The 43016-nt window shown below is 58.4% G+C and carries 32 protein-coding genes; 9 read left to right on the top strand and 23 right to left on the bottom strand.

The window, feature by feature from the left end; all coding sequences use genetic code 11:
- Window positions 1–73: 73 nt before the first annotated feature.
- Complete coding sequence (locus KYK14_RS10140) at window positions 74–697, bottom strand: DUF4159 domain-containing protein (protein WP_185282138.1); 624 nt, start codon at window positions 695–697, stop codon at window positions 74–76.
- Window positions 698–964: 267 nt separating this feature from the next.
- On the opposite strand from KYK14_RS10140, the gene KYK14_RS10135 reads away from it, so the two are divergent.
- The 4 genes from KYK14_RS10135 (at window position 965) to KYK14_RS10120 (ending at window position 3855) form a co-directional block, all read left to right on the top strand.
- A complete protein-coding gene (locus KYK14_RS10135; RefSeq protein WP_219158745.1) occupies window positions 965–1582 on the top strand; it encodes a porin family protein in 618 nt (205 codons plus the stop codon).
- 95 nt (window positions 1583–1677) lie between these two features.
- Window positions 1678–2343 carry a porin family protein gene (locus tag KYK14_RS10130; protein WP_219158744.1) on the top strand — a complete coding sequence of 222 codons (666 nt, stop codon included), beginning with the start codon at window positions 1678–1680 and terminating at the stop codon, window positions 2341–2343.
- A 168-nt stretch (window positions 2344–2511) separates the two neighbouring features.
- Window positions 2512–3195, top strand: a complete 684-nt coding sequence (locus KYK14_RS10125; RefSeq protein WP_219158743.1) for a porin family protein — start codon at window positions 2512–2514, stop codon at window positions 3193–3195.
- Between the two features lie 33 nt (window positions 3196–3228).
- Window positions 3229–3855, top strand: a complete 627-nt coding sequence (locus KYK14_RS10120; RefSeq protein ID WP_219158742.1) for a porin family protein — start codon at window positions 3229–3231, stop codon at window positions 3853–3855.
- Window positions 3856–3994: 139 nt separating this feature from the next.
- Here KYK14_RS10120 and KYK14_RS10115 read toward each other — a convergent pair whose 3' ends face one another.
- The 17 genes from KYK14_RS10115 to KYK14_RS10035 all read right to left on the bottom strand — a co-directional run bounded on the left by KYK14_RS10115 (window position 3995) and on the right by KYK14_RS10035 (window position 30741).
- The gene (locus KYK14_RS10115; RefSeq protein ID WP_219158741.1) at window positions 3995–4492 is read right to left on the bottom strand and encodes a hypothetical protein; all 498 of its coding nucleotides are present in this window, start codon (window positions 4490–4492) and stop codon (window positions 3995–3997) included.
- 255 nt (window positions 4493–4747) lie between these two features.
- Entirely contained in the window at window positions 4748–6073 is a 1326-nt protein-coding gene (locus KYK14_RS10110) for a TldD/PmbA family protein (RefSeq protein WP_219158740.1), read from the bottom strand.
- 190 nt (window positions 6074–6263) lie between these two features.
- Entirely contained in the window at window positions 6264–7913 is a 1650-nt protein-coding gene (locus KYK14_RS10105) for a TldD/PmbA family protein (protein ID WP_219158739.1), read from the bottom strand.
- 208 nt (window positions 7914–8121) lie between these two features.
- A complete protein-coding gene (locus tag KYK14_RS10100; protein ID WP_219158738.1) occupies window positions 8122–9777 on the bottom strand; it encodes a TldD/PmbA family protein in 1656 nt (551 codons plus the stop codon).
- A gap of 268 nt (window positions 9778–10045) precedes the next feature.
- On the bottom strand, window positions 10046–11380 hold the full coding sequence (locus tag KYK14_RS10095; protein ID WP_219158737.1) for a TldD/PmbA family protein: 1335 nt from the start codon (window positions 11378–11380) through the stop codon (window positions 10046–10048).
- 108 nt (window positions 11381–11488) lie between these two features.
- On the bottom strand, window positions 11489–13138 hold the full coding sequence (locus tag KYK14_RS10090) for a TldD/PmbA family protein (protein ID WP_219158736.1): 1650 nt from the start codon (window positions 13136–13138) through the stop codon (window positions 11489–11491).
- Between the two features lie 241 nt (window positions 13139–13379).
- Window positions 13380–14525, bottom strand: a complete 1146-nt coding sequence (locus tag KYK14_RS10085) for a PepSY-associated TM helix domain-containing protein (RefSeq protein WP_219158735.1) — start codon at window positions 14523–14525, stop codon at window positions 13380–13382.
- 17 nt (window positions 14526–14542) lie between these two features.
- Window positions 14543–16921, bottom strand: a complete 2379-nt coding sequence (locus KYK14_RS10080) for a TonB-dependent receptor (protein ID WP_219158734.1) — start codon at window positions 16919–16921, stop codon at window positions 14543–14545.
- 149 nt (window positions 16922–17070) lie between these two features.
- Window positions 17071–18102, bottom strand: coding sequence for a 5-methylcytosine restriction system specificity protein McrC (locus tag KYK14_RS10075; RefSeq protein ID WP_219158733.1), 1032 nt, complete (start codon window positions 18100–18102; stop codon window positions 17071–17073).
- A gap of 203 nt (window positions 18103–18305) precedes the next feature.
- Window positions 18306–19631, bottom strand: a complete 1326-nt coding sequence (locus KYK14_RS10070; protein ID WP_219158732.1) for an AAA family ATPase — start codon at window positions 19629–19631, stop codon at window positions 18306–18308.
- 189 nt (window positions 19632–19820) lie between these two features.
- Window positions 19821–21083: an L-fucose:H+ symporter permease gene (fucP, locus tag KYK14_RS10065; protein WP_219158731.1), complete on the bottom strand. Its 1263-nt coding sequence runs from the start codon at window positions 21081–21083 to the stop codon at window positions 19821–19823.
- Window positions 21084–21250: 167 nt separating this feature from the next.
- Window positions 21251–22429 (bottom strand): glycoside hydrolase family 130 protein, encoded by a 1179-nt coding sequence (locus KYK14_RS10060; RefSeq protein WP_246601778.1) that lies wholly within the window; start codon window positions 22427–22429, stop codon window positions 21251–21253.
- A 149-nt stretch (window positions 22430–22578) separates the two neighbouring features.
- Entirely contained in the window at window positions 22579–23649 is a 1071-nt protein-coding gene (locus KYK14_RS10055; RefSeq protein ID WP_219158730.1) for a LamG domain-containing protein, read from the bottom strand.
- 42 nt (window positions 23650–23691) lie between these two features.
- Window positions 23692–25194, bottom strand: coding sequence for a RagB/SusD family nutrient uptake outer membrane protein (locus KYK14_RS10050; protein WP_219158729.1), 1503 nt, complete (start codon window positions 25192–25194; stop codon window positions 23692–23694).
- Window positions 25195–25213: 19 nt separating this feature from the next.
- Entirely contained in the window at window positions 25214–28660 is a 3447-nt protein-coding gene (locus KYK14_RS10045) for a TonB-dependent receptor (RefSeq protein WP_219158728.1), read from the bottom strand.
- Between the two features lie 120 nt (window positions 28661–28780).
- Window positions 28781–29893 carry a FecR family protein gene (locus KYK14_RS10040; RefSeq protein ID WP_219158727.1) on the bottom strand — a complete coding sequence of 371 codons (1113 nt, stop codon included), beginning with the start codon at window positions 29891–29893 and terminating at the stop codon, window positions 28781–28783.
- Window positions 29894–30153: 260 nt separating this feature from the next.
- A complete protein-coding gene (locus tag KYK14_RS10035; protein WP_219158726.1) occupies window positions 30154–30741 on the bottom strand; it encodes an RNA polymerase sigma factor in 588 nt (195 codons plus the stop codon).
- Window positions 30742–31000: 259 nt separating this feature from the next.
- Here KYK14_RS10035 and KYK14_RS10030 point away from each other — a divergent pair, with 259 nt between their 5' ends.
- Complete coding sequence (locus KYK14_RS10030; protein WP_219158725.1) at window positions 31001–31981, top strand: Gfo/Idh/MocA family protein; 981 nt, start codon at window positions 31001–31003, stop codon at window positions 31979–31981.
- Between the two features lie 179 nt (window positions 31982–32160).
- On the opposite strand, the gene KYK14_RS22335 is transcribed toward KYK14_RS10030, so the two are convergent.
- From KYK14_RS22335 to KYK14_RS10015, 4 genes are all read right to left on the bottom strand, one after another.
- Entirely contained in the window at window positions 32161–32283 is a 123-nt protein-coding gene (locus KYK14_RS22335) for a hypothetical protein (RefSeq protein ID WP_258048964.1), read from the bottom strand.
- A 55-nt stretch (window positions 32284–32338) separates the two neighbouring features.
- Entirely contained in the window at window positions 32339–33517 is a 1179-nt protein-coding gene (locus KYK14_RS10025; RefSeq protein WP_219158724.1) for a glutathionylspermidine synthase family protein, read from the bottom strand.
- A 50-nt stretch (window positions 33518–33567) separates the two neighbouring features.
- The gene (locus KYK14_RS10020; protein ID WP_219158723.1) at window positions 33568–34275 is read right to left on the bottom strand and encodes a Cj0371 family chemotaxis-regulating polar lipoprotein; all 708 of its coding nucleotides are present in this window, start codon (window positions 34273–34275) and stop codon (window positions 33568–33570) included.
- A 75-nt stretch (window positions 34276–34350) separates the two neighbouring features.
- Window positions 34351–36462 (bottom strand): sigma 54-interacting transcriptional regulator, encoded by a 2112-nt coding sequence (locus tag KYK14_RS10015; protein WP_219158722.1) that lies wholly within the window; start codon window positions 36460–36462, stop codon window positions 34351–34353.
- 249 nt (window positions 36463–36711) lie between these two features.
- Here KYK14_RS10015 and KYK14_RS10010 point away from each other — a divergent pair, with 249 nt between their 5' ends.
- The 4 genes from KYK14_RS10010 (at window position 36712) to KYK14_RS09995 (ending at window position 41479) form a co-directional block, all read left to right on the top strand.
- A complete protein-coding gene (locus KYK14_RS10010) occupies window positions 36712–38064 on the top strand; it encodes a TolC family protein (protein WP_185282162.1) in 1353 nt (450 codons plus the stop codon).
- A 94-nt stretch (window positions 38065–38158) separates the two neighbouring features.
- A complete protein-coding gene (locus tag KYK14_RS10005) occupies window positions 38159–38602 on the top strand; it encodes a universal stress protein (RefSeq protein ID WP_219158721.1) in 444 nt (147 codons plus the stop codon).
- An 88-nt stretch (window positions 38603–38690) separates the two neighbouring features.
- Window positions 38691–39773 (top strand): HlyD family secretion protein, encoded by a 1083-nt coding sequence (locus tag KYK14_RS10000; protein ID WP_185282164.1) that lies wholly within the window; start codon window positions 38691–38693, stop codon window positions 39771–39773.
- Between the two features lie 134 nt (window positions 39774–39907).
- Window positions 39908–41479, top strand: a complete 1572-nt coding sequence (locus KYK14_RS09995) for a DHA2 family efflux MFS transporter permease subunit (RefSeq protein ID WP_219158720.1) — start codon at window positions 39908–39910, stop codon at window positions 41477–41479.
- Window positions 41480–41673: 194 nt separating this feature from the next.
- On the opposite strand, the gene KYK14_RS09990 is transcribed toward KYK14_RS09995, so the two are convergent.
- A complete protein-coding gene (locus KYK14_RS09990; protein ID WP_343217081.1) occupies window positions 41674–42726 on the bottom strand; it encodes a hypothetical protein in 1053 nt (350 codons plus the stop codon).
- Window positions 42727–43016 lie beyond the last annotated feature (290 nt).

Genomic DNA, 43016 nt, shown 5'->3' with positions numbered 1-43016 from the left:
GCTTTTTTGCCCTACTACTTCAACATCATTTTCCAAGACAAAAGCTAGCAGCTAACAGCCATCAGCTAACAGCTCAAGCCGTGAGGGCATATAGCAAAATATTTACGCCAAACTTTGTGTTATCCTCGGCCAGAAAGCGCTTGTTGCGGAAGTCGTAGTCCCACTCGCAGCCGTAATCTTTGTTGGAGTAGAGCACGCCTAGGCGGCCGTTGGTTTCCACGCCTTTCAGGTAGTCATGCACGAGGTCGTCGCCCCAGCCGTTTAGCTCGAAGCCAGTAGGCGGCGGGCCGTCCGGAAACTTGAAAAACTGCGAATAGATGGGATGGGTTTTGGGCAGCTTCTTGAGCGCACCCGCCCCGAAGCACACGCGCATCTGCTCCTCGAAGGAGCGCGCAAACAGCCCGTCGATGTCGTGGTTGCAATCGTCTACAAACACGAAGCCGCCGTTGCGCACGTACTGCGTGAAGTTCTTCTTCTCAGCCTCACTGAACTGCACCAACCGGTGCCCCGAGAGGTAGCAAAACGGGTAGCGAAACAGCTCCGGCGAGTCTAGGGCCACCACTTTTTCCTTCTGGTCGACTGGCACCGTGGTGTACTGCACCAGCGAATGCAGCAAGTTGCTGGGCATGCGCTCATCCACGGCATCCCAATCGCCGGAGTGGTAGCTGAGCCGCACAAACGTGAAGGGGGTAGGCAAGAGGGAATTAAAAATTAATAATGAAGAATTAAAAAGGCAGAAGCCGAGGCAAGGACGCGGCAAGCTGGCAGAAGGTGGCATCGGTTTTTGCTAAAAACGCAAAAAAACCTGATTAGCATTGCAACGAATGGCGCTTCGCGGGATTGAGTCAAGGTCTGAAGCCCAGCAGTTGCCAAAATAATAGGCCGCCAGATATACTGCGCGGCACGGCTAACGTTTAAGGAAACAGCTTCACTCTAAAACTGTAACAAACACGCTTCACCTGCCATGAAACAATTCTTCTTCCTACTGTTTGGCCTGCTGCTAAGCAGCGGAGCCTATGCCCAACTCGGCGTGAAAGCCGGCGTCAACCAGTCTGTGCTCAATGGTGAAAACATCGACGGGAGCACCAGCTACAATACTTCCTACCATGCGGGCGTTTTTTACGAGGCCAAACTGATTGGCCCACTATCGGTGCAGCCGGAACTGCTGTACTCTTCGCAAGGCGGTAACATCAAAAGCCAGTTGGAAGACTTCGACACCAAAATGCACTACTTCACGGTGCCGGTGCTGGCTAAAGTGCACGTAGGGCCGCTGTTCGTGGAGGCGGGTCCGCAGTTTTCCTTCCTGCTCGATGCCACCAAAGAGGGTACGCAGCGTGTGCAAGGCACCGGCGGCGCAGCCACCTACAACGACTACAAGCGCGGCGCCACCAGCGACTTCAAGCGCGGTGACTTCAGCCTGTGCGCCGGGGTGGGCCTTAAGTTCTCAGCCCTCCTCATCGGAGCCCGCTTCAACGCCGGCCTCAACGACGTGAACGACGTGGATAACCTTACCGGCGTAAACGACGCCCGCCTCAAAAACCGCGTGTTTCAAGGCTACGTGGCGCTTCAGCTAGGCCATTAGCAGTGTCAGATAGAAGGACATGCAACGTTTAGGCAACGGGCTGGCTCTCTACAGAGCCAGCCCGTTTGTTTTCTACGGTTCCTATCTATTCTATTATGAAACAACCCTTACTCCTACTTGCCAGCTTGCTGCTGGTAAGCACCGCGCAAGCTCAATTCGGCGTGAAGGCTGGTGCTAACTATGCTACTCTTTCCAAAGAAAATAAGTCGAGTAACTACATACATCCTAAGGGTAGAGTAGGCTATCAGGTAGGTGTATTTTACGAACAAAAGCTGGCGGGCCGCTTTTCATTGGTTCCCGAAGTGCAGTTCAGTCGGCAACAACTAGATGCGGAGGTGGTGCGCTTTAACTTCCCAGCAGAGGATTATTATGCTCAGTATCAACTCAAGCTGTCCTATCTAGCAATACCCGTAATGCTGCAGACCCATTTTGGTAAGTTCTACTTAGAAGCTGGGCCGCAAGCTGGGTTCTTACTCGCGGCACGCGAAAAAGGGGAGGAGCGGACCCTTTCCTACCTAAGCAGCTATATGGGACCAGATAACACCACGTATTTCGACCGCTCGGCAACGGCTGACTTTCGACGGTTTGATGTTGGCATATGCGCTGGCATCGGGGTGAAGCTACCCGCCGGATTCGCGGTGGGAATACGGGCTAGCACAGGCCTTATTTCGATTGCCCGTGATACTCAAACTACTAGTGACGATAACCATTTGCGAAACCAGGTAGCGCAGGCGTCGGTGAGCTACCAGCTAGGTGGGTAGGAGATAGATATTTGCAAGTACTTGCCTATAAATAGTGAAAGCCCCGTTGCATTAATGCAACGGGGCTTTTTTGTGTCATAAACAAAGCAAACAATCGAAAGCAGGGCCGTTCTGGCGAAAAAGTTGCTAACACCGCCACTTCACGCTTTTACTCCTTTTTCTTTATTTATGAATAAAATTATTACAACGCTGGCATTACTAGTAGTGGCGGGTAGCACAGCCGTACAGGCGCAGCACCGCAGAAGCTACAATCAACCAACTACCCAGGTAGGCGCAAAAGTGGGGTTGAACATGGCCGTGCTGGACGGCGCCCTGAATCAGGAAACGGAATACAAAGCCGGCCCCAGCATCGGCGCTTTCCTGCGTTGGAAACCATCGGCGCGATTTGCCGTGCAGCCCGAGCTAACCTACTCGGTGCAGGGCTCAAAGAACGTTATTCCGGTAGGGCCGGTGGAGCTTACCAACAAAACCAACCTGTCCTACCTCAACGTGCCGATACTGGCCAAGGTATACTTGGGCGAGGTGGTGAACGTGCAGTTTGGCCCCCAGATAGGCATATTGCTGAGCGGCCGCTTGAAAGGGCAAACCAGCTATACTTCCTCCGGCAGCGGCAGCTACTACACCACTACGGACACAGAGGTTACGGAAAGCTACAGGAGCGACCTAGGCCTCTGCGGCGGCGTAGGTATCGACCTGCCCAACGGCTTGCTGGTGGCGGCCCGCCTCAACTACGGCCTCACGGATATTGTGAAAGACGAGAACGTTCGGCGACTACGCGACTCCTATGGCATTGGCGGCTTGCACAACCGCGTGTTGGAGTTTTCGCTGGGCTACGCCTTCGGCGGGCGCTAGTCTTCAGTTTTTAGTTAGTTGAAGCTGAAGAAGATGCAAAAGTACATAGTGGGTGTAATGCTGGGCGCGTGCAGTCTGGTGAGTGCAACGGCACACGCTCAAATAAGTGGAACGCGCCTGGGTCTGAAGGTCGGCCTGAACAGCGCTACCTTGTCGGGCACCATCAACAGCGAGCCGCGTGCTTGTGTGGGACCTGTGTTTGGTCCGGTGGTGCGGTTCAAGCCTAGCAGTCAAGGATTTGCCGTGCAAACGGAGCTGCAAGTGAGCATACAGGGAGCCAAAACCACCGAAACGCGCAACACCTCGGGGCAGCCCTACACGGCTAGCCGGCGTATCAGCTACCTGAACGTGCCGGTGCTGCTCCGGCAATACATTGGGAAGCACGTATACGTGAATGTTGGCCCCCAACTAGGTATCCTGCTGGGCGCTAGCGACAGTGGTAGCGCCAACTTCCAAAAGCTGGAGGCCAGTGCCGTAGGTGGCCTGGGCGTTGAGTTTGCATCGGGTATTTCCTTGGATGTACGCTACAACTACGGTCTGACCGACATCAACCGCAACCCCGATGAGCGTTGGCTCCGGCAACGCTTGAGCATGGGTGGTTTGTACAACCGCGTAGCGCAATTCTCACTGGGGTATCTTTTCGGCGCGAAAGAGAAATAAAGGGTACGCTACGTCCTACCTAACAAGGCCTGCATCCGAGGGTAGGATGCGGGCCTTTATTAGTACACGGTATTCAACGTATTGAACGCAAGAGGCTTGTCGCCAAACCATTGCCTAAAACCTGCTAGCTCAGTAGAAGCTATCGAGCGGATAAAAGCAAATTGTACTCCGTGATAATCTGCGGCATATCCTGATAACGATACCCCTGAGCGCGCGCCTCTACTTTCTGGGCCAGGTCGGGGGCATCTTGCAGATACGCCGCTACCTGCTCTGTGAATTTGCTGCGTTTTACCTCTATTAGTTTTCCGTTGCGGCGCAGGTACCAGTGGTTGCTGGTGTAGTTGATGCCGAGAAGAATCACCGTGCTAGCTGCTCCCATCGATGCAATGGCTGCAATGGGTAGAACAGGCGGAACGCTCTTGCCCTCCGAAAAATTAAACAGCTCCACAGGGCCTTCAACCAGACGCGGCGCCAATATGCGCAAACTCTTGCCCTCGTCGCTATGTAGCGTTTCAAAGTACTGACCGCGCACGGTCATGCAGTGAATTTTGTCTACACTGATGTGCTTGGTTTTGGGGTAGGGGCGTACCTCGGGATGCGTCTCGCAGAAGTCGATAAACTTTTCAAAACCGTTCACTGCATGCGGCAAATACAATTGGATAGTTTGTCCTTCGGGCGTTACAACGGTGCCCGGCGCGAAGCTGCTACGGGAGCTGGTTTCTATGGCAGTAGTATCAGAAATTGCTTGAGCTTTTGCAGCAAAAGGCAGCGCACATGCAATAAGTATAAGGTAAGTAGGAAGTAGTTTCACCAGAAAAAGAGCAATAGCTTACACACAAAAGCACCCGTAGCAATAGTAGCTACGGGTGCTGCAAAGTGCAACTTCTGTGCCCTATACCGCGTCCGAGAGACTGGTGAACGTGAAGTCCCGAATCTTGAGCGGCGGCACCAAATTGCCGCCCAGACGCTGCTGTTTACCAATGGTTTCTAAGTTGTTCAGCATGATAATGGGCGACTCGTTGAAGCGCAGGTTTTTCACTGGGAACTTCACCTTACCGTTTTCAATGTAGAACGTGCCGTCGCGCGTCAGGCCGGTGAAGAGGAGCGTCTGCGGGTCCACGCCGCGGATGTACCACAGGCGCGTTACTAGAATGCCTTTCTGCGTGCCTTTGATCATCTCCTCCAGGCTCTGCGTGCCGCCTTCCATGATGAAATTGCCGGGGAAGGGGGTAGGGGCCACGTTGTTTTTCTGGGCCCAATAGCGCGAGTAGTACAGGTTGTCGACCTTGCCTTTGTTGATCCAGTTGATGCGCTTCACGGGTAGGCCTTCGCCATCGAACACGCTGCTGGGCGCGGCGGGGTTGGTAGGGTCGGTATAGATGGTCACACGCTCATCAAAGAGCTTTTCGCCCTTCTTGGTACCGCCGCCTTTCTTACTCAGAAACGAGCGGCCTTCATCAGCCGAGCGGGCGTCGAGCGAGTACATGAGGTTGTTGAGCAACCCCTCGTCCGACACCAGCGCAGCCGGCTCCAAAATCACGGTGTACTTGCCGGGCTCAATGGCGCGGGCGCCCACCGAGCCGGCCGCTTTGCTGGCGGCGCGCTCGGTCAGCACCTTCGCGTCGAACTGCTTGATGTCCGTAAAATCGGCTACGGCGTAGCCCGAGCCGGTGCCATCGGCCGTGCGCACCGTCACTGAAAAGTCGACGTAGGTATCGGGCTGGTAGGCTTGCAGACCTTTGCTGTTGCGCAGGGCCCGGAAGCTGCTGCTGTTTTCCAGGAAGCCGGCGGCCGTCAGCTTTTTGGCCTCGCATAGCGCAATGCTGTCGCCGGCGGCCTGGGCGCGGGCGTCGGCGGTATCGGCGGCGGTGCTGGCGGCAAAGGCGTTAGGCGTGAGGTACTGCTGCGGCCCGAGCAGAGGCATGTATTCTGGGTCTTCGGGCGCCAGCTTGGCGGTTTCCTCGGCCCGCTGCACGCAGCGTTTCAGGGTAGCATCATCAAACTGATTGCAGGTAGCCACGCCCGAGCGTTTACCAAACCTCGACTCCACGGCCAGCGACACGTTATCAGACTTGCCGGCCGTGCTCACGGCATTACGAGCATAGCGAATATTGCCCGCCGTGCGGCCCGACAGCGTGGCCTGACACTCATCGGCGGTGCTGAAGCTGAGGACTTTTTGCAGGATAGTCTGGGCTTGTTCTTGGGTAAGGATTGCCATAATGGTTGGTTTCGTGACCCCACCCCCCGGCCCCCTCCCCTCCGGGAGAGGGGGAGCCTGACGGGTTAGCGATTAGCTGGTAGCTTCTGTTGAACGAGGCTAAAGGCTGACAGCCATCAGCTAACAGCTTTCCTCTCGGCTCCTCCTCTCCCGGAGGGGAGGGGGCCGGGGGGGTGGGGTGAATCGTTGGTTATACTTTCCGCGCCGTATTAATCACATTCACGCCATTAAACCGCGTGGTGCTGGAGCCGTGGCTCACGGCCGACACCTGCGGCGGCTGGCCCTTCCCATCGAAGAAGGTGCCCAGGAAACGGTAGTCCGACTGGTCGCAGGTGGCGGCGCAGCTGTTCCAGAACTCCTGGGTGTTCGACTGGTAAGCCACATCCTCAATCTGACCGGTAATTTTGCCCTTCTCGATAGCGTAGAACAGCTTGCCGCCAAACTGGAAGTTGTAGCGCTGCTGGTCGATGGAGTAGGAGCCGGCACCCACAATGTAAATGCCCTTGTCGACACCTTTGATCATGTCATCCACGCTCATTTTCTTGGCGTTGGGGCGCAGGCTTACGTTGGGCATCCGCTGGAACTGCACGTTGCTCCAGGAGTCGGCGTAGCAGCAGCCGTCGGAGTGGTCCTGGCCCACTACCCCGGCCTGGTCGCGGATCTTTTCGTAGTTCACCAGCACACCGTCCTTTATCAGGTCCCACTCGCCGGTTTTCACGCCTTCGTCGTCGTAGCCCACGGCGCCCAGCGTGCCAGGTTGCAGCTTGTCGGCCACAATGTTCACGGCCGGCGAGCCGTACTTGAAGTTGCCCGATTTCAGCTTGTCGAGGGTAGCGAACGAGGTGCCGGCGTAGTTGGCCTCGTAGCCCAGCACGCGGTCCAGTTCCAAGGGGTGCCCTACCGACTCGTGAATGGTCAGGCCCAAGTGGTCGGGGTCCAGCACCAAGTCGTATTTGCCAGGCACCACCGATTTGGCCGTGAGCTTGGCCTTAGCCTGCTTGGCGGCCAGGGCAGCATCTTCCAGCATGTCGTAGCGCTGCTTGTAGCCAATTACGCCGGTGCCGGCCGGACCGGCCACCTTGTCTTGGGCGCGGGGCGTGAGGTACTCGTAGCCCATACCCATGGAGGTGCCCAGCGAGTCGCGCGAACGGAATTTGCCCGAGGCACGGTCTATCACCGTCACATCGAAGGTAGGCCAGATGCGGTGCACGTCCTGGTCAATGTAGGAGCCGTCGGTGCTGGCGAAGTACTTCTGCTCGTTCACCTGAAACAGGTTCGAGCTAACGTAGCTCGCGCCGTTGTCCAGGGCCTTGGCATTCACCGCCAGTAGGAAATCGGCTTTCTGCTTCACCGGCACTTCAAAGGCGTTCTGCTCGATGGGCGTTTTCCAGCTCACTTCGCCGTAGCCTTTTTGCGGCGCCAGTTGCACGGGCGTTTTCTGAATTTTGGCGTTGGCTTTGGCAATAGCCACGGCCTCGCGGGCCGCTTGAGCCACAGCGGCTTCGCTCACGTCGTTGGTGGCCGCAAAGCCCCAAGCGCCGTTCACCAGCACGCGCACGCCTACCCCGTAGCTCTCGGTGTTGACGATGTTCTGCACCTGCTTTTCGCGGGTGAACACATATTGGTTGAGGTAGCGCCCTACCCGCGCATCGGCGTAGCTCGCTCCCGCCGATTTAGCCGCGTTCAAGGCCGCGTCGGCGAGGCGTTTTTTTACGGCGATGTCCACGCCTTCGAGCAGACGCTCTACCTCTACGGGCGTGCCACCGAAGCCCGGCAGCGAGGGTAGGAACAAGGCCCCGGTCGCTAGACCAGTCAGCCCCACAAAATCACGACGACGCATAGGCAGTGAGCTTTACAATATAGAGAACGGAATATATAAAGAAGTTAAAACTAAAAGCTAGAAAACTAGCTCCCCTCCTTTTTTCAAGGAGGGGTTGGGGGTGGTTAAAGTCGTTGAACTATACTAGCTGTAGTTGCTAACTTTAGCTTAACCACCCCCAACCCCTCCTTGAAAAAAGGAGGGGAGCTAGTTTTCTAGCTTTTAGTTTTTACCCAATCTTGCGGGCGGTGTTAATCACGTTCACGCCGTTGAAGCGGGTAGTGGCCGAGCCGTGGCTCACGGCTGAGCTTTGCGAAGGCTGGCCCTTGCCGTCATTGAAGAAGCCCACGAGGCGGTAGTCCGACTCGTCGCAGCTGGCGGCGCAGCTGTTCCAGAACTCCTGGGTGTTGGCCTGGTAGGCCACGTCTTCCAGCATGCCCGTGATTTTACCTTTCTCGATGGCGTAAAACACAATGCCGCCGAACTGAAAGTTGTAGCGCTGCTGGTCGATGGAGAAAGAACCGTTGCCGGCGATGTAAATGCCTTTGTCTACCCCGCGTACCATATCGTCCACGCTCAGCTTGGCTTTGCCGGGCTGTAGGCTCACGTTGGGCATGCGCTGGAACTGCACATCCTGCCACGACTGCGCGTAGCAGCAACCATCGGAGTGGTCCTGGCCTACCATGTGCGCCTGGTCGCGGATTTTCTGGTAATCAACGAGTTTGCCTTGCTCGATGAGGTTCCACTGCCCGGTTTTCACGCCTTCGTCGTCGTAGCCCACCGCGCCCAAGGAGCCGGGTTGCAGCTTGTCGGCCACAATATTCACGGCCTTCGAGCCGTACGGAATGTTTTTCGCTTTCCAGGCCAAGTCGGCGAAGGAAGTACCAGCGTAATTGGCCTCGTAGCCTAGCACGCGGTCAAGCTCCAAGGGGTGCCCTACCGACTCGTGAATGGTCAGGCCCAAGTGGTGCGGGTCAAGCACCAAGTCGTACTTACCCGGCGTTACCGACTTGGCCGTGAGCTTCTGCTTCACCTGTTTGGTGGCGTTGGTCACGTCTTCCAGGATGTCGTAGCGCTGTTTGTAGCCGATAACGTCGGAGCCAGCGGGGCCAGCAATTTTCTCCTTCGCGCTGGGCGTGAGGTACTCGTAGCCCAGGCCCATCGAAGCACTCATGGCCGGCCGCGAACGGAACTTACCCGAGGCCCGGTCAATGGCCGTCACGGTGAAGGTAGGCCAGATGCGGTGTACGTCCTGGTCGATGTAGGAGCCGTCGGTGCTGGCAAAGTACTTCTGCTCATTTACTTGGAACAGCGCCGAGTTCACGAATGACGCGCCGCCGGCCAGGGCCTTGGCGTTGGTTTCCATCAGCAAGTCTACCTTCTGCGCAATGGGCACCTCGAAGGCGTTCTGCGTAATCGGCGTTTTCCACGACACCACTCCGTAGCCTTTTTGGGGTACCAGTTTCACGGGCTCTTTCTGCACCTTGCTGTTGGCCTTGGCAATGGCCACGGCCAGTTGCGCCGCCTTGGCAATGCCTTCGTCCGTTATCTGGTTGGTGGAGGCAAAACCCCAGGTGCCGTTGGCAATCACCCGCACGCCCACGCCCTGGCTTTCGCTGCTGGCAATGTTCTGCACCTGCTTTTCGCGGGTAAAAATGCCTTGGTTGAGGTAGCGCCCAATGCGCACGTCGGCGTAGCTCGCGCCCGCCGATGTGGCCGCGTTCAGGGCCACATCGGCCAAGCGCTTTTTCATGGCCACGTCCATGCCGGGCTCCAGCAGGCGCTCGGCAGGCACCAGCAACCCGCTACCGAAACCGGGGATGCTGGGTAGTAAAAGGGAGCCGGCCGCTAAGCCGGTCAGTCCCACAAAATCACGACGTTTCAAAGAGGTAGGGGTTAGGCGATAGAAGGAAGGGTAGAACCGTCATTTCGAGCTCGTCGAGAAATCTTGCGTGGTGACGCTGGTTAGTAGCTGTCATGCTGAGCGGAGTCGAAGCATCTCTACCGCTTCGTTGCTACTATTAAGAATTACTCACGGTAGAGATACTTCGACTCCGCTCAGTATGACATTACTACCACGCGAGATTTCTCCCGCTGGTCGAAATGACGTTCTTTCTTAATTCAATACTCAATATTTAAAAATCAACACTTCCCTACACCGCGTCCGACAGGCTGGTAAACGTGAAGTCGCGAATTTTCAGTGGGGGCACCAGATTGCCGCCCATGCGCACCGGCTTGCCAATGGCCTCCAGGTTGTTGAGCATGATAATGGGCGACTCGTTGAAGCGGAAGTTCTTCACCGGATGCTTGATTTTGCCGTTTTCGATGTAGAAGGTTCCGTCGCGGGTCAGGCCGGTGTAAAGCAGCGTCTGCGGATCTACGGGGCGGATGTACCACAGGCGCGTCACCAGAATACCCTTCGCTGTGCCCTTAATCATGTCTTCCAGGCTCTGCGTGCCGCCTTCCATAATCCAGCCGTTGGGGCGCGGAATGTCGGGAATGCCGGCTTTTTGGGCCCAGTAGCGCGAGGTGTAGAGGTTCTTTACTACCCCCTTCTCAATCCAGGTAGTTTTCTGGTGCGGGCGGCCGTCGCCGGAGAAGGTGAGGTCGGCAATTTCGGGGTTCGTGGGGTCCGAATAAATGGTCACGCGCTCGTCAAAAAGCTTCTCGCCCTTTTTGTTGCCGCCGCCTTTTTTGCTCAGGAACGAGCGGCCTTCGTCGGCGTTGCGGGCGTCGAGGGCGCCCATCAGCGCAGCCAGCAACGAGGCATCGGTGTTGGCTACCAGCGCGGCCGGCTCCATAATCACGGTGTATTTGCCGGGCTCAATGGCCTTGGCCTCGCGCGACATAGCCGCTTTCTTGGCGGCCGTAGCCGTCAGGGCGGTAGTATCGAGCTTGCTGGCATCGTTGTAGTCGGCAGTGGCGTAGCCCGAGCCGGTGCCGTCGGGCGTGCGGACGGTTACGCTGTAGGTGATGCCGCTGCGCTGCTGGTAGGCTTGCAAGCCCTTGCTGTTGCGCACAGCCCGGAAACCAGCCGAATCTTCCAGAAAAGCAGCCGACGACAACTTCTGCTGGTCGCAGAGCTGCATACCGGCGGCTACCTGGGTAGCGCGGTAATCGGGGTTGATGGCGGCGGTGCGTTGCGAAAACGAATCGGGAGCCGCCACGTACTGCTGCGGCCCGAGCAGGGGCATGTACTCAGGGCTTTCGGGCGCCAGCCGGGCAATTTCCTCGGCCCGCTGCACGCAGTTGCGCAGGGTAGCGTCGTCGAACTGGTTGCAGGTAGCCACGCCCGAGCGTTTGCCAAACCGCGACTCTACGGCCAGCGACACATTGTCGTTGGCGCCGCTGGTGCTGATGGTGTTGCGTGCCGTGCGCACGTTGCCGCCGATGTTGCCCGAGAGCGACGCCTCGCACTCATCGGCTTTGCTGAAGCTGAGCACTTTGGTCAGAATGGCCTGTGCTTCTGATTGGGAGAGAATTGCCATATTTTTTAGAGAGCTATTAGCCGTTGGCTGCTAGCTGTTAGCTTTCTGATCTGAACTCTGAAACGAGGGTTATCAGCCAGCAGCTAATAGCTAGCAGCGTAAAGAAAATTATCCGATTTTTCGGGCAGTGTTAATCACATTCACCCCGTTGAAGCGGGTAGTAGCCGAGCCGTGGCTCACGGCCGACACCTGCGCGGGCTGGCCCTTGCCGTCGAAGAACGAGCCGAACAAGCGGTAATCGTCTTTGTCGCAGGTAGCGGCACAACTGTTCCAGAATTCCTGCGTGTTAGCCTGGTAGGCTACGTCTTCCAGCATCCCGGCAATTTTGCCTTTCTCGATGGCGTAGAACGTGGTGCCACCAAACTGGAAATTGTAGCGTTGTTGGTCGATGGAGAACGAACCGCGCCCAGCAATGTAAATGCCTTTGTCGACGTTCTTCACCATGTCGTCCACACTCATCTTCTGCTTATTGGGTTGCAGGCTGATGTTGGCCATGCGCTGAAACTGCACCGAATCCCAGGAGTCGGCGTAGCAGCAGCCATCGGAGTGGTCCTGGTTCACGATGTGCGCCTGGTCGCGGGTTTTCTGGTAGTCCACCAGCATACCGTCCTTGATGATGTCCCACTGGCCGGTTTTTACCCCTTCGTCGTCGTAGCCCACGGCACCCAGCGAGCCGGGTTGCAGCTTATCGGCCACAATGTTCACCACCTTCGAGCCATAGGGCTTCTTCTGCGCTTTCCAGTCCAGGGTAGCGAACGAGGTGCCAGCATAGTTGGCCTCGTAGCCCAGCACGCGGTCCAGCTCCGTGGCGTGGCCGATGCTCTCGTGAATGGTCAGGCCCAGGTGATTAGGGTCGAGCACGAGGTCGTACTTGCCCGGCGTCACCGACTTAGCCGTGATTTTCTGCTTGGCCTCGCGGGTAGCAGCCGTGATGTCCTCCAACAAGTCATAGCTCATCTTATAGCCTACCAAGCCCGAGCCGCTGGGGCCGGCAATCTTGTCTTTGGCCTTGGGTACCAGGTACTCGTAGCCCATGCCCATCGGTGCACTCAGGGCCTGCCGCGAGCGGAACTTGCCCGACGCCCTATCCACCGCCGACACCGTGAAGGTAGGCCAGATGCGGTGAATGTCTTGGTCGATATAAGAGCCTTCGGTGCTAGCAAAATACTTCTGCTCGTTGATCTGAAACAGCGACGAATTGACGAACGACGCGCCGCCTTCCAGCGCCTTGGCGTTGGCCGACAGCAGTAGGTCTACCTTCTGCGTGATGGGCACCTCGAAGGCGCTTTGCACGATGGGCGTTTTCCAAACCACCTCGCCGTAGCCCTTCTGGGCGGCCAGCTTCACGGGGTCTTTCTGCACCTTGCTGTTGGCTTTGGCAATGGCCACGGCTAGCTGGGCAGCTTTGGCCAAGCCGGCTTCTGTTACGTCGTTGGTGGAGGCAAAGCCCCAGGTGCCGTTGGCCAGTACGCGCACCCCGGCGCCGTAGCTTTCGCCGTTGGCAATGTTCTGCACCTGCTTTTCGCGGGTGAAAATGCTTTGGTTGAGGTAGCGCCCAATGCGTGCGTCGGCGTAGGTAGCTCCCGCCGATTTAGCGGCGTTCAGGGCGGCATCGGCCAGGCGTTTCTTCACGGCTACGTCCACAGTTTCGAGCAGCCGCTCTGGTGCTACCAGTGCACCGCCAAAGCCCGGAATAGAGGGTAGGAACAGGGCACCGGTGGCCAGACCGGTTAAGCCCACAAAGTCACGTCTTTTCAAGCAGGTTGTGGTTTTGGTGATAGGTTGATCGGAAGTTTACCAATAAATTGTGAAACTTCACAAGAAGGACGCACGTAGCGCCGCGGGGCTGCATGGTTTTGAAAAAGCTGTCAGCTATTGGCCGCTAGCTGTTAGCTCTCAATTTTGAACGAAGCTGATACCATCAAAAAAGCTGTTAGTTGTTGGCTTGTTTAGAACAAAAGCCAACAACTAACAGCCAACAGCTACTAACTAAAGTAGATCAGCCCACGGCCACCCGCACGGGGCGCTTGTGTGGGCTTTTCTTGTGACGCCTACCCCACCAGATAACGGTACCCGTAACAGGTAGGCTGGCTGAAATCAGGCTGGCGAGAAAGGCCACCAGTTTGCCCCCAAACCCCAGAATCTGGCCCGTGTGCAGGTCGTAGTTCATATCGGAAAGCTTGGTGCCGGCGCTTTTGGTGGCGTGAAAGCGAGACTCCAACAGCTTCCCCGAAACAGGATGAAAGGCGTACTCGTCGCGGTGGTAGTAGTGCAGGGCTTTCTGGTAGGTCCAGCAGTAGGCGGGCGTCTTGCCTGTGCCGGTTGGCCCAATCAGAATCATTTCGTGGGTAGGCGACAGGCGGCGGACGCTGCGGTATACAACGTCGGGCAGTGGCTGGGTAGCGGCCGACACGGTTTGCAGGGTGTCCAATTGGGTGGTCATGAGTTCTGGCGGGGCCTTCTTGCCACCATCAACTGCCAGTTGCACCGACTCCAGCATCCAGGGAAAAATCATGACCAGGCCCGTCAGCGCCAGTACCAGCCCAATGCTGGCCGCGTAGAAACCCAGCACGTTGTGCAAATCGTAGTTGACGCGCCGCCAGCGGGCTCCCCACTTAATGCTGAAGCGCTGCTTCCGCTCGTGTTTGCGCTTGGGCCACCACAGCACCAAGCCCGTGAGGAGCATCACCACAAAGATGATGACCGAGCCTCCAACCACCCACTTGGCTATGGCCTCGGGCAGCAGCAGGTGCATGTGTATTTCCTGCACAATGGTGAAGAAATGCGTGCGCAAATTTTGCTCCTTCAGCACTTGCCCGGTGTAGGGATTCAGGTAGACCTGTATGGGATTACCAGCTTTATCGGTGAAGAACACGGTAGCCGAGCGCTCTGGGCCGAAGTAGGTTACCCAGGTATCGGCGGGAGTGGCCTGGCCAGGGTGCGGGGCCAGCGCGGCGGCTTGCAGCTGAGAGGGTAGGGCCATGGCCGTAGCTTGGGCCTCCATCGTGCGCCAGGGCTCCGTCAGGTCCCGGATTTCATCCTGAAACACGAAGATGGCCCCTGTAAGACTCACTATAAACACAACCAGCCCGGACGCAAGTCCGAGCCAGAGGTGAAGTTTGCCAACGAGCTGCTTAACCGTCATAGGCGGGAGTGTTGGGGTTAGAACTTGTAAGCGACGCTACCAATAATGCTGCGCACTTTCTGTGGAGCCAAGCTGCCATAACCAATCCAGTAATGTTCGTTGGTTAGGTTGTCTACCTTCACGCCAAGACGATATTTGGGCTGATCGTAGAATAAGCTAGCATTTAGCACAGTGTAGCAAGGAAGAATGAAAACTCCCTGGCTTACGCTGTTGATAACTTTATTATCGCTGGCGTAATTACCACCGGCGCCTAGGCCAAGACCTTTGGCAACTCCATTGGTCAGCCGGTAGCTTACCCACAAATTAGCCAAATAGGGTGAAGAAGCAGTGCTGGGGCGGCGGCCTTCATCGTTGGCAGTAGTGCGTGTTAGTTCGGAGTCGTTGTAAGCGAAACCCGCTACTAGGTTCAGGCCAGGTACTGGATTCGCTACGACGTTTAACTCTACCCCATTGCTTACTTGCGTACCGTTTTGGGTATTGGCAAAAGGATAGGCTACCGGCGTTGCAACAGTAGAGTCTACAGGTGTAGCGCGTAACAGATTGCGCACCCGAATATTGTAGTAGCTCACAGTGGCGCTAATACGGCCATCGGCGGCGTCCAGCTTTACGCCAGCCTCTACTTGGTTAGCCTGCTCTGGCTTGCCAAGGATGTTTTGGCCTTGCGTATTCTGGAAAGAACCAACATTGCGGAAGCTATTCTGGTAGTTGGCGAATAAGGACACACGGTTTAGCACCGGTTGAAATACTAAGCCAAACTTCGGCGATAAGGCTGTTTGCTTGTATGCATTCGCTGAGTTTGCCGCGCTACCTTGGTTGTTGAAACGGTCTATGCGCAACGCGGCCAGTACGCTTAGCTTTTCTGTCAGATTTAATACATCGGACGCAAAGGCGCTGTACGTATTGATGGAGTTCATGGCAAGATATGGGGTCACGGTAATATTTGCGTAGGTGTCCCGCACCGCATCGCCCGTGAAATCGGTATAGGCCCGGTCGCCTAGTCCATATGGTCGCAACGTTGCGCCCCGGAAGCTCACAAATGTCTGATCGTTGACAATGCGCAGGTAGTCTAACCCTACTACCACCCGGTTGCGTAGCGAACCTATTGCAAAGTCGCCATTAAAGAGCTGCTGTACTTCTGTCAGGTTCTGGCGGCTGTCCTGAGTCGATTGATCCGACTGCCGTACGCCGGTACCATCAATGTATAGGAAAGCCCCAAATCCATCGGAGTAGCTGCGGCTGTGCGTGAAGTTGGTAGAAGAGGTGAAGCCTGGCGCAATCTGATAATTCACCTGTCCGAAGTAATTAGTGCTGCGGGAATCCTGTGTCAAACCCGGCCCGATGTACGACTGACGGTAATCCAAGCCAAATTCGTCTGCCCGATGAATGCCAAGGGCGTTAGGCGAGGTGAGGTAGTCGATGAAGTTAATTTGCTTCCCCACATTGCGGCCTCGCGCTATTTCAGCGTCCAGGTTAATGGTGAGGCGGTCTGTTGGGCGGTAGGTGAGCGTAGGAGCCACAGCAATGCTCTTGTCGAAACCCGTGTAGCCGCGATTCTGCCAGCTGTCTTCATAGTTGGCCGCCGCGTTCAAGCGAAATAGCAGCTTGTTATCCTTGGTCAGAGGGGTATTAATATCCAGGCTCAGGCGGTTGAAGGCAAAGGAGCCAGCGGAGTACGTTACCTCACCACCGAAGTGGTCGTAGGCTTTCTTCGTGACGCGGTTGATCAGTCCGCCATACGTGCTTAGTGAGCTACCATACAACGTAGCCGACGGGCCTTTGATAACTTCCAGCTTCTCCAAGTTAGCAGCGTCGATGCTGTTGGTAACATTGCCAGCTACACCATTGCGCAGTTGACTCTGAAAGTAAAAACCACGCGAGTTGTAATAAGCACCACCGTCGCCGGAGCGGCCTGTGGCAGGCCACATTTTCTGCAAGCCCGGTACATTGCGCGTGGCATCATCCACTGAGAATACCAACTGCTCGGTCAGTAATTCCTTGCCTACGGTAGCGTATACCTGCGGGTTTTCGAGGTTGCTCAAGGGCATTTTGCCCACGTACTCGCTCGATTTGCGCGAGAATTTGTTGGTACGGTCGCCCTGCACGGTTACTTCCTCCAGTTGCCGGTCGCCTGGGACTAGGATGAAATTACGTGTTTGCTTTTCGCCGGCTTTCACCGTCATGCGGTGCTCTTGGTTGAGGTACCCCAGCAGGCGCACCCCTACCACATAGGTGCCGCCCTGGCTGAGCGTGAGGGTATAATCGCCATTGCTATCGGTATCGGTGCCCACGTTGGTGCCCTGCACGCCAACGGAAGCGCCAGATAGTGGGGCGCCGGCCGCGTTGGTTACGCGGCCGGTAAGTAGGGTCTGGGCCTGCGCCAAATGGCCCAGCAGCAAGAAAAAAAAGAAACAACGCTACATGCGTTGTCAAGCGAGAAGGGGGTAGAGAAGAGGTCATAGATTGTGTACTGACTAAGCTGCAAAGTTCAGCGGGACACAATCATTTTCCTAATTTTATTTAGACTAATTACTATTAGTGACGACCCTTAAAATATTAAGTTCAGTAAAGCTGCGGCAATATCCGGCCAAGGCTGCGCTAAGTCCAGCGTAACCACGCGCACCGGATGGCCGCCCAGTGTGTAGCGCACGTCCACTTCCTGCGTGGCGGCGGGGTAGAGCAGCACGCCCTCTAGCTGCTGGCCCGGCGTGGCAGGCTGGTTTTGAAGGTAGGCGTAGAGCTGGTAGAGGTGGGGCGCAATCAGGCGCTGACGGTTGTGGCGAGTGCGCAGGGCGGCGGCGTAGTATTTGGTGTCGAGGATGATTTTGCGGTCGGCGGCTTCCAGGGAAGTATCCGTCACCATGGTGGGGAGTAGGGCCAGGTCCTCGGCATTATCGGCGGCGGCTTGCCAGGCAATGGTTTCGGAGCGCACGCGGTAATGGCGCTGCTCCAGGCGGTAGAAGTTGCGCACGAACTGTTCGAACAGCCGCGCCATTAGCACCTCGTCGCGGCGGAAGTCGCGGAAGCGGTGGCGGCCCGCCTCATCGGGCACGGGTAGGGCACAGTGGTGCAGTAAGTCGCAGAGATGCAGTAGAAACGCCTGTGCCCCCTGCAACCGCTGCCGCCGTAGCAGAAGCAGCGCTTGGCTGGTAGGCAGAGTAGGGTGCACCGTGGCAGGGAAGCGCCCCAGCACCTGCCGTACCTGCTGGCGCGTGGCAGCGGGTAGTGCACGCGTACGGCTCAGCTGCGCGAGTGTGCCCGCCAGCAGTTGGTTGAGTGGTGTATTGGGGCCAAGCTCGTCGTAGGTGCACACGGCGCGGCCCCGCCGCAGCAGGTTGCGGGCGAGAGTAGGGGCCAACTGCACCCGCCCGCGCAGTTCCGTCAACTCGGCTTCCTGCTCAGTATATCCCACCGACAAGCCGCGCCGCAACTGCCGCCGGGTGGCTATCAGTAACAGGTGCGTCAGGAGCGCTAGCGGCCGATGAAACTCCTGTGCCTCCACCGCCTGCGCCTCGGCCGGGTCTGGCAGCCGGTGCCAGGCGTAGCAGAGTAAGTAGTACAGGTTGTGAATGGGAATCATGCGGTGAGATGGTGAGATGGTGAGTGGTGAAATTGTGAGTTTGTGAAGTGGTGAATGGTAGAAAGGCGTCTGTCATCCTGAGCTTGCGAAGGACCTTCTCACGGCAGAACGATAAGTATGACGAGTCGTTTTTACGTCTGTTGTTCACGCGTGGGAAGGTCCTTCGCAAGCTCAGGATGACAGGCGGTTTCTCAACTCACCATTCACTTTGCCAGCAGCCGCTTCAGTTCCGCCTCTGCTTTAGCATGATCTTCCTGCCAATACTCTTCCAATAGTGGCCCGATTTCCTGTTCCACAATCAATTGAAACCACACGTCGGCCTCTGCGCCAGCGGGAGGCTGGCAGAAGTAGCTGTGTCCAATGCGAAATTCCGCACCCAACTCGGGGTCGTCGGCAATGGTTTCGTTGAGGGCATTGAGGCGCGTGACCAGTTGCTCTACCAAAATAGTCGGCAATCCTTTGTCAAGTAGGAAGGCTTGTAGCTTCGGCCCGAACTCCGGGGCCAGAGCCACGAAGGCAAAGCGGCGGCGCAGAGCGTAATCGAGGGGCGTGAGCGAGCGGTCGGCGGTATTTAGCGTGCCGATGACGTAGAGGTTCTCGGGCACGAAAAAGCGCGGGGCCTCGGCCGGTGAGTAGGGTAGGCGCACGGCATGGGCAGGGCCGCGCTTGTCGGCTTCCAGCAACAGCAGCAGCTCCCCGAAGATGCGGGCTACGTGGCCGCGGTTTAGCTCATCAATCAGCAGAAAAAATGGCTGGTCGGGCACAGCGGCGGCGCGGCGGCATACGTCTACCAACACCCCATCCTGCAACCGAAATGTACCAGTTGCGTCGGGCCGGAAGCCCTGCACAAAGTCCTCGTAGCTGTAGCTGGGGTGAAACTGCACCCGCTCGATGCGGCTTTCATCTATGATGCCCAGCTCCAGCCATGCCAAGCGCTGGGCCAAAAATGTCTTGCCCGTGCCGGGCGGACCTTGCAGCAGCAAATTGCGGCGGCGATGCAGGGCCGCTAAAGCTGCATCCAACTGTTCCTCGCTGATAAACAGCTCGGCCAAGGCTTGCGCGCGCGAGTAAGGCTGGGGCGCGGGCGTGGTGGGGTAGGAGGCAGTTGGCTCGGCGGCTATACTAGGCGCATCGGCGGGAGCTGGTTTGCCAGGGGCAGGCTTTTCGGCCGGCCGGCCGGGGTAGAGATTGACAGGTAGTTGCTCCTGCTCGGCCACGTTGCCGTCCTGCGGGGAGTTGGCGAGGGTAGGGCGCTTGGTGGCAATGGTAAAGTCGAGGCGTTCGAGCAGCGCGTTGGTGGGCGTGCCGCTGGCCAGCGGCCAACGGATGTCGGGCTGTTGGCTGGCTAAGCGGTAGGCCAGTTGCGCCACCGCCCGCGGCGGGTAGCGGCGGCTTTCAAACACCAAATCATACACGGTGCCGGGCGCCAGGCGTAAGCCGTTCTGCTCGATGTGGCGCAGGGCATCCAGCACGTGCGCGTGGGTGAGGTGTTCGGGTAGGAAAGGGGTAGGAGTGAGGTCGGCCGTCATGCAAGCAAAAGATACGAGCAAAACGTTACGGACCGCCTAGCGGTTCGTTCATGCGGCGGACCTCACCCCCCCCCCGCCCCCTCTCCTCGGGGAGAGGGGGAGCCAGACGTCAGGGAGCAGCAGCTTCTCGTTGAACGCTCCCCCTCTCCCCGAGAAGAGGGGGCTGGGGGTGAAATTACAAGTTCACCTCTACCGTACCTTATACAGGCGGGCGCCGAACAGGAAGATGACGAGGTAGCAGATGATGGGCAGGTAATAGGCGTGGGCTACGTCTTCGTTGGCGACTTTGCCCATCAGGTAGGGGAAGATAGCGCCGCCGGCCACCGTCATCACCAGGAAGGAGGAGCCTTGCTGGGTCTTGGCGCCCAGGTCTTTGAGGCCCAGCGAGAAGATGGTGGGGAACATGATGCTAAAAAAGAAGTTCAGCCCCAAGAGCGCAATAAATGACGGCCAGCCCCAGCTTTGAGCAATGATGAGACACAGTATAATATTAGCAAAGGCAAACGTAGCCAGCAGTTTGTTGGGAGCAATGAAGCGCATCAGGAACGTGCCTACAAAGCGGCCAATCATCATCATCACCATGCTGAGAGCAAAGTAACGCGAGGCCACGGAGTCGGTGAGACCCATTTTCTCGGCGCCGTAGTTGATGAAGAACGCCCAGGTGCCGCCCTGCGCCGCCACGTTGAAAAACTGCGCCACCACGGCCCACACAAAGTGCGGACGGTTGAACAGACCCTTGGCCTCGGGTACTTCCTCGGCCGTACCGCTGTAAAAACCCGCCTCCGGCTCAGCCGATACGTCAACGGCGTGAGCGTCTTGCAGGGCGGGCACCTTCACAAAGGCAAAGCACACCCCGATGAATAGAATAACACTGCCAATAGAAAGGTAGAGGGTCTTCACCGACGACAAATCACCATCAGCGTGTACGCCGTTTAAAATGAAAAAACTGCCCAACAGCGGCCCAATCACGGCGCCTAAGCCATTGAACGACTGCGCAAAATTGATGCGCTGGTCGCTGGTGTCGGGGTGGCCCAGGGCGCCCATGAAGGGGTGCGCTACGGCCTCTAGGGTAGCCAAGCCGCAGGCCAGCACAAACAGCGCCCCGCGGAAGAAGTTGAACGACTGCGCATTGGCGGCTGGCACAAACAGAAATGCGCCCAGCGCATACAGTCCTAGCCCCAAGAGCACGCCATTTTTATACCCGAACCGCTTCATAAACAAGCCGGCCGGAATACCCATGATGGCGTAGGCGCCAAAGATAGAAAACTGCACCAGCCCCGAGTCGGCCTTGCTTACGCTGAGCACGTTTTGGAAGTGCTTGTTCAGCACGTCGCCCATCGTAATAGCCACGCCCCAGAGCAAGAATAAGGAGGTGACGAATACCAGCGTGACGAGGTAGCGTTTTTCGGTGAAGGGGGCTGAGGCGGTGGTAGCCGGAGCAGTTGGTTGCATGCGGTGGGGGATAGTTAGTTGTTAGGAGAGAGTTATCAGTTGTCAGGAAGGATTTGTCGGTTGTCTCAGGGAGTAGGTATTAGCGAGGAAGTTAGGTTTATTCTGACAACTAACAACTACTCCGCGCCTCCCGACAACTGACAACTATCCCCTGACAACTCACAACACTACTCCACAGGGCGGGTAGCCACGGCTATTTTGGAATCGGCAGTGCCGTAGTACAGGAACCACGTATTGTGCAGGCGGGCCAGACCTTCCAGGAAAACCACTTGGTTCACCTGGCCAGTGGTTTCGTAGGGCTTCTCGGGACGCATGAAATACGTGTCGGTGCGGAGGAGCAGCTTGGTGGGGTCGTTCTTGTCGAACAGGGCCTGGGCGGCGGTGTAGGTGCCTTCTGGTAGGGACTTGTCGCCGATGGCGGGTACGTTGCGGCTGTTGTAAATCAGCAGAATACCTTGGTCGGTGAGCATGGCGGGCGGGCCGGATTCCACTAGGTCGCTGTCGAACTTGCCCTCGCGAGTGGGCAGCACAATCTTCAGATTAGGTAGGGTTTGGGCCTGGGCGCGCAGGGGCACGGGCGGTTTCTCGCCGGGCGCCATCTCGATGGGTGTCCAGTGGATGAGGTCGTCAGAAGTGGCCGCCCAGATTTGTGCATCACCCCAATACATCCAGTACTTGCCATTAATTTTGGTGGCCACAATACGCCCGTCGGGCTCGTAGCGCGACACAATGGCGCCCGACTTACTCCATTTCGGCACGTACTCGCCGTTTTTGGCCCCAGTAAAGGCATTGCCGTACTTGGTCCAGTGCACCAGATCGGGGGAGGACGCCACGTGCAAGCGGGCTTTGTCGCCGTCGTAGGCGGTGTAGGTCATGTAGTACACGCCGTTGGCGTCTTCCACCACGCGCGGGTCCTCGGTGCCGCCCGGCCACTCGTATTTTTTCTGGGCGTCGTTGTCGGGGTAGAACACGGGCTCCTTGCGCCGCGTGAAATGAATGCCATCGGTGCTGGCGGCCAGGCCAATACGCGACGCTTTGCCCACGGCGCCCTTCACCAGGTTCTCGGCCCGATACAGCATATAAATGGTGTCGTGGCGCACCACCACAGCCGGGTTAAACACGTCTTTTTCTTCCCACTGCACCTTCTGCTTCAAGATCGGGTCGGTGAACACGCCTACCGGGCTCGGCCCCATAATGGGGTTGGCGCTGTCGACCTTCGTGAAGTTGAGCATGCTCCACTCCTTGGGTTTGACGGGAGGAGTGGCCGTAGTATCAGCTTTGTCAGCGGAGTTGCAGCTAGTGAGAGCGGCAAGGAGTAGGGCGAGGGGGTAGGGGCGGATTGTCATGCGTGCTGGTGTGTGGGACCTCACCCCCCGGCCCCCTCTCCTCGGGGAGAGGGGGAGCCACGGCGGCGTGGTTGTAGAATCATACTAGGAAGAAAAAGAAGTTCGTTTGGCTCCCCCTCTCCCCGAGGAGAGGGGGCCGGGGGGTGAGGTTACAGCGTATTCTCAATCGTATAGATAGACGTCACCTCCGCATCCGTCAGGGCGCGGTTGTAGAAGCGGATGTCATCGATCTGGCCTTTGAAAAAGGCCGGGCCGTAGTACTCGAAATAGCCGGCGGCCTGGCCAGCGGTGGGGGCGCGGTTGTAAGTTTCCTTGGGCAGCTGTTGGCCGATAGCCAGCGGTACGGGCTCAGGAATGGTCTTCATGGGACCCTGCACGTTGGTCCAGGTTTTCACCAACGCACCGTTGAGGTAGAATTTCAGGGTGCCGTCTACGTAGCTGGTTACCACGTGCGTCCAGGTGTTCACGGCCACCACACCCGATTCAGCGTCCCGGTCGAAAATGCCGGTGGTGGTGGTAGCCGTCAGGAAAGGTTTGCCTGCGCCTTGCAGCTGAAACTTGAAGCCGTTCCAGCGGTTCAGCGACAACAAATAATTGGCGTCGTTCGAGTCGAAGCGCTTGCACCACAGGCTGATAGTCATGGCCGGCGGGTTGAAGCCTGCCGCGTAGGGCACCTCGATGTAGGCGCCGTTGGTGAACTCATAGGCCTGGTTGGGACGGTTGAAGCGGTCAGCTACCAGCGTAGGTAGGGTAGCGCCATCGCCGGGCGCGGTGCCGGGGCCGGTGGGACCGGTTTTGGGGGTGCCATTGTGGCCGTTGGCGGTGGCGTCGTTGGCGTTGCCCTCAAACTTCCAGTAAGCCACCAGATTCGCCACCGATACATCTTCAATCAGGCTACCCCGAAACGCCGCCACGGCGCGGCGCAGGTTAGCCGTGGCATTGTCGATTTGCAGTTGGGTGTATTGGCTGTTGCCGCGGGTGCTGGTAGCTAAATCCAGAGCGGTTTTCAGAGGAGCTTTCGAGCCGGTGGCGTAGTTGCCGGGCTTGTTTCCCTCCACGGCGGCGTTGTAGCCCACGGTCACAGAGTCAATCAGGGCGGCCAGGCGGCTGGTGTCGGCGGCTACCTGGGGCGTGTCGTCGTCGGAGTCGGAGCAGGCCGAAAGCACCGCGGCGCCCCCTAGCAGCCAGGGTAGGAGCAGGAATAGAAAGTGCCTTTTCATAAACAGAGAAGCAAAAAGGGTAGGAAAAAGACGGCAGCGCGGCTACAAGCCCAGGTTGCGGTTGGTGTCCCGCTCGCTCTGCGGAATGGGGTAGAACTGGTTGCGCGCGTAGTTGAAGTTGGGCCGATCGGCCAGGGCCTGGCGGGCGTAGGCCTCGCCGTAGCGGATGATGTCGAAGTAGCGGTGAAACTCCAGGGCCAGCTCCGAACGCCGCTCCCGCCGAATCAGCTCGCGCAATTGGCTTTGGTCGGTGGTGGTGATGTCGGGTAGGAGGCCATCGGGTACGGTGCCTGCGTTGGGTAGGGAGGTGTCGTAGAGGTAGCTCTCGCGGGCGCGCTTGCGCACCTGGTTGAGAGCCATTAGCGCCCCCGCGCCGTTGCCCGATTCGTTTAGGGCCTCGGCCTGCATCAGCAGCACATCGGCGTAGCGCAGAGCCTGGTAGTTCAGGTTGCCGTCGCCCTTGATGGTGGCCGGAATCTCCGTCAGCGGCTGCAAGTGCTTCTTCGAGACGTAGCCGGTAGAGGTCCAACCCGGATCAAACGCTACCCCAAAAAACGACTGCCCGGCCCTTCCCAGCGTGTAGTCCAGCCGCGGGTCTACCACCCCGTCCGAGGTCCGTTCGAAGTTATCGACCAGGCTTTGGGTAGGCAGAAAAAAGCCGTAGCCGTTTTGCGGGCGCGGGGCAAACCATTGGTTGAGGCCGCTACCCTGGTTGGGGCTGAGGCCGGTGGTGTGCTGCACCGAGAAAATGATTTCCTGGTTGTTGTCGGTGGCCGCCCGGAAGTTGTCAGCAAACACGGGTTGCAGCTTGTAGCCCAGTGCCCCCACGGCCTGGGCGGTTTGGGCGGCCGGCGCCCATTTTTTCTGAAACAGATAGGCTTTGGTGAGCAGGGCCAGCGCCGCGCCCTTGGTGGCGCGGCCTACGTCAGTGCCGGTCCAGGTGGCGGGTAGGGCGTCGGCGGCGGCTTGGCAGTCGGCCTCAATCTGGGCGTAAATCTGTGCCTGTGGCACGGCCGGGCTTTGCAGTTCCTCGGGCGTTTCCACCTTCACGCGCAACGGGATGTTGCCATAGAGGTTGGTCAGCTCGAAGTAGTAATACGCCCTGAGAAACAGTGCCTGCCCTCGGGCCTGCTGGCGCACAGTGGCGCTGATGTTGGTGTTGCTCTCAGGTAGGCCATCGAGCACCACATTGCACTTGAAAATGCCGTCGTAGTCGCGGCGCCACTGGGCCTCCACAGCCGCGTTGATGGGCGTAATGTTGAAGATATCGATGTTCTCGAAGTCGGCCTGGTCGCCGGGGTTGCTACCCTTCACGGCATCGTCGGAGGCCACATCGCCCAGCACCCAGATAGTGTTGGAGCCCGCGTCGCGGAACGACAGTGGCACGTAGGCAGCATTCACGGCCAGAATGGCGTTGGTGTCAGACGTGAAAAACTGCCCCGCCTCGTACTGCCCCAGCACCGGCTGGTCCAGGAAACTGTCGCACCCGGCGGTGGTGAGCAGGAGGGCAGTCAATCCGCTGATCAAAAGATAATTGCGTTTCATATCGTGTGATGCAAGAAGATTAGAAACCCGCGTTAATCCCCACCGTGAAGGTGCGAGCCGAGGGGTAGGTGCCGAAGTCGATGCCGGTGGCGCGCACGCCGTCGCCGAGGGAGTTGCTGTTGGTGCCCTGCTCGGGGTCGAGGCCGGTGTACTTGGTGAAGGTCAGCAGGTTTTGCGCGCTCACGTAGAGCCGCACCGACGCTACTTTCAGCGGCGAGAGTAGCTTGTCGCCGAAGGTGTAGCCCAGCTGAATGTTCTTGAGGCGCAGGTAGGAACCGTCTTCCAGAAAGCGGGTGGAAGGCTGCTTATTGTTCGAAGCCCCTACCCACGACAGGCGCGGAAACTCGTTGGTGCTGCCGGGGCCGGTCCAGTAATTGGTGGCCGCCCGCTCCGTCAGGTTGAAGGCGCGGTAGAAGCCCTCGATGTCGGTGTTCACTTGGTTGTAGAGCTTGTTGCCCTGCACGCCCTGGAAGAACGCGCTTAGGTCGAGGCTCTTGTAGCGCAGGTTGCCGGTCAGGCCGTAGGTGAGCTTCGGAATGGGGCTGCCCACGAAGGTGCGGTCGTTACCGTCAATCACGCCATCGGGCACGCCGTTGGGGCCGCTGATGTCCTTGAACTTCACGTCGCCGGGCTGAATGCCGGGACCCTGGTAGGCGTGCGTAAACACCTCCTCGGCGGTCTGGAAAATGCCATCAGCCTGCAACAGGTAGAAAGAGCCAATGGGGCGGCCTACGTCGGTGAGGGTAGCAAAGTAGTTGTTGTCGATGCGGCCGCCCACGCTGGGCGGGGTGCCGCCCAGGTCGCGCACCTCGTTTTTCAGGGTAGCCAGGTTGCCACTCAAGTTATAGCTCCAATCGTTGCCGATGGTGTTGCGGTACGACAGCTCCAGCTCGAAGCCCTGGTTGCGGATTTTGCCGGCATTCACGGCCGGGTTGCCGCCGTTGCCAGCGCTGCTGGGCTGGGGTAGGAACAAGAGCACGTTGGAGGTATTCTTCACGAAATAATCCAACGTCAGCTGCAAAGCGCCCTGCAACAGGCCAATGTCCAAGCCCACGTCGCTCTGGGTGCTGGTTTCCCACCGCAGGTTGGGGTTGCCCTTGCTTACCACGCTCAACCCCTGCGTAGAAACCCCGCCGAAGGGGTAGTAAAAGTTGCCGCCCACCAGCGAGGCATAGGGATAGTTGCCGATAGACGAGTTGCCCAACTGCCCCACGCTGGCGCGCAGCTTCAGTAACGACAGCGCCGACACGTCGCGCAGGAAACGCTCCTGGGCCAGGTTCCAGCCCACCGAGCCGGAGTAGAAGCTCTCGGCCCGCCTACCCGGAATGAACTGTGAGGAACCGTCGCGGCGGAAGTTGAAGCTGGCCAGGTAGCGGCTGTCGTAGTCGTAGCTCAGGCGGGCAAAGCCCGAGAACAGCGCCGAGTGCGCCTCGCCGCCACCGTTCTGCTGCACGCCCGTGCCATTGTCGAGGTACTGGAAGGTAGGCGACTGGTCTACGTAGCCGCGGCGCGAGGCTGAAATAGCAGTCACGTTGTTTTTGATGGCTTCCGTGCCCAGTAAAAAGTTGAAGGTGCTTTTGCCCACCGGTAATTCGTATACGGCGGTGTTGGTCCAGTTGTAGTTGAACTCCTTGGTGTTGGACTGCGCCAGCTGGGCGGGCGAGTTGAACGACCGATCAACGCCGAACGTCTTGAAAAACTGCTTGTAATCAGTAATCAGAAACGTTACGCCGTAGTCGGAGCGGATGCGCAGGCTCTCCACGGGCGTGATTTCCAAGTAGGCGTTGCCCAGCAGATTATAGCGGTTGAAGTTGCGGTCGGCAGCGTCGGCGAGGGCTACGGGGTTGATGCCATCGCCCAGAAAGGCCGTGGCCAGCGCGCCATCGGGCGTGCGGGGCAGGTCCACAAACTGGCCTTGGTCGTTGCGCACCGGCGTGCCCGGCGTCCGGAACAGTGCAAAGCGCACAATGCTGGCTCCCGGGTTGCCGTCGCCGAACCCGTCGCCGGAGGTGCCTACCTGCCGGGTTTTGCTGTACGACAGGTTGGCGTTGGTGCCAATCTTCACAAATCGCGACAGGGTCGTATTCACCGCCGTGCGCAGGTTGTAGCGGTCAAAGGACGAGTTTTCGATCAAACCATCCTGCTTCAGATAGCTACCTGACACAATGTACTGGGAGTTTTCGGTGCCGCCGCTCACGTCGAGCTGGCCGTTGTACTGGCGGGCCGGCTTCAGTACTTCCTTTAGCCAGTTCACATCGGGCAGGGTAGCGGCCACATCGGCCGGAATCTGCTCGCGGCCGTCGTTCTGCGCCGCCACGTTGTAGGCCGCCACGTACTGACTGGTGTTGGCCATATTAATCAGATTGGAAGCCGTTTGCACGCCGGCGTAGGCGCTGGCCGTGAGACGCGGCTTGCCGGCCTTGCCGCGCTTGGTGGTCACAATCACCACACCGTTTGAGGCCCGCGCCCCATAAATGGCTGCCGAGGACGCATCTTTCAGAATGTTGATGCTCTCGATGTCATTAGGCGAAATCTGGTTGATGCCGGTTTTGGTGGGCACCCCGTCGATGATGTAGAGCGGGTCGTTATCGTTGATGGTGCCTACCCCCCGGATGCGCACGGCAATGTTTTCGCCGGGCGCGCCAGTGGCCTGCGTAATGGCCACACCGGCCGCTTTGCCCTGCAAAATCTGGGCGGGACCCGTCACCGGCAAGCCGTTGATGTCGGCCTGATTTACCTGCGATACGGCGCCCGTTAGGTCGGCTTTGCGCTGGGTGGTGTAGCCAATCACCACCACATCATCCAGCGACTTCACATCGGTTTGCAGCACCACGCTCACTTGCGTACGGCCCTGTAAGGACACTTCTTGCGTGATAAAGCCAATGGCCGATACCACCAGCGTGCCCGAGGCGTCTGGGAGGCTGAGGGTGAAGTTGCCGTCGGCGTCGGAGGTGGTGCCGTTGGTGGTGCCCTTCACTACCACCGTCACGCCAGGTAGGCCCTCGCCGTTGGCCTGCGTCACGCGGCCCGTAATGGTGGTTTCTACGGGTACGGGATGGGCGTTGCGCGCCTCCAGGGTAGGCGGTGGTACCGCGCCCGTGGCCGTGGCTTTGCTGATGACTACTTGCTTTTGCAAAATCTCGAAGTCGAGATGAAGTGGGGCAAGCAGCTGTTGGAGCACGTCGGGTAGGGGCTGCTCGTGCGCCCGCAGCGTCACGCGCTGCTGCGGATCAATCAGGCGCGGGCTGTACACGAACTTCACACCGGCCTGCTGCCCAATCAGATGCAAAGCCGTTTTTAAGGCTTGGTTGCTGACTTGCACGCTGATGCGCCGGTTGGCGGGGTCTTGGTGGGAGGCGGGCGCCGCCGTGGTTTGCGCGGTGCCGACGACCACGAGCAGCGTGGTCAACCACAGGAGCCGCGCAACGCCTCGCCGCCAAATTAGATGAGGTAGGAGTGAGAGCATAGGATAGGGAATTGGAAGTAGAACAGGACGCACCCCGAACACCCTACCCTGTGCAGGGTAGGAAAGCACGTGTATGGGAAAGCCGAAATCGTTTGCGGACGAACGGCTAAAAAAAGCGAATTAGTTACAGCCCGGCCCGGTAATTACAATCTGCGCGTCGAGCACCTCATAGTGGGCACGCGTGGCTTTGCAGATCAGGCGGAGCTTTTCAAACAAAGGCTCATCGGTGAAGGACGCCGTGAGCGGACAGTTGCCCAGCCCGGCTTTGTCGTACACAATGGACACGCCATAGGCTTTCTCCAATTGTGCAAACACTTCACGAATAGGCGTTTCCTCGTATTCAAACACGGCCGCCGCGCCGCCCGCCAAGGCAGGTTGCGCCAGCAGGGTGCGCTTCAGCTGGTGGTCGGCAAGGCGGTAGGTGGCCTGCTGATTGGGCGTCAGCACGATGCCTTCCAACTGTTGTGTACGGGCTTGCAACTGAGCTTGCTCCCCGCCCTGCGGATACACCGAGACGCGCCCGGTTTTGACCGTTACCACCACGCGGGGCGATTTGGCTGCCGCCTGCACCTCGAAGCTGGTGCCCAGCACTTTGGTAACCAGGGAAGCCGTATTCACGAAGAAGGGCTTTTCCGGATTCTTCGCTACCTCAAAAAAGGCCGAACCCTCCAGGTATACCGGGCGGGTAGTGCCCACAAAACGCACCGGAAACGCCAGCCGGCTATGCGGCCGCAGCAGCACAGAGCTGCCGTCGGGTAGCGACACCAAGCGGGTGCCTGCCGTGGGGTTATCGATGTCGCGTAGGGTGCCGGCTTCCCGCCGGGCTTGCGCCAGCAGCGCCCGGTAGCCCGACGCCGAAACGGGCTGTTGCAGCTGCCATAGCTGCCCAATGCCCAGCAGCATCAAAAGCACACTAGCCGCCGCCGCCCACTGCCAAGTAGGAACCAGCCAACGGTGATGAGCGGCCGGTACAGGAGCTTCCATCGTGTCTATCTCCTCAAAAATGCGCTGCCGCAACGCCATCTTCTCCGCCGACGACAGCCGGGCCTGGGGAAGTTGGTGCAGCCCCAGCACCAACTGGCGCGCGGCCTCTACCTCGTCGCGCCGAAACGCAAACGTGGCAAGCCACTGCTGCCAAAACGCCTCCGTTTCCGCATCAGGCCGCAGCACCCACCGAACGAAGAACTCGTCCTGGGCAAACTCCTCAGCGCAGAAATGTGGGTAGTCGGGCATGGGGTGGGTGGTAGTATATAGAAGAGGGACTATTGGGAGTTTACTACCACGTTAGGAAGAAATATTTTTTTGAAATAATACTATTTTATTTATATAGTATTGAATATGAATATTTTATGATAATAAAATTATCTGTCATCCTGAGCTTGCGAAGGACCTTCTCACGGCAGAACGAGTCGTTGTTATGAAAGTCGTTCTAACGTGAGAAGGTCCTTCGCAAGCTCAGGATGACAGACGAAAACAAAGTGCCTACTACCCCACTACCCCAGCAGCCACAGCAACACGCTCACCAACAGCGACTGGCGTAGCTTTTTGAGTGCCCGCGACAACAGATTCGCGACGGTCTGCTCGTTGAGTTGCAGCATGGTCGCAATCTCCCGGATCTTGAAGTTGCTGAAGTACTTCAGGTTGATGATTTCCTTCTCCCTACCCGAAAGCTGCGCCAACGACAACCGCAGGCGCATGGCCTGCTGGTGCTCCTCTTCAGTATCCACCAACGACTGCTCGATGGAAGGCTCGTAGTCTTCCACAACTTGTTCTCTGGCTGGTCGGGCCGAGCTGGCTACGCGCAGCAGCTCGTTTTTGAGGCTGCGATAGAGGTAGAACTTCACCGTTGTCACTTCGCCCAGGTGGTCGCGCCGCGCCCACAGGTGCACAAATACGGTTTGGATGGCGTCTTTCACCACTTCCGCGTCGTGGATTAGGTGGTGGCCGTAGGAAAAAAGCTGCTGCGCGTACCGGTCAAATAAGGCACCCAACGCCTCCTGCTGCCCCGCCCGAAACGCCTGCCACAAGGCCACGTCATCGTCGTGGCGCTGCTCGTGGTGCGAAGGTGGTGGGCTATACATAGCGTGAATGCAGTCAGGGACTTACTTCACGTTGGTGAAGTGTGTAAAGCTAACGGAATAGTTGAAAGTAGGTGTATTACGCCGCAGGCTAGAACGACGAAGCTTACCCCTGCGGTGTCATAGCGCGCTGCACATAGTGCACCTATCCTTCCTGTGGGCTTTTCGATATTCGGCAGCGACACTCATATTGCAACCGAAGAACTTCTGTTCAACCTCCGCGTACCTCTGCGCAGGCGTGTCGCTCGCAAATAAGCATCCTATGAAAACATTCAATTGGGGTATCATCGGCCCCGGCAAGATTGCCCACAAGTTTGCCCAAGACCTGGCCTTGGTGCCGGGCGCCCGCCTGCACGCCGTAGCCTCGCGCACCTTGGAGAAAGCCCAAGCGTTTGCCGCGCAGTACGGCGCGCCGCACGCTCTGGGTAGCTACGAAGAGTTGGTGCAACTGCCCGATCTGGATGCCGTGTACGTGGCTACGCCCCACTCCGAGCACCATGCGCACACGCTGCTGTGCCTGCGGGCTGGCGTGGCCGTGCTCTGCGAAAAAGCCTTTGCCCGCAACGCCGCCGAGGTAGCCGAAATGGTAGCCGTGGCCCGCGAAAAGCAGGTGTTCTTGATGGAAGCCCTCTGGACGCGCTTTATGCCTGCCACCCACAAAGCCCTGGAACTGGTGGGCGCCGGCGCCATTGGTCGCCCCGTACATATGGTGGCCGACTTCGGTTTTGCGGCCGACTACAACCCCACCAGCCGCCTGTTCGACCCGGCTTTGGCCGGTGGTTCTTTGCTGGATATTGGCATTTACCCAGTGTTCTTCAGCAAGTTCTTTCTGGGCGAGCCTACCCAAGTGAAAGCCGTAGGTACCCTCACCGAAACCGGCGTCGACCTGACGTGCAGCCTAGTGCTGGCCTACCCTGGCGGCGCCACGTCCAGCCTCTACTCCACCCTGGCTGCCACCACCGATACCACCTGCACCATTTATGGTACCGAGGGCAAGCTGCATTTGCATCACAAGTTTCATCACGCTGAACGCATCACCCTGCACCGCACTGGCGAGGAGCCGCAGGATTTCCACTTCGAGGAAGCCGGTTACGGCTACCGCTACGAAGCCGGACACGTGCAGGACTGCTTGGCGCAAGGCCTGACGGAAAGCCCGCTGGTACCGCTCGCATTCAGCGAAAAGCTGATAGCAACGCTCGATGATATCCGGCAGCAACTAGGGGTGCACTACCCCGGCGAATAACAAAAAAGGCCTTGACTACGTGAGTCAGGGCCTTTTTCTATACTAGTACTAGTAAGCTGTTTGCATTCATTAGTGAACGGTGTAGTCGTCCGCGCCATCAGACCGCATTTCGTTCAACGATGAGACGCAAGTATGCGTCTCTACACCGTTCATATTTAGCTCAACTAGCTTCTTAAGGGTTACTTCTTCTGTGTGGTTTTCTTCTTACCGTCGGGTTTGTCCTTCACGGTGGTTTCGTTTTCCTTCTCCTTATTCTTGGTAGCCGGATCGGTGTGGGTCGGAGTGCTGGTAGGATTAGCCATGGAAGTTTTGGTTGAGGTGTACGCTGTGTACGGTATCCGCTTCTGTTTGACTGAACTACAGCAGTACGTGGGGCACGAATTCCGATAGGTTAGTCATAAAACCGGTGTCGCGGCGGTAGCCGATGGCGCAGGCTTGGCCCGCCCAGAATACACCTGCCTGGTAGTAGCGCCCGTGAACGTCCTGGGGTAGGGTAGCGTAGCGCTGGTACACCTGGGGCTGTTGGGCGAAGTCGCCCTCCACGGCCTGGCCGGGCTGGCCGGCGTGTAGCTCCGTCACATTCTGCCCTTCGCGCCCAAACACGGGTTTGCGCACGCTGTGACCGGCCAGCTCCTCGAACGAAGCCTCCAGCAACAACGGGTGGTGCGGGAACTCCTGCCACAGCCAGGCCAGCATGGCTTTGCTCTGGAAAAGCAAGGAGTAGGCGGGGTTAGCCACCACCACGTCCCGCGACTGCATGAGCTGCGTGAGGTCGGTGGTCAGCTCGGGTTCTTCTTCGGCCAGAATCTCCCAGGGCACCAGCTTAAACACAAAATCAAACTTCTGCCACTGGCCGGGCTCTACCTCGGCCCAGGCGCCCCGGTCGGCGCCCGTCACGGAAACCGTCATGGCATCGGCGTCGCAGAGGTGGGTTAGCTCGAAGCCGGCCGCCAGCGCGGCCTCGGCTACCACGGCGCAGTTGGTGGCATCTTCCGCGCTGCCTGGCAAATACACTAGTAGCAGGGTAGGGGCCAGGTCGTCGTTCAGTTCTAGCCAGTGCGTGAGCTGGGCCTGCAAGCCCTCAAACAAACCATTGGCCTGACGGTCTTTCTCGCTGAGGCCGGCTGCTACCAGGCTGGCCCACTGCACCACGGCGGCTTCGGGTAGGCTGGTGGCCGTGTCGGCGTTGAATTCGAGGAGCTTGGGGCCATCGGGCGTTTGGGCCAGGTCGAAGCGGCCGTAGAGGTGCCAATGGCGGTCATCGGCCCAGGAGTGCCGCACGGCGTCCCACAGTATCTCCGGAATAGCCAGGCGGCGCAAAAAGTCGTCGGGCAGCTCGTCGGGCACGGCTTGCACCAGCATGTCGTAGAGCGTATCGGCGGCTTCCAGCAGGGCGTCGGCCTGCTCCTCGGGGAGCTGCACGGCTTCTTGCGCCACGTAGTGCTGGCACACGTCCTCCACGGCCCAGTCCCAGCCTAAGTTGCGTAGGGTAGGGGCAATAGTACCGGCAAGGGGTACCGTTTGAATGGCAGGCATAAAAGAGGGTAGGAAAAGAAATGCAAGGGAAAAGCGGCTGGCAGCCGGGCCTACCCACCAAACCCGCGGCCGCCGTAGCCGCGGCTGCCAAAGCCAGAGCGCCGCCCCGAGGGGGCACTGGTGCGCATCGTGCTGCGGCTACCGTAGCCCGTAGAGCGCACTACGCTGGTGCTAGGCCGAATGCCGTTGCTGCCCGCCGCGGCGCGCGTACCATTAAAGCCGCGTCCAAAAAAGCCACGGCCCTGAGCACGCTCCTGCGCTACCTGGCTGCGCCAGCCCTGGTTTTGGCGTATCAGCCCGGGGTTGGCGTAGGCGGCGGGCTGGGGCGTGAGAAACCGCCCGGCCATGTAGCCCAGGCTGCTCCACATCAGGATATTCATGAGGCCGCCCCCGCCGCTGCTCACTGTTTGGTTTTCGGGGTGCTGCTGGCTGTATTGGCGCATCTGCTGTTGCAGGGCCTGACCTTGCAGGGTGTCTACCTTGCCATCGAAGTGCTTCAGAATGGCCGCCACTTCTTCTTTGCCGGCAGGACGCTCGGCGGTAATCTGCCACTTATCGGGCTGCACCTCCGTCAGCTCCGTGATAACGCCCTGGGAATAGGAATCGGCGGCATTGTCCCAGCTGCCGGTTTCGGTGATAGCGCGGTCGGGTTCTGAGCTGCCGGAGCAGGCGGGTAGGGCTATGCCCAGGCTGGCCGCCGCGGCGGCCAGCAACAGGTTGCGGCGCCAGTCGCCTAGGGGGAAGTAGGGTTTATGCATGCGTCTTGTGAAAGCAGGTGGAAAGGTGCCGTTGTTCTACGGATAATCAATGAAACAGGTGTGCTTTGAAACGCGCTACCCTACCCCCACCGTGCGCCGGATGCCCAACTTTTTCATGCGGGCTTCCAGGGTTTTGGGGTTGATGTCGAGCAACATGGCCGCGCCGCTAGGGCCACTCACGCGGCCGCCGGTGTGGTGCAGCGCCGCCAGGATGTGGTCGCGCTCCTGGTCTTTCAGGGTTTTGAGGGGTTGATTGCTGGCTATGGGTAGGGCTATGGCTTCGGAGGTGGCCGGGTGCAGGGCCGCCGCAAAGCCGCCAAAATCCAGGAACTGTCCGCTGGATACAATCACGGCCTGCTCTACCACGTGCTCCAACTCGCGCACGTTGCCGGGCCAGGCATACGCGCGCAGGGCGCGCAAGTCCTGCTCGCGCAGGTTGCGCACGGGCTTGCCCATCTGCTTGGTGAAGCGCTCCAGAAAGTGACGCGTGAGGGGTTCAATGTCCTCGGGCCGCTCGCGCAAGGCGGGTAGGCGCACCGGAAATACATTGAGGCGGTAGTACAAATCGGCGCGGAAGCGGCCGGCGGCTACCTCGTCTTCCAGCACGCGGTTGGTGGCGGCAATCACGCGTACATCGGCCTTCAACACGCGCTGCCCGCCCAGGCGCTCAAACTCCTTTTCCTGCAACACACGCAAAAGCTTGGCCTGCAAATCCAGCGGCAATTCGCCTACCTCATCCAGAAAAATGCTCCCCCCATCGGCCACCTCAAACTTGCCAATACGCCGGTCGATGGCGCCCGTGAAGGCGCCTTTCTCGTGTCCAAACAGCTCGCTTTCAATCAACTGAGCGGGTAGGGCGGCGCAGTTCACCTTCACCAAGGCCCGCGTCCGGCGCGGACTCTGTTGGTGCACGGCGCGCGCTACCAGTTCCTTGCCGGTGCCCGTTTCGCCCGTTACCAGCACAGTAGAGTCGGTGGGGGCTACTTGCATGATGCGCTGGAAAACGCCCTGCATGGCCTCGCTGCCGCCCACAAAATCGGCGAAACGGGCGGCGGCGGTGGTGTTAATCTCGTCGATGAGGTAGGTGCGCTCCCGCTCCAGCTGGGCGCGCAGGTGCTCGATCTGCTCGAAAGCAAATACGTTTTGAATGGCCAGTGTGAGTTGGGGCACCAGCAGCTGGATCAGGCGGAGGTCGTCTTCGGTCAGCGAGGTATCTTCCTGCTTGCTGGATAGAATAAGCGTGGCGCTTTGGTCGTCGCGCACCCAGAGGGGCATGCACAGAAGGGCACGGGTGCCGCGCTGCTCCCAGATGTGGCGCATGAGGGGGTAGCGCGCCGCCAGCGCCTGAAACTCGGCCCCCGCGTACACGCCCGGCTTCGAGAATAGCGGCGCTATCTGCTGTTGCAGCTGGGGGTATTCGGGTAGGTGGTCCCAGCGGGTAGGGTCGGTGGGGAGGAACGTGCCGTCGGGTTGCTTCATAAACTCAGCAAACACCTGAATCGGGCCATCAGCTTCTTGCACGCGCACCCCAAAGTAGGTGCACGGCACCACGCGGTTTATTTCGGTGGCAATACGCTGAAACAGCTCGCCGCGCTCTTTAATGGTGAGCAGCGCATTGGTAAGCGCTAGCTGCATGCTTTTCTCCTGCTCCCGCCGTGCCACGTCCTCAAACGCCAGCGTGTTGTTCACGGCCACCGCTACCAGACTACCAATCTTTTCGAGCAGCGAAACGTCGTCGGGGGAGAAGGCCGGGTGGCGCCGCGCCACCAACGACAACAGTCCGATCAGCCGCCCGCCCGTGCGCAGTGGCACCACTGTGAAATAGCGCAGGCCCTTCTTGAGCATTTGGGCCAGTGGCTCGTAGTTGTTGTAGCGCGGCAACAGCTCCGTCAGGTCGTATTGCCGAAGCTGGGTGGCACTGCCCACAAACTCCGAAATAGGCGAGCCCGTAATGGACTTGCGAAAGTTAGCCATAGGGGGTAGCGTCTCGCCTAGGTAGTCGCGCAAAAATACCCGCCGGTACTGCTGCTCGTTGTCGAGGGTGATGATGGTGATGGCATCGAACGGGAAAATCAGCCGTAGCTTTTCCGTGACGGTCTGAAACAGAGCTTCCTTGTTGCGGGTAGTCGCAATGGCATCGTTGAGGTAGAGCAACAACGACTCGTCCTGACTGTTAGTCTGGGGCATAATGGAGGGCGAAATGACCGAAGCAACAACAAAATAAACGTGCTTATTTCCTTATATATGAGGAATAAAAATGAGGTATTCCTAAAATATCAGGAAATATAGCAGTTTGGCACAAGTCCGTTTATCAGCCACTACTATCCAAAAACGGCTTCATTTAGCTTTAAACACTACTTTTTAGGCTGGTATACGAGGATGGCAGCACTTGGCACATCTTTCGGATAAGGGGCAGCATCCATACGCTGTTTTCTTATGCATCTCCGACCAACCTTTGCTGCGCCGCTACTCACAACTCTAGGGTTGCTGATTGGTAGCGCTGCCTACGCGCAGGTACCTATATCTACGGCCACCGCTGGCGATTCGCTGTCGTTGGAAACCACCATCCGCTCGGTGCTGGATGCCAACCCTTCCATCAATGCCTTGCAGGAGGAAGTAAACCAGGCCCAAAGCCGCTTGGCCCAACAGCGCACCTACCTCAAACCAGTGGTAACGGGTACGGCTAGCTACACTCGCATTGACCCGCAGGTGAAGCTGAACCTTACCCCCGAGCAGGCGCCTTTTCAGCTGGCACCCAACAACAACTACGACACCCACGTGGCCGCGCAGTATACGCTTCTGGACTTCGGGCGGGCCAATGCCGCTATTGAAGCCGCCCGCAGCCGCACCCTCACCGCTACCGACAACATCGACGTAACCCGCCGCGACTTGGCCTACGCCGCCGCGCAGAGCTACTACAGCATCTTGTTTGCCCGCGAGGCCATTCGGGTGCAGGACGCGCAGATTGCCTCGTTGCGACAGCACGAGCGCGAAATGCAGCGCCGGGTAGAAGGTGGCGTGAGCACACAGTTCGACGTGACCACCACGCAGGTACGCATTGCCCAGGCCCAGGACAAGAAGATTGACCTGCAAAACCAGCTCCGCAACCAGGAAGTACAGCTGGCTCGCTTGCTGCACAAATCCGAGACGGCGGTGGTGCCGGTGCGCGGCCGCTTCGAGTACAACCCGGAGACCGTGAATGTGCAGGCGGCACTAGAAGCCGGCGCTGCCAACCGCCCCGAGGTGAAACTGGCCAGGGACAACGAAGCCACGGCCACGGCGCAGTTGCGGGTAGCTGAGGTAAGCAACAAGCCACAACTGAACGTGCTGGCCCAGGCCGGCGGCAAAAACGGCTACATCGTGCCCAACCTGAACCGCTTCCGCTTCAACACGGTAGCCGGCGCCCAGCTTTCCATTCCGATTTACGATGGCGGCCGCAACAAAACGCAGCGTGCCGAAGCGCAATCGGCCATCAAAGGAGCCCAAGCTCGCACCCAGGACACGCAGGAGCAAGTGCGCGCCGATGTGCTGCAAGCCGTGAACAACATGCAGGCCAGCACTGCTCGCTACGACAACTCGGAAGTGCAGATTGGGCAGGCCACCGACGCCCTCACCCGCGCCAAGGCCCGCTACCGCTATGGGGTAGGCAACAACCTCGATGTGCTGGATGCCGAAACGCAGCTGGCCCAGTCGCGCCTCTCCCGCCTGCAAGCCATCTACAACTACACCATTGGTCAATACCAGCTCCGCCGTGCCACCGGCGAGCAGATTTGGGAAGCGGCGAAATAGTGAACGGGTGAGTTGTCGTTCCGGTAACGCTAAACCCATCTTCTCACCCATACTACAAGCCACTCACCATAGCATCCTCTCACTAATTCACCAGATGACCCTCACCACCGTTTTGTGTCCGCTTGATTTCTCGGTTGCTTCGGCGCCGCTGGTGCGGTACGCCACAACGCTGGCGGCGGCCACCGGTGCCGAGCTGCGGCTGCTGCACGTGCTGGAAGCCCAGCCGGAGCTGCCCATGGCCGGGCTGGCGCGCCCCCTCGACTTGGACATTGCCTTGCAGTTGGCCAACTACCGACTACTGGCGGAACAGGAAGGGGTAGTGGTTAGCACTGCTATTGTGCAGGGCGACGCGGCCACGGAAATCGTGGCCGAAGCCCAGCGCCACCCCGCCGACCTGATCCTGATTGGGGCGCACGGCCGCACCGGACTCACGCGCTTCCTGATGGGTAGCACCGCCGAAGCCGTGGTACGCACTGCCCCTTGTGCCACACTTCTCGTAAAGAACTGTCAGGCTGATGAATACCGCCAATCGGCCTAACTAGTAGGGTAGCGGCGGTAGCTCTTCGCAGCTTGTCGCACTCACGTCACTTTGTATTCAATACTCATTTTCTAAGCTCCCTTTTCTAATGGCAACTTCTGTTCACCAAGACGCCGCCGTAGTAACGCCTACCGACGAGCAGCCGCAAAGCAGTTCGCGGCGCCCGATTATCCTTATTATTTTGGCGCTTGTACTACTGGTGGGCGGCTACTTTGGCTACCAGCGCTACCAGTTCGGCCAAGCCCACGAAGACACCGACGACGCCCAGGTAGAGGGCGACGTATATCCCGTGATTCCGCGCGTGGGTGGCCCCGTGCTCGACGTGAAAATTGACGATAACCAGGTCGTGAAGAAAGGCGACGTGGTAGTTACCATCGACCCCGCCGACTACCAGCAGCGTGTAAATGCTGCCGAGGCTGCCCTGGCTGCTGCCCAAGCCAACGTAGTAGCTGCCCGCACCTCCATCGGTACGGCGCAGGCCAATGTGAAAGCCGCCCAGGCGACCATTGGTGTGAGTTCGGCCAACCGTGCCCGCCTCCAAAAAGACCTGAAGCGTAGCACCTTCCTGCGCAAAGAGGATATCATTCCACAGAGCGATTATGATGCCGTGCAGGCCAACCTGCAAGCCACTACCGCCCAGCGCGCTACCGCCGAGCAGCAAGTAGCCGTAGCCCGGCAGCAAGTGGCCGCGGCTGAGCAGCAGGTAGCCGTGGCGCAAGCTGTGGTGAAGCAGCGCCAAGCCGACCTCGACAACGCCAAGCTGCAACTGAGCTACACCACCATTACGGCCCCTGCCAACGGCGTGGTAAGCCGCAAGAACGTGCAGCCCGGCCAAGTGGTAGCGCCCGGTCAGCAGTTGTTTGGCCTGGTGGCCAGCGACCGTACGTGGGTGGTAGCCAACTTCAAAGAAACCCAGCTGGAAAACATGAAAGTGGGCCAGAAGGTGAATATTGAGGTAGACGCCTACCCCAACGAGGAGTTCGAAGGCCACGTGGAGTCGCTGTCGGCCGCTACGGGCGCCCGCTTCGCCCTGCTGCCCCCCGACAACTCGACCGGCAACTTCGTGAAGGTAACGCAGCGTGTGCCCGTCAAAATCGCCCTCGACAAAGTAGACCCCGAACACCCCCTACGCGCCGGCATGAGCGTGACGGCCACCGTAGCGGTGAAATAGATAAGCTGGAAAATTATTTGTCATCCTGAGCTTGCGAAGGACCTTCTCACGTGAGAACAACTAACGATAGATAGTTACTATCTGACGTGAGAAGGTCCTTCGCAAGCTCAGGATGACAGTTTAAACACTACCTCATGGAAACCGGATTTACCAAGTGGATCATCGTCATTACGGTGGTGATGTGCTGCTTGCTGGAGCTGATTGATACCAGCATCGTGAACGTGGCCCTGACCCAGATGATGGGCAACCTGTCGGCCACGCAGCAGGAGGTGAGCTGGGTGGTGGCGAGCTACGCCATTGCCAACGTGATTGTGATTCCCATGACCGGCTTCCTGGCCGAGCAGTTTGGGCGCAAAAACTACTACCTCGCCTCTGTTATTCTTTTTACCCTGGCCTCCATGGCCTGTGGGCAAAGCACCAACATCTGGGAACTGGTGGCGTTTCGCTTTATCCAGGGGGTAGGCGGCGGTGCCCTGATGGCTACGTCGCAGGCTATCCTGGTTGATACGTTCCCGCCCGAGGAGTTGGCCTTGGGCCAGGCCTTGTTTGGTATGGGCGTGATTATCGGGCCCACCATTGGCCCTACCCTCGGCGGCTTTATTGTGGACAACTACGACTGGCCCTGGATTTTCTACGTGAACGTGCCCGTGGGTGTGCTGGCCTCCATCTTCACCATCCTGTTTATTCGGGACCCCGATCGTATTAAAAACGCCATTCCGCGGCCTCTGCGTCAAATCGACTGGGCGGGCATTATCCTGCTGATTATGGGCGTGGGCGCGTTGCAGCTGGTGCTGGAGCAAGGCGAGCGGGAAGAGTGGTTTGAGACGCCCTACATTGTGCTGGGTACCATTCTGGCCATCATCGGCTTGGTAGGCTTTGTGGTGCGCGAGATGACGGCCAAGCAACCCATCGTGGATTTGCGCGTGCTCACTAAAAGCCGCAACCTGTCCATCGGCGCGTTTCTGTCGTTTGTGCTGGGCTTCGGTTTGTTCGCTTCGGTGTTCGTGTTTCCCATCTTCTGCCAGCGCATTCTGGGCTTCTCGGCCGAGCAAACGGGCTACATTCTCCTACCCGGCGCCGTGGTGTCGGGCCTGATGATGCCGGTGATGGGCAAGATGATTCAGCGGGGCATCTCGCAGAAATTTATCCTGCCGGTGGGCTTCACCGTGTTTTTTATCTTCTCTTATTGGATGAGCGTGCGCCTCACGCCCACCGCTGGCGAGGGCGACTTCTTTTGGCCGTTGATCCTGCGCGGTTTTGGCCTGAGCATGTTGTTTCTGCCCATCACCACCATGTCGCTAGCCGGCTTGAGTGGGAAGGATGCGGGCCAGGCGGCCGGCCTCACCGGTATGATTCGCCAATTGGGTGGCTCGTTTGGGGTAGCCCTGGTCGGTACGTATTTGGAGCGCGCTATCTTCCAGAACCGCAACGCGTTGCTGCCCAATATCTCGCTCTACAACCCCGAAACGGTAACGCGTCTCAACGCCTTCATTGCCAACTTCCGCGCCAAGGGTGCCGACCTGGTACAGGCCCAGCAAATGGCCTATGCCGCCCTCGAAGGTACCCTGATGAAGCAAACGTCCATCATCACCTACTCCGAAATCTTCCTGATGATCGGGGGCTTCTTCCTCATCTGCGTGCCGTTGGTACTACTCATCAAGCGCGCCAAACCCGGCGAGAAAGTAGACCTGAACGCCGCACACTAAGTGGTGAAGTTGTGAGTTTGTGAAATTGTGAGTTTATAGGCGCGTTGAAAAAGAAGCGTGTCATCCTGAGCGCAGCGAAGGACCTTATGACAATAGAACGAGTCGTTATTACACTTGTCGTTCTATTGTCATAAGGTCCTTCGCTGCGCTCAGGATGACACGCTTTTTTATTTCACAACTTCACAAACTCACCATTATTGATACTGAATATACAGCGGCTTGGGGTCCAACTCGGCTAGGACTTCCTTGGGCGTCATGATGTGGTGGGGGGCCGGCCGGGCGTCGTACTCGTAGAACAGTTTGAAGCCGGTGTACTGCACGGGCTGCTTTTGGATGTAGGCTTTGTAAGAATCCTTTTTCAGGATAGGGTTGCCCCAGCCATCCATGTCCATCACCACCTGCACGTGCGGGTCGAGCTTGATGTTTTTGTAGTTCGTGACCATGCCCTGCGTGAAGCGGTGCACCATCAGAATCTTGGGGGGTAGCTTGTTTTCGCGCACAATGCGCGTCAGGAACCGGATGGCGTAGTTCACATCCTTGGCATCGTAGGTGCCGATTTTCTTACCCGGCCGCACGCCTTTGGTGGCCATAGCAAACTCCGGGTCGATGCCCAGGTGGATAGTGGGGTCTTTGAGGTAGGGCTCCAGCTTAGGTAGTTCGTGCTCTAGGTCGCTCAGACCCACTTGCACGTCCAGAAACAGAATGGCGTTTTTCTCCTTGGCCCAGCGCATGGTTTCCTCAATGGTGGCTTTGGAATTCATGAGGCGGTACTTGCCGTCCTTGCCGGGCGCGCCCTGCGCCGTGATGGTCACGCTATGCAGCGCCGGCATCACGGGTAGGGTAGTGTCGGCGGCCTGCCACTCCTTCAGTACGCCATCAAACTTGCGGAACATTTGCTCCTTGGGCTCACGTCCCAAAATACCCATGCCCTTCGCCCGGATGTTACCGTAGAACGCCACAATGCGGTGCCCCGGTAGTATGGCGCCCGGCAGCTGCCCGTTCACGCGGGCCACCGAGTCGGCCCACAGCGAATCGCGGCGCATGGCTTCCAGCTTCAGTTGCACCGAATCAATGGGTGGAGGAGTAGGGGCTACCTGCTCCACGCTGGCTGTGGATGCGGCATCGGGGTTGGCGCGCTCCTGGCGGGAGCCGCAGCCAGTTAAGGCAAGTAGTAAACCGGAGCTAACAAAGAACGCAGGTAAAATTGGGCGAGATATGAATGCAAACACAGCGAGTAGTTGGGGCAAAATGATAGGGCTACGGGCATAAAGCTAGGAAGTTCGATAACAAAAAATTCTATTGATCAAGGAATAAGGATATGTAGCTTCGGTAAGTGGCTGAGGATGTTGCCATGGCGCGCCGGTTACGGACGAGCTAAACCATTCGTCCTGCAAGAAGCAACCCTGCTGGTATAAAAAGCCCTTAGACCGGTGCGGGTGTAAGGGCTTTTTGTTGATAGGGTAGGAGTAGTGAAGTTGTGAGTTTGTGAAGTTGTGAATAGTCTGTCATCCTGAACGCAGTGAAGGACCTTCTCACG

This window comes from Hymenobacter profundi (assembly GCF_019334315.1).
Classification (GTDB): domain Bacteria; phylum Bacteroidota; class Bacteroidia; order Cytophagales; family Hymenobacteraceae; genus Hymenobacter; species Hymenobacter profundi.
The sequence above is the reverse complement of the archived record's forward strand: the minus strand, read 5'-3'. Positions and strand labels throughout refer to the sequence as shown.

Bases quoted from the DNA above. Each gene is read 5' to 3' on its own strand.
- KYK14_RS10025 (WP_219158724.1), bottom strand. From the start codon at position 33,517: ATGCCTGCCATTCAAACGGTACCCCTTGCCGGTACTATTGCCCCTACC.
- fucP (WP_219158731.1), bottom strand. From the start codon at position 21,083: ATGCAACCAACTGCTCCGGCTACCACCGCCTCAGCCCCCTTCACCGAA.
- KYK14_RS10000 (WP_185282164.1), top strand. From the start codon at position 38,691: ATGGCAACTTCTGTTCACCAAGACGCCGCCGTAGTAACGCCTACCGAC.
- KYK14_RS10030 (WP_219158725.1), top strand. From the start codon at position 31,001: ATGAAAACATTCAATTGGGGTATCATCGGCCCCGGCAAGATTGCCCAC.
- KYK14_RS10060 (WP_246601778.1), bottom strand. From the start codon at position 22,429: ATGACAATCCGCCCCTACCCCCTCGCCCTACTCCTTGCCGCTCTCACT.
- KYK14_RS10040 (WP_219158727.1), bottom strand. From the start codon at position 29,893: ATGCCCGACTACCCACATTTCTGCGCTGAGGAGTTTGCCCAGGACGAG.
- KYK14_RS10015 (WP_219158722.1), bottom strand. From the start codon at position 36,462: ATGCCCCAGACTAACAGTCAGGACGAGTCGTTGTTGCTCTACCTCAAC.
- KYK14_RS10075 (WP_219158733.1), bottom strand. From the start codon at position 18,102: ATGATTCCCATTCACAACCTGTACTACTTACTCTGCTACGCCTGGCAC.
- KYK14_RS10110 (WP_219158740.1), bottom strand. From the start codon at position 6,073: ATGGCAATCCTTACCCAAGAACAAGCCCAGACTATCCTGCAAAAAGTC.
- KYK14_RS10120 (WP_219158742.1), top strand. From the start codon at position 3,229: ATGCAAAAGTACATAGTGGGTGTAATGCTGGGCGCGTGCAGTCTGGTG.
- KYK14_RS10055 (WP_219158730.1), bottom strand. From the start codon at position 23,649: ATGAAAAGGCACTTTCTATTCCTGCTCCTACCCTGGCTGCTAGGGGGC.
- KYK14_RS10105 (WP_219158739.1), bottom strand. From the start codon at position 7,913: ATGCGTCGTCGTGATTTTGTGGGGCTGACTGGTCTAGCGACCGGGGCC.
- KYK14_RS09995 (WP_219158720.1), top strand. From the start codon at position 39,908: ATGGAAACCGGATTTACCAAGTGGATCATCGTCATTACGGTGGTGATG.
- KYK14_RS10045 (WP_219158728.1), bottom strand. From the start codon at position 28,660: ATGCTCTCACTCCTACCTCATCTAATTTGGCGGCGAGGCGTTGCGCGG.
- KYK14_RS10130 (WP_219158744.1), top strand. From the start codon at position 1,678: ATGAAACAACCCTTACTCCTACTTGCCAGCTTGCTGCTGGTAAGCACC.
- KYK14_RS10125 (WP_219158743.1), top strand. From the start codon at position 2,512: ATGAATAAAATTATTACAACGCTGGCATTACTAGTAGTGGCGGGTAGC.
- KYK14_RS10070 (WP_219158732.1), bottom strand. From the start codon at position 19,631: ATGACGGCCGACCTCACTCCTACCCCTTTCCTACCCGAACACCTCACC.
- KYK14_RS10050 (WP_219158729.1), bottom strand. From the start codon at position 25,194: ATGAAACGCAATTATCTTTTGATCAGCGGATTGACTGCCCTCCTGCTC.
- KYK14_RS22335 (WP_258048964.1), bottom strand. From the start codon at position 32,283: ATGGCTAATCCTACCAGCACTCCGACCCACACCGATCCGGCTACCAAG.
- KYK14_RS10020 (WP_219158723.1), bottom strand. From the start codon at position 34,275: ATGCATAAACCCTACTTCCCCCTAGGCGACTGGCGCCGCAACCTGTTG.
- KYK14_RS10095 (WP_219158737.1), bottom strand. From the start codon at position 11,380: ATGGCAATTCTCTCCCAATCAGAAGCACAGGCCATTCTGACCAAAGTG.
- KYK14_RS10005 (WP_219158721.1), top strand. From the start codon at position 38,159: ATGACCCTCACCACCGTTTTGTGTCCGCTTGATTTCTCGGTTGCTTCG.
- KYK14_RS10085 (WP_219158735.1), bottom strand. From the start codon at position 14,525: ATGACGGTTAAGCAGCTCGTTGGCAAACTTCACCTCTGGCTCGGACTT.
- KYK14_RS10010 (WP_185282162.1), top strand. From the start codon at position 36,712: ATGCATCTCCGACCAACCTTTGCTGCGCCGCTACTCACAACTCTAGGG.
- KYK14_RS10135 (WP_219158745.1), top strand. From the start codon at position 965: ATGAAACAATTCTTCTTCCTACTGTTTGGCCTGCTGCTAAGCAGCGGA.
- KYK14_RS10035 (WP_219158726.1), bottom strand. From the start codon at position 30,741: ATGTATAGCCCACCACCTTCGCACCACGAGCAGCGCCACGACGATGAC.